The following is a 47,560-nucleotide window of genomic DNA, read 5'->3' on the forward strand; positions in this document are numbered from 1 at the left end:
CACCGTTTATCCCAGCTATCGCGAACAGCTTGGACCACACCGTTTATCAACTGCATACTTCGCAGTACAAGAATGAGAGCCAGCTCATCGACGGCACGGTCCTCGTCGTTGGCAGCGGCAACTCTGGAGCACAAATTGCGGTAGAGCTCGCCGCCCATCGGCCCGTTATTTTTTCACAGGGAGAATCACGCTCTTACTTGCCAATCTTCATTTTTGGAAAACCTATATTTGATTATATGAAGATACTGGGGTTACTCGATGCTCACCACTCCACCTGGCTCGGAAAGAAAATGCGCAGCTCACCTGATCCCATATTCGGTTACAAAAAGCAGGTCCGTGAACTGTCCAGAACCGGAGCAATGCGATTGGTTCCCCGCGCAGTACAGGTGAACGGTAATACCGCTACTTTTGCAGATGGAACACAGGCAACGTTCAACAACATATTGTGGGCAACCGGTTTTCGACCGAACTACGATTGGCTAAACGTTCGCAATGTGCTCGATTCTCATGGCCGACCGATTCATCGTCGAGGGATAACAGAAGTTCCCGGTATATCCTTTCTCGGGCTACCCTGGCAGCATACACGAGGATCAGCACTTATGGGCGGTGTAGGGAATGACGCGCTTTATTTAGCAGAGCATCTATAAATCATTCGTTTTATAAGGAGGACACAATCATGGGCTTTCATCATCACGATCATGGAGATGGCCACGATCACCATCACCACGGAAAAGGAGCCAGTAAACAAGCTCTTCTCATTTCTTTCCTCATCATTGCTGTATTTTTGGTTGTAGAAACCATCGGGGGCTTCCTCACCAATAGTTTGGCATTGCTCTCTGATGCAGGGCATATGTTAAGCGATGCATTAGCGCTTCTGTTGAGCTTGATCGCAGTTCATTTCGCTGCACGACCACCTTCTGCCAAGAGAACGTTCGGGATGAAACGCTTTGAAATCTTGGCAGCACTGACCAATGGTGTGACACTTGTTCTGATTTCCTTGTTCATTTTTTGGGAAGGGTTCCAACGCATGTGGAATCCGCCTGAGGTTGCCAGCGGCTCCATGATCATCATCGCCAGCGTAGGTCTTTTGGCAAATATTGCGGCAGCCCTTGTACTCATGCGTGGCGATACCAAGAACAACGTCAATGTACGCAGTGCCTATCTCCATGTTCTCGGCGATCTTCTCGGTTCTGTCGGTGCAATCGTTGGTGGTATCCTGATGTGGGCTTTTGACTGGTACATTGCCGACCCGATCATCAGTATCGTCGTGGCTGTCTTGATCATGCTGAGCGCATGGCGCGTAACGAAAGAATCCGTCAATATTTTGCTGGAAGGCGCTCCGTCAAGGCTGGATACGACAAAAGTAGAAGAGCGACTCAGTCAGCTGCCTGGAGTTATCAAAGTGCATGACCTCCATATTTGGACGGTGACTTCCGGATTTGATTCCCTGACATGCCATCTAGTTGTCGAGGACGATTTGCCTAGCTACCCTGTATTAAATGACGCGCTTGCCCTTTTGGAAAAAGAATTCGGCATTACGCACGCTACCATTCAGATTGAGAACTCGTCTACTACACACGGTGACTTACATTGCCAGGCAACAACCGATTCCCACGATCATGATCATGACCACGACCATGCGCATGCTCATAAACAACATAGCCATTCCTAAGAAAAAAACCCATCTCCCGACATTTTCGAGAGATGGGTTTTCTTGTGATTAATCTTCCATGGTAGACAGGTCACCAGTCGGTAGACCTAATTCCCACGCTTTCAAGACGCGGCGCATGATTTTTCCGGAACGTGTTTTTGGCAACTTGTCGCGGAATTCAATTTCACGAGGAGCAGCATGTGCAGCGAGTCCTTCTTTCACAAACTTACGAATTTCATCCATCAACGCTTCACTTGGCTCATAACCAGCTCGCAGCGAGATGAACGCTTTGATAATTTCACCGCGTACCGGATCTGGTTTGCCGATGACGCCCGCTTCCGCTACTGCTGGATGCTCCACGAGCTTGCTCTCTACTTCAAACGGACCGACTCGCTCACCGGAAGTATTGATCACATCATCAATTCGACCTTGGAACCAGAAGTAACCTTCTTCATCCTTATATGCAGAATCCCCAGATACATACCAGCCTGGGATGCTGAAGTATTCCTCGTACTTCGCTGGGTTGTTCCAGATTTGTCTCATCATGGCTGGCCAACCTGTACGGATTGCCAAATTCCCCATGCGATTCGGCGGCAGCTCATTACCACGGTCGTCAATAATCGCTGCATGAATACCTGGGAACGGCTTACCCATCGATCCAGGCTTGATCGCCATACAGCGATAGTTAGAAATCAGCTGAGCACCTGTTTCCGTCATCCACCAGTTGTCGTGAATGCGTTGATTGAACACGCGCATACCCCAGTGAACGACCTCAGGATTGAGTGGTTCCCCAACGCTCAGGACGTGACGCAGACTGGATAAGTCAAATTGCTTGACGAGTTCATCCCCTGCCCCCATGAACATGCGGAACGTAGTCGGAGCACTGAACCAAATGGATACTTTGTTTTTCTCAATGACTTTGTACCAGTCTTCGGGAGTGAAACGTCCGCCACGTACGACAATCGTTGCTCCATTCAACCAAGGTGAAAAAATGCCGTAAGAAGTTCCCGTTACCCAGCCTGGGTCTGCTGTGCACCAATAAATATCATCCTCTTGCAAGTCGAGAATCCATTTCCCCGTTTGGTAGTGCTGGATCATGGCATTGTGAACATGCAGAACACCCTTTGGCTTGCCCGTTGAGCCTGAGGTATAATGCAGGATCATGCCATCCTCACGATCAACCCATTCGATTTCCAGCTCGGTGGAGGCTTCTTCCATCGCTTTTTCAAAGCCGATGTGTCCTTCTTTTAGCTCCTCTTCTGCACCTACAACAATCACGTGTTTTAATGCAGGCAGGTCGCTTACGGGAATGCGTGGCAAGAGTGCAGGTGTCGTAACAATCGCAACTGCTTCGCTATTTTCCAAGCGATCACGCACAGCCGCTTCCATGAACGCTTCGAACAGTGGTCCTACGATTGCGCCAACCTTAATCGTGCCTAAAACGCTTACATAAAGCTCCGGCGAACGCGGCATAAAGACGAATACGCGGTCCCCTTTCACAATGCCCAGATTCCGCAAAACATTACCGAATTTATTGGATAACTCGCTTAATTGCGCGAAAGTATAAGTCTCGTCTCTCGTCGCATTGCTGTACATCAAAGCGATTTTGTCTTTCCGATCAGTAGCGAGATGTCGATCAATGGCTTCGTACACCATGTTCACTTTCCCAGTCTCATACCAAGAGAACTGCTTCTCCACATCCAACCAATCAAAATTCGCATATGTTTCGTCATAATTTTCCAGATTAAAAGGGCCTTCCGTTGCTGGAATTTTCTCTACGTTCATGTCTTCACTCTCCCACTCAACATCGTTTTTCTCACTACACAACATTCATAATATTTCTACACTTTTTGAGTAATTCCTCCTGCCAGAACCTACTTATTCGATTGCGAACATTTTCTTGTATAATGACGGTACTCTACTGCAAAGGAGATGGCTGACCATGATGTTCTGGCTTATTCTACTTGGGGCTATCGCCTTGTTGCTTTTTCGAGCCTATCGCAATACATTTGATGTTCAAATAAAAGAAGTAGCGATACCCTTGCAAACATCCCGGCACCTTCATCAACCGCATGAGTTTGAGCCGGTTTCGATCTTACATTTGTCTGATTTGCACATGGAAAACTTATCTGTACTGCCGCAGCGCATTGTCGCTGACTTCTCGCAGCGTCAGGTAGACCTGATTGCCATTACCGGTGACCTGCTCGACCGCGAAATTAACATCCCGAAGGCAGTTGCTTTTGTGCAATGCCTCCAGCAATTACAGCCAGCACTCGGAACTTATGTAGTTTTTGGCAACCATGACTACGTTCTTCCCCCTTTCAAGCTCGCACAGTTGAAATCGGAGCTTACACGAATTGGCTGCCGTGTTCTCATCAACGAAAATGAAACCATTTATCACAAGGGTCAGCCCCTGCACATTATTGGTGTGGATAATTTCAGCACGCGCCATAGCGACCTGGCCAAGTCTTTCTTCGGTGTACCCGAGACAGGAGCAAGGCTCGTCTTAACTCATGATCCTAATATCGTTTTGCACATGAAAGAGTATGCTTACGATTATTTGTTGTCAGGGCATTTTCACGGAGGACAGATCCATTGGCCGCGCCCCTTTCATCTCGCAACGATGGGGAAACTGCCTAAGCTGAATATCGTGAAAGGTCTTCACGAGATGGATGGTCGCCCCTTTTACATTAGTGAGGGCCTGGGGCAAACAGGGGTAAACATCCGTCTGCGTTCCCGTCCCGAGATAACCTTGCATGTACTGGGAAGTGATGCTCCATTCAACGAGATGGCCGTTCCAGCTCTGGCTCTACAAGAAACAGCTGCCACCCTCGTCCTCGACTAAGGTATAATAGCCTTACTTTCGTGTCGAGATGGGGGTCACCTTGTGGAAAAATGGAAGAGAGATGTCGAGCACATCCGACAAGCGACAAATTTACCGATCGAATATGTACAATTCTCACAAACAGGAGCAGCACAAGCGAAGCAGGATTGGGTAAAAAACGGCTGGGAGCAAGTTGCCCTCCATTCGAATAACGATGTGATGACATTGATCTTTATCGAAACGGCAGCTTGGCATACTTCAGCCCGTGCGTTGTTGGATCTGATTTTTCCTCATGTGGATCATCCAGCAACGCTTCCACTCCCCATGCAGATATCCAATTGGCTTTCGGGCATTGTCTCTGACTCCCCTGTTGCAATCCCTGCTCACCTGGAAGCAAAATGGCCGTGGAAAGAAGCGCGCGTCTCCTTTTTATTAGAGCGATGCAGACCGGATCGCAAGGGAGAATGGGATTCCTTGCAGCCCTTGTTGCATGATTTTTTTGAAGGAGTACCTGATTTCATTCCGTTGACGCAAACACATGCCCTTCTCATCGTCCCTGTCTCCATGCTCGATCATCAAAAAACGGCTGCAGAGCTTTTGGAGTGGGCATCTGGCATGCATGATCTGATTTCAATGGAATGGATGGAACCTGTTCGCCTTGTTGTCGGATCGCCACTCACGAGTCCACTTGCATTAGGCGACACTCTTTTACGGCAAGTATCACTCGCACGTGCTCTTCAGTCCTATCGACCACAAATGATGGTCGCTGGAGATTGGTCTTATCCATTAGAACGATGGGCAGCTTCTCTCCCCAAAGAAATAGCAGACGCAATCGCCAACGAGCTGGCCGCTGTCATAACCATTCCGCACATGACAGATGAACAGCTGGAAACATTAGATACGTTGTTCGCCAGACAATTGAATGTAAGCGATACAGCACGGCAGCTTTTCCTTCACCGGAATACCCTGTTGTATCGATTGGACAAGCTGAAAGAACAAACTGGATTAGATCCGCGATTGTTTCCTGATGCCGTCATGCTACAGCTCTACCTTCTCTTTCGTCAAAATTAACAAAACATTTCGTATATACTGTCCATATCCATCTTGCAAGTGAATTGGTACCCTACCATTACAGACATCAAAGAATTTGCTCTCTTCACAAACCCGAGGAGGTGCCTATTTCATGGCAAAGGTAAGTCTTTCCCACCTGTATAAACGATATGGAAACAATATTACGGCAGTTGACGATTTTCACTTAGAAATTCAAGATCGCGAATTCCTCGTTCTAGTCGGACCATCTGGTTGCGGAAAATCTACCACGCTGCGCATGATTGCAGGTCTAGAAGAGATTTCGGAAGGTGATTTATACATAGGCGATCGCCGTGTCAACGATGTGGCACCCAAAGATCGCGACATCGCCATGGTTTTTCAAAGCTATGCACTCTATCCGCATATGAATGTATACGAAAATATGGCTTTCGGTCTGAAATTGCGCAAATTCTCCAAATCCGATATTGATAAGCGAATTCAAGATGCAGCTCGAATCCTCGATATTTCCCATTTGCTAGACCGCAAGCCAAAAGCGCTGTCCGGGGGGCAAAGGCAGCGTGTCGCATTGGGCCGCGCGATCGTGCGTGAGCCGCAAGTATTTTTGATGGATGAACCGTTGTCCAATCTGGATGCGAAGCTACGTGTACAAATGCGCACGGAAATTTTGAAACTGCATCAACGCTTGAATACCACGATCATTTATGTGACGCACGATCAAACAGAAGCTATGACCATGGGGGACCGGATCGTCGTCATGAAGGACGGCCTTATCCAACAAGTGGCAACCCCAACTGAAATCTACAATCATCCAGTCAATCTGTTTGTAGCGAGCTTCATCGGCTCTCCTGCGATGAATTTTGTGAGAGGGAATCTTTCCGAGAAAGACGGAGCACTCTATTTTGATGCACAAAATATTCATGTACGCTTCCCAGAAGATAAAGCCAAGACTTTACGGGAAAAAGGTTATGTAAATAAGCAGGTTATTTTTGGTATTCGCCCAGAGGATATCTACAGCGACGCCTCTTTTATGGAAGCAAATCCTTTTGAGAGCTCACTGGAAGCAGAAGTTGAAGTCGTAGAGAACATGGGTTCCGAATTGTACGTCTATTTCCACAATATCGGGGATACCCAGATGGTAGCGCGCGTGGATTCTCGGGAAGCGCTAAAACCAAAGATGAAGGTAAAACTAGCGATGGATCTTGCCAAATGTCATGTATTTGACAGCGAGACAGAAGTAGCTGTATTCTAATAGCGATATGAGAAGGAGTGTCCCATCCGGCATTCCTTTTCCTATTTTTTTGTGCAAAACCTTTATAGAGAGAACAACTAGAGGTAGCGTGGAGAGGAGCGGATAAGAAGTGGCTTATCAAATCGTCTTTTTTGACATTGACGGAACCTTACTGAACACCGATCACATCATTCCACAAACAACGGTGGACGCCGTACAAACATTAAAACAAAATGGTGTCCATGTCGCGATCGCAACAGGCCGAGCTCCTTATCATTTGATGCCAATCGCTGAGCAATTGGGCATTGAGACATTCGTGGGCTTTAACGGGTCGTATGTGAAGAGCGAAGGGAAAATCATCCATCACACGCCAATTGCTACAGATACATTGGCAAAGCTCGAACAAATGGCGGAGGGTCAGTCCCATCCCATGGTATTTTTGAGTGCAGATCACTGCTATGCCAATGCCATGGACCACCCACATATCATTGAGTCTTTTGATTGGTTGCGACTGGAATCCCCGGCATATCGGCATCGCTACTGGGAGCAAACGCCGATTTATCAAGCATTTCTTTACTGTGGCGCTAATGAATCGAGATACACGGGTGAATTCCATGACGTCTCTTACATTCGTTGGCATGAACACTGCATGGATATTTTGCCCCCAAACGGCTCCAAGGCAAAAGGAATTGAAGCCGTCTTAAAACATTTTGGACTAACTCCTGCGGATGCTGTTGCCTTTGGAGACGGATTGAACGACAAAGAGATGCTCTCCTATGTTGGTATGGGGGTAGCGATGGGCAATGCTCATGAAGAGCTGAAGCCGTTCGCCAATATGATTACGCGCCACGTAAACGATAGTGGCATCCAACATGGCTTAGCAAAGCTTGGTTTAATTTAGACACCTTAACTGTAAGCTATTTCCTTCATAATCACTCCCTTCATGTGCACGCTATAGACAACAGCACTGGAGGGAGTGAGTTTTTTTGCGCGTCTGGCCTTTTGTTGCCGCTGTTGCCTTGGTCGGTCTCGTAGTTGTCCCGTTTCGGATGAATCAGAATGCAGAACAAGAAATGCGCGAACCTCATCCCCGCGTGACATCGGTTCAAGCGAGAATTCCTCGTATTAACTACATTGAACAGGTGAAAGACATTCGTCGTGACCTGGAGAAAAAGAGCCATATTCAAACGCTTCATCATAACCAGCGTGACCGTAGTCATTATGTAGAAAACGAAGTCGTCGTGCGCTTTTCACCACGCCCCAAGCAAGAAAAAATTGATCAGCTCGTTTCTTCTTTGGATGCCAAGATTAAACGTGATTTTGACAAATTTCTCATTATCAAATCAAAGAGCATGACTACCAAGCAACTCATGAAAAAACTGGCTGAACATCCTGACTCCGTATTTGCCGAGCCAAATTACCTCTTGCTTCCGAACGTGAAACCAAACGATACGTATTACAAGGAATACCAGTGGAATCTTCCTCTGATTGGCATGGAGCAAAGTTGGGACGTCAGCGAAGGCAGTAGTGATGTCATCGTTGCAATTGTCGATACAGGTGTGGATATGAAGCATCCCGAATTTGCTGGTAAGCTGGTCAAAGGCTACAACGTTTTGGATGGCAGTAACAAACCTGAGGATGATAATGGTCATGGAACCCACGTATCAGGTGTCATAGCAGCGAAAACGAATAACGGAGATGGCATTGCCGGGATGTCCTGGAATAGCAAACTCATGCCGATTAAAGCCATTGGCGCAGACGGTTCAGGATCAGCCGTGGACATCGCACAAGGGATTTATTGGGCGACAGATAACGGAGCGGATGTCATCAACTTGAGTGTAGGTAACTATACCTCCTCTGCTGCTCTGCGGGAAGCATGTCGCTATGCCTTTGATAAAAATGTCGTGTTAGTCGCTGCTTCTGGAAACGATGCGAGCGATCAGCCTAGCTTTCCTGCTGCCTATGATGAAGTCCTTGCCGTTGCCGCTGTCGATCACCGTAAAGAACGCGCCGATTTTTCCAACTTTGGTGATTATGTGGATGTATCTGCTCCTGGGGTTGATATTCCGAGCACGTACATTTATAGCGACTATGCCTCGCTATCAGGTACTTCGATGGCGTGCCCTCATGTCGCTGCACTCGCATCACTCATCCGTTCCATTCACCCCAATATGAAAACCCAAGACGTGATGAATCTCATTAGACAATCCTCGACTGATCTCGGTGCTCCTGGGCACGACAAGTTATACGGATACGGCCTGATCAATGTGAACCAGGCTCTTCGCCAAGCCCAGCCGGCCGAGCGAGTCAAAACAGAACAACCTCCAAAAACGATCGGCGGCTTGCTTAATAAATTCTTTCAACGACTGCGCTTTGGTGGGCAATAAGTTTAGTGAACAAAAAAGCGTACGAACTGATTTAGGGTTCGTACGCTTTTTTTATGTGGGTTGTCACTCAGACTTTGGCGTACCATATGATTCATAAGCCTTGCGCAGAATCTCAAAGCTCTGCTTTTTTCGTTCATGGTATGTTGGCAGTTCCCATTTGTCCCATTGGTACAAGAGTGGTTTGGAAGCTTCGCGCGAGAATGGCTTCTGATTGGAATGTGCAAACACTTCCACTCCGACACCTTTACTTTCGGTTGGTACAATTCCTTTCGCTTCATACGGATATTTCCAAACCTGTTTGCTGCTCGGGTCAGTAAACCCTAATAGCATCCAAGGAATGCGTATTTCCAAAACCTTGCCCTTTGCATACCAATCTGCCAGTGAGTTGTACGCCGGATCTTGCGGATCAGAAATCCCTAGCTTCATGATGCCCACTTCCAGCTCTTCGAAAGGTACTGTTTTCTTGGTTTCTGGTAAATACAATGCTTTGTTTAGCGCTAGCTTCCATGGCAAGAATATGCCGCTATCTGCTTGATCATAACGCTCGTCCCAAGGCAGTATTCCCTTTAGGTACCCGTATAGCCAACTATGCTGATCATAGGCGCTATTGATCAACATGCGAGAATTGCCTTCCCCTTGCATTCGCAACAAAAATTCGATCTCTTGGGAAAATGTAATACCTGGTGCTTTATCAGCAGTTCGACTCCCACCACTCAGCGTATCGAAGCCAATATCCACCGTGTCCTTTGAGAAATCCCACTCTCCTTCGCTCTTCTTTAGCATGAGAAACAAGTACGCTTCATCGTGTGTTACAGAAAGATCAAATCCCGGATAAGCACGTTTGACTCGCTGAAGTCTTTTTTCCCAATCTGCTGTTTTCCCATCGAGAACGATCTGGTCAGACGCGTAATTACCAGGTTCCACCGCGATGACGCCGAATTTTTCCTCGTTCGTTAACGGATTGCTCCACATCGCCCTCCGTTCCCAAGGCAGTTCCAGGTCAATCGTATTCCAGGTAAATTTGAACCATTCATCCTGCCATGCGAATAAAAGTGCGCCATCATAACCTTCTTCATAAATATTACGCAGCATATCGGCGTTCATCTCGCCTTGTTCTTGTTCCGTATGCATTCCTTGATTCCGTCCAGCAAGCCCATAATGAGCCATTCCCCGTGAGCTAGGTACGCCATATTCGGCAACCAACAACGGGATTCCCTTATGGTGGGCACGCAGATCACGCAAGTATCCGGCATATGGGTTTAACTTGCCACTGGAATCCCGGTACTTTTGGTACTTCTCCTCATATCGCAAAAAGTCTGGGTAATACGGATAGACATGATAAGCGGCAAAGTAACCGGCTGTCCATTCCACCGATGCTTTCAGATTCATCGGGTCGATCGAGACCATATCTTCTTGCGGTAGCGGCTCGTTAGGATGCGACAGCGGATCGGTCGTCAGCCAGTTTGTGAACGATACTGGATGCTGCCAACCATATTTCATCTCTTCCTCAGCCAAATAATCAAGCATGAAGGCCAGCCAGCTTTCGAAAGGAGACGCTTTTTCCGTTGCCTTGATGTATTTTCCCTGATAAGGAGGCTTGTCCGGATGAGATGCATTCGTCACCTGTACCGTATATGGATACCACTCGGTACCGAGTATCCACCCTACCAAGTATTGCGACACATCTGTCCGATATTCACCGCTGGCACGACCGTACCGCTCTGGGAGTGTCACGTCTCCATGGATTGCTTGTACAGCGTCTTTAATCTCTTGGCGAAAATCTTTGGTTATCTCGGGAGTAAATGCATCCCGTCCTTTTCGATCTTCACCCGCGAGCGCTTCATCCGGCGACCAGATTCCTTGCAGCAGGAGCAACGGCTCTCCCTGTTTTTGGTTGAATTCGTGTAAAGCCTCATAAAAAATCGGAGGTAGAATCGTATAAATGCGAATTACTTTGTTATTCATTTCCTTCATTTGCGAAAACCAGCGTAAGTAATCCTCTCGGGTCGGTGAGAGCTCTCCAGGATAGTGTCCTGGTGTCGTTGCACCCAGATTGATTCCCGCCCAAAACACGGGTTTCCAGCCTTGTCCGTTATAGAGGGCAATATCCCCACCGTCTACCTTGGCAACCAGCTTCTTGCCTTCACCTTCGAATACAGGCATCGGTTTTGACGCTTTGCTTACTTCCATTTGTGCTTCGCTTTTTTTGACTAATTCCTTCCACTTCTCGTAATCATGGATGGCGTATCCGGCGTAGCCTGCAAATTCTTCGAGGTTATCTTCGAGAATGGCTAGCTGCTCCTCCAATCCGCCATGCCCTTCCTCATAAAAGGTTGTGTTTTCTCCCTCTGCGCTTTGCAGCAGGTTAAGACCTACGACCACTTTGTTTTTTTGATCGTTAGTCTCGTTCATGATCGGGTTTACTATTTCCAATACCCCGTTCGGTCCCTCTACCCTGTCGCGATAGGCCATTAACGTTATATGATCTAGCGTGCTGACCAGCCATTTACTGATCGTTTCCGAATTGTCTGCCAGCGACAGCTCGTACATCCAAAACGGGATATCTACACTTAGCTCCAAAGCCGGGTCCTTTTTGATTTCTGTGGACAAGTACTCGATATTGGCTACCCATTCGTTTTTGATTACTTCCTTGTTCTCATTCCATTCAGGTAGTACGTGAGGTTCAATATCGAGATGGAGTCCGCTAAATCTTTCACCTTCTCCTGCTGATTTATTATAGGTCTGAACCCAGTTTAAAAAGGTAGTAATACTTTTTCGATTGGAAACGAGAGACCAGACCGGATCTCCTGCAAGAGCATCCACGCGAATCCCGGATGCATTTGCTGCCTGAATAAAGGAACGATAATCTTGATGGGCAACATTTTCTTGGTCAATATGCAAATAAATGAGGTTGACGTCCTGTTGCTTGGCAAATGCGATGATTTCTTCTCTTTCTGTGACAATGAGCTGCGTATTCCAAATCCAGGTCGCGATCATCGGCGGTGTCCTATACAAATAAGCGATGATTGCGATGACTGATATGATGATGATCAAAAAACCAAGCAGTAGCTTTTTTTTTCTTGATCGACTTTGTTCTGGTTCTGTACTAGCTGTAAAAATAAGACATCCTCCTACTCCGATTATGTTCGGGTTGCCATCAACCGTTTGGCATACTGCTCTTTGATGCTTTGGCGTTCTCTGGCGATGGCCAAAGCGTCGTTCGGAACATCATCTGTGATCGTAGAACCTGCGGCTACATAAGCGCCCTCCCCGATGGTAACTGGAGCTATCAAATTGGCATTGCAACCAATAAAGGCGTGATCTCCAACGATCGTTTTATGTTTGCGGACGCCATCGTAGTTGACAGTGATTGTACCGCACCCTACGTTTACATGTTCACCAATATCAGAATCACCAATATACGAGAGATGAGCAACCTTTGCACCTTTCCCGAGACGTGAATTTTTCAGTTCCACAAAATCTCCGACCTTCGCCTCCTCACCTACATCTGAACCTGGGCGAATATAGGCATAAGGGCCAACCAATGCCCCGTCACGAATGATGCTGTTACATGCATTTGCATAACGAATTTCTACGTTACACCCTACTTCGCAATGGCTTACGTCTGCATTCGGTCCGATGACACAACCGGGTCCTATTGTTGTTTTCCCACGGAGGTATGTTCCCGGATGAATAACCGTATCAGGTCCGATACACACATCGGCATCAATATAGGTGGAAGTCGGATCAATTAGTGTGACCCCGTTTTGCATATGCTGCTCATTAATTCGCATACGGAGCAATCTCTCGGCGCAAGCCAGCTGGATTCTGTCATTCACGCCGCCCCCCTCTTCCGCATCATCGGTCATGTAAGCCCCAATGCGCTCGTCTTGCTCGTTTAAAATAGTCAAAACGTCAGGCAAGTAATACTCTTTCTGGGCATTATCATTTTTCACTCGGGATAGGGCTTGAAACAGCTTTTGGTTGTCGAAACAATACATTCCTGTATTGATTTCGCATACGAGCCGTTCTTCGGCTGTGGCATCCTTATGCTCCACGATCCGTTCTACAAGACCGTTTGCGTCGCGGATCAATCGCCCGTACCCTGTAGGATCGTCTACTCGTGCCGTTAATACAGTTGCAGCTGCATGTTGAGTTTCATGCTGCTCAAGCAGTTGATCCAGCGTTTTCTCCCTCACCAATGGTGTATCCCCGCTCAACACGATCGTTGTACCCTGTTTGTCTTGCAGGAGGTCAGCCGCCATCATCACTGCATGGGCAGTTCCTAATTGCTCGGACTGGTAAGCATAGCGAACAGAAGCACCGAACTGCATTTTCACTTGCTCAGCCCCATGCCCTACAATCAAAATAATCTCATGGATGCCAAGGCCATGTAATCGGTCGACAATATGCTGAATCATTGGTTTTCCACAAACCTCATGGAGCACTTTGCAGCGCGTAGACCTCATCCGTGTCCCTTTTCCCGCTGCCAATACAATTGCATAACGATTACTCATGTGATCCTCCCAACAGATCGACTTATTTGGCTTCTTTGAAGTACGGCCTTACTCTGTTGACAATATCCTCAACAATATCTCTCGTTCCCATTGTCGTTGTCTGTTGACCTTTCTCGTAAACCTGAAGCATAATTTCTATCAACGTTTTTTGATCAAGAGTTTGGTCAGTGGAATCCATCATGGACAATTCAGCCCCTTACGGAATTAATGTAAATCCGACAAGTCAAAATGGGGAAAGAATCCCGTTTTCTCCAATAAACTGGCTGTTCCGGGATTCTTTCAAATCATATTTTTTTATTCAACGGTTACACTTTTGGCAAGATTCCGTGGCTTGTCTACATCATTGCCCAATGCCAGAGAAGTGTAATAAGAGATCAACTGCAGCGGAATAACGGACAGGATGGGGGTTAACACAGGCAATGTCGCAGGCACAAAGCATACTTCATCTACATTTCTGTGCAATTCAACATTCCCTTCCAATGTGATCGCTAACACATTCCCACCTCGTGCCTTCACTTCTGTAATATTGCTAACCATTTTTTCTTCCAGCTCTTTTTGGGTCACCAAGGCAATGACAGGTGTACCCTCTTCAATCAAAGCCAGCGTTCCATGCTTCAATTCCCCTGCAGCATACGCCTCGGAGTGAAGGTAGGAAATTTCCTTCAGCTTCAAGGACCCTTCCAGCGCCACAGCATAATCAATGCCTCGACCGATAAAGAACAGGCTGGACTGATTTTTGATGGACTCAGCATAGACGCGAATATCATCCGCATGTTGGAGTGCCTTTTCAGCCTGCTCAGGCAGCTGTCGCAGATTGGCAATCATGAATTCCCGTTCTGTTGTCGTATGCGTCGCTCTCACCTGAGCCAGATACAATCCGAGCAGATAAAAAACGATGACCTGAGAGGTGTACGCCTTCGTTGAAGCGACAGCAATTTCCGGTCCGGCAAAGGTAGCAAGCACATAATCGGCTTCACGGGCAATCGAGCTACCTTGTACATTGGTGATGGCCAAGACCTTGGCTCCCAGACGTTGACTCTCCCGCAAGGCTGCCAGCGTATCAGCTGTTTCACCCGACTGACTCACAACAATGACCAGTGTTTTTTCAGATATAATAGGGCGTCGATATCTAAATTCTGAAGCGACATCGACCTCTACAGGTATCCTCGCCAATTCTTCGATCACATTCTTGCCGATCAATCCTGCATGAAATGCGGTTCCGCACGCTACGATGAATATTTTCTCAAACCGATTGATTTGTTCTAGCGGTAATTGGAAATCCTTCAAAACAATTTGCTTTCCTTCTTCGTCAATCCGGTTGAGCAGCGTGTTACGAAATGCATTTGGCTGCTCGTAAATTTCTTTTAGCATGAAGTGCTCAAAACCGTCCTTCTCCGTCTGTTCCACATTCCAATCTACGCGGAACATCTCTCGCTGAAACGGTTCGCTTGTTTCCACTTTCATGAGAGAAACGCTGTCTTTCTTGAGAACTGCCATTTCCCCGTCTTCCAGGATGACAATGTCGCGTGTGTGCTCAAGAACCGCAGAGATGTCGGAACCAATGAAGTTTTCTCCTTTGCCTACCCCGATAATTAATGGACTTGCCAATCGGACTGCCACCATTTTATCTGGTTCGTACTCGCAAACAACACCGAGGGCATATGCCCCGCGCATACGCAGTACTGCATTTCGAACCGCGACGACGAGATCGCCTTCGTATAGTACAGCAATGAGATGAGCAATGACTTCTGTATCGGTCTCGGATGTAAACGTGACTCCATGGTCCAAAAGCTCCTGTTTGATTTCCAGATAGTTTTCGATAATACCGTTGTGGACAACAGAAAACTTTCCTGATTCATCCGTATGCGGATGTGAGTTCTCATCTGACGGACGGCCATGAGTGGCCCAACGCGTATGTCCGATTCCCAAACAACCTTGAATAGGAGATTGGTCGAGCCGTTCTTCCAAAACGGCCAGCCTTCCTTTTGATTTGCAAATCTCAATTCTTTCACCGTTAAATATTGCGACTCCAGCCGAGTCATAGCCGCGATACTCTAACTTCTGCAAACCATTTGTCAGGATTTGTTGCGCTTGTCCCTCACCAATATATCCCACGATACCGCACATACGATTGCCTCCCTATTCCGTAATCATCAGCAAGTTTTCTAGTTAAGCCAGGAGTACGACTCGTTCTTCCCCGACGTGCATCCTTGCTGGATTTCCCAGCTTGTATATGTGTTGACCCGTTATGCTGTCAAAGGCATTTCGTGTATCAATGACGGCTACACCCAGATCAGCAAACTTCTGGTAGTCAAAGCTCTTATGATTCGTAACGAGTACCATGCAATCATAATTTTTCATTTGTTCCAAGTCATACGGAATGGAACGAACTGTGTTCCCGCGTTTGTCTACAAAGCTTTGTGCATAAGGATCGTAGTAATCGACACGAGCCCCGTTTTCCTGGAACAGCTCGTAAATATGCAAACCTGGGGATTCACGCAGATCATCAATGTCAGGTTTGTAGGCCATCCCCAAAATGAGAATCCGCGAGTTTTTGATTGATTTGGCATAAAGATTCAGAACCTGTGCGGTTTTATTGATCACATAGTCTGGCATATTGTCGTTAATCGATTGTGCCAGCTCGATAAATTTGCTATGAAAACGGAAGCCCTTTGCCTTCCAGGAGAGGTACATCGGATCAAGTGGAATGCAATGCCCCCCAATTCCAGGACCTGGATAAAAAGGCATATAGCCAAACGGTTTCGTTGACGCAGCTTTGATAACCTCCCACACATCGATACCCATTTTGTCGCACATCATAGCCATTTCATTGATAAAGGCAATGTTTACACTCCGGAATGTATTTTCCAATAACTTAGACATTTCAGCAACTTTCGGGGAAGAAACCGTTACTACATTGGTAACCAAATTGCTATACAGCAGGGCCCCCAACTCCAAGCATTTCGACGTGGTTCCCCCGATTACTTTTGGCGTATTATGTGTGTTGAAGGAATAGTTGCCTGGATCTACACGCTCAGGAGAGAAGCACAGGAAGAAATCCTTTCCGACGGTCAGACCCAGCTTTTCGAACTCCCATTGGATCAATTCTTCTGTCGTCCCAGGGTAAGTTGTGCTTTCAAGCGTAATCAGAAGGTTTTTCTTTTTGTATTTGATAATTTCACGGACAACTCCCTTAATAAAGGACGTATCCGGGTCTTGATTTTCACTGAGCGGCGTTGGAACACATATACTGACGGCATCCAGCTCCTTGAGCACCCGATAATCAGTGGTCGGGAAGAATCGCTGAGCAGAAAGGCTTGATTGGATTACATCGCAAGGAACGTCCTGGATATAAGACCTGCCTGCGAGCAAGGTTTCTACCTTCCGCTGGTCCAAATCGATCCCATAAACAGAGAAACCGCCTTTTGCCATTTCCATAGCGAGGGGCAGACCAACGTACCCAAGTCCAATCACCCCAACTTTTACGGTTTTTGATTCCATTTTTTGCTTCAGTTTTGTGAAGTAGCTCATTTTTTCTTCCTCCCTTTTATCTGTTTTTAAGACAATAGATTTCTCACTCGTGCTTCCAGGTCTACGGGTGAAAATGGCTTCGCTATATAATCTGAGACTCCCAGCTCGAATGATCTTTTCTTGTCGTCTTCCAACCGTTTGTGGGTTAATACCACGATTTTGGTGCCATGCTCAACTGTATTGATCTTGCTGATGAGCTGGTAACCGTCTTCAATGGCCAAATTGACATCGGTGATAACAGCGTCCGGTAAAAATCGCTTGTATTTTTCCCACGCTTCTCTCCCGTTGTCGGCCAAATAAACGCAGTAACCTTTTCTTTGTAAATAGATGCGTAAAAACTCATTCACAGTTTCATCTTGCGAAACAAGTAAAAGACTTCTCTTAACTTCCGATAATCTTTTACCGCTGTATATGTGAATATCACCAGCGTTTCCCTTTCCAGCAGTAATCTCCTGTACCATACCACTGAGGACTTGTGCTGCTGATTCCCCCTGTTCAGGGAAGCTGGCGATGATTACTGGCCCTGCCAACATATGTTGGGTCCGTAGCTGTTCCTTAATGAAGAGAGAATGGAAATGAGTATTACCTAGCATTTGGTCGCCAAGGAGAATACCTAGCATGCTGCTTTGTTTGTCGTAAATACAATGGATATCCGTCCCCCCCCCTGCTTTTGCCAAAGACAATTTCAAATCCTGGATCTTTTCTTCACTACTGCCATTCGTGACAGCTAGAATAATCCCGCATGGCAACTGACTCGATTCATAGAAAGTAAGCACATGTTCAAAGGCTTGAAATAAAGGAAACGAATACGCTTTTGCAATCTGACTCATGGTATCTCCCTCCTGTGCCCTGTTTCTCTATGTTTTCCAGCTTGTCCTCGTCATGGTTCCCCATGTGTTATTGTTGCGCATAAACTCGATATGACCCAAAAATCTCCAAATGACCCCCAACTGCTGATATCCAAGAAACATGAAGAAGAGGAATGCCAACATCTTGAAATTGTCGCGAACTCTTGTGTAACGCTTGAAGGCAAGTTCCTCCATAAACAGAGAACCGATCCCGAGCAGCACGCCAAACAAGAGATTCAGCAGCGCATAGATAGCCAGTATTCTCCATTGAGTCATGTCTATCAATGTATATCCCAGAAGAGCTAAAAAGCCGGTAAACCTGAAATAAGGATTCAGCGTTTCGAAAATGATGTTATAGGGAAATGTAATCAGCCCCATTACTTTGTACTTGGGACGGCCTACTATATAAATGCCGTACTCCAACATGTTTTTGAGGTTCCCGCGTCCCCATCTCCTTCGCTGACTACCAAGTATTTTCAGCGTATCAGGAGCCTGAGTCCAGCAAACGGCATCGGGGCAAAAAGCCACTCGATACGGAAGTTTATTCTCAAGCATATATTTATGAAGCTTGATGATGATGTTCATGTCCTCGCCGGGATATCCCCCTCGATAACCGCCGGCTTTGACAACAAAATCTTTACGAAATACCCCAAAGGCACCCGACACAATAATCAGTCCGTTGATTGAACTCCACCCAATCCTCCCCCCTAGGAATGCCTTTAAGTATTCGACACACTGGAACATAGGCAAAATTTTGGTAGGAAGATTGACTTTCTTTATCATTCCGTCCTCGATTTCACAACCATTTGCGATTCGGACGATGCCGCCGATCGCGACCGTTTCTTCAGGGTTTTCCATGTACACCTTGGCGATGCGGATCAACGCGTCCTTTTCCAATAATGAATCAGCATCGATGGAAGCAATCAATGGATAATGGGAAAGATTAATCCCGGCGTTTAGCGAGTCGGCTTTTCCTCCGTTTTCCTTATCAATGAGATATAAATTGGGATATTGCGAATTGTAATAAACGCCTCGTACGCTGGAGGTTTCCAATACTTTGAAACCCCCCGCATACTCTGTACGGGTTAACTGGAACTCATCTAGCAAAACTTGCAACGTTTCATCTTTCGAACCGTCATTAATAACAACGACTTCATACTTGGGATAATCTAGCGCGAGAAGCGAACGAACATTTTCAATGATGGTCAATTCCTCATTGTAAGCAGGAACAAGTATGGATATTTGTGGTACGTACTCTGATCCAGAGAGCGACTGAAAGCGAGAATACATGGAGCTTTTGATGATGGAAAAAATATTTTTGATGGACAGGCTTAGAATTGTTAAATAGAGCGTCTCAATCACGATTACGTAATAAACAGCAAAGATCCCGTATGCTTGCAAAAAGTCCCTCATGTCAATCTCCTTTCAGTTATAGTTACACGGCATAAACATAACGATTTTTCTTGTCCACCTGCTCATCCTCATTGATTTGCTTTCTGCACCTGGCATACATCTCAATAATTTCAGTATTCTGACAGACTTCCGTATCGTTCGTCTTCATCAAGGACTCGAACAATGCCGTTGCCAAAACAGCATCATATTCGAACAGCAACCTCACTGACTGGATGCGGACCTCGTGGTCTTCCGAATCGATCTGCCGATATACCAAATCGGCAATCTCCGCGGTTAAAGGAGCAGACCATCCAATTAAAGCGATTTTATTCAAATCCTTGTCCGTACTTCGCAAACATTCAAGCAATAATGGTGTACAATCCAGTTCTGTCTCTTTCATGATGTCAACGGCAAGGTAATGAATACTTTTTCGATGCTTTACAAGGAGCATCAGCATGCTCCTTATATCGTCCAGATTTCTGGCACACTTGGCGATAGATCTCGCGATGATAAAATGAGTGGGATCGAGTTTTTTTGTCTGAAGCAATTGCAGAAGTCTTGGTACGGCTTCCTTGGATCGCATTGCTCCTACATGGTAGGCCGCATCGATCCTTATCCAATGGAAGCGACTATACAGCCTTTGGAGATTTTGCTTGACGAGCCCTGTATCCTCACAGAGTGTGATCATTTTCTTTCGGTGGCTTCCTGTAAGTGATTCGATCCATTCAATGAGTTTTTGTTGCAGAACGCTCATTTCCAAGCGATTTAATTGCCAGTAAGGCGGTTTCAACCTCTCAGGCGAGTCCATATGAGACTGGATATACGTGAAGTAGTCTTGAAACTGTCCCAGGTAAACGCGCGTTCTCCTTTCCATCAACAAATTCCTTGATTTAATCACCAAGATACCCACAAAAAATAGTATAATTATTACAATTAACAGGCAGATTACCGTGACTGCTTCTGATAAATTGGCATGCAGAATGGATCTCTCCTCTCCAGTTTTTTGTAAGCTTTTCTGTACATTCCTATCCATTTCAAGTCGACAGCGTTAAGCGCCATTCAAGCTCGAAGTTTTCTTTATAGAGAACATTTCGTTCGTTTTGTTCTTTATAAAGAACGATTTGAAATTAGTATCCTGTACGAGCTATGGAATGTAAAATATCAATTTTCTCTAAAAATAGACCAAAAACAGCGAAAATCGACTATTTTGTAGAATATCGTCTGAATATCTCGTTTTTACTCAACCTTAATAGCGAACACTGCGTTTTCTATAAAGAACGATCACAATTATAGATACTTAGCCACAATGGCGCTTCCTTTTAACTAGTAGAAAGGTAATTTTTTAGCAATGTAAGTAGAATCAAATCGAATAAATGAGCCAAACGACACAGGACTAGGCCCACAAAAAGTTGTGTTTCAGCTATATTGACGTTATAATAAACGAAGAGATTTAAAGGGGTGGCTATTACATGATCGGCTCGCGTATACAGCAGCTTAGAATAGACAAAGGCCTTTCTCTTTCTGATTTAGCTGAACGCGCTGGTGTCGCCAAGTCTTATCTGAGCTCAATCGAGCGCGGCATTCAGCGAAATCCTTCTATTCAATTTCTTGAGAAAATCGCACTAGTATTAAATGTGACAGTAGACACATTGCTTCAGGAAAAAGATGTTCCTTCAAGCGAGAATGTTGATGAAGAATGGTACAAGCTGATCGAAGAGGCTATGAAATCCGGGGTAAGTAAAGAACAGTTTCGGGAGTTTTTGGAGTACAATAAATGGCGGTTAAATCGACATAAATAACATTGTTGCCAGCACTTATATAGTGGTGGCTTTTATTTTTTGCATGAATTTAAAACAAAAGTCACAAATACTAGATTTACATATGAAACTGAATTAAGTATCATTTCTGATATAAGCTTTTTACCTATCTTTTTCCAACCATTTTTTGGGTATTTTATTTATTTTTACAAAAGGAGGGTAAAAGGGGAACTAACATGAAAACCACTCCGTCTCCTAAAGATCTCCTAGACAAGGAATGGATCGATTTAATCCTTACAGCACGAAAAATGGGATTAAGCATTGAGGAAATTCGTTTTTTTCTTGTGAACTCTCCTCTCTCTTTTGATGAGGAGAAAAGTGATTACTTCGAAGCATAATGTAAACAGCCATTATCCATTACGCTCCACTTTTATAAATAATAGGACTTCCATCAGGGTTCATTCCCCGATCGAGAAACCATAGAAAAACACAGGCTTATTAGGCCTGTGCTTTTTCTATTTGTATACTTTTTTTCGCGATATAGTCTGTCTCGTAATATTGAAGATCATTACGCATCGGTTCAAATACTCTCGATAAGGACAAGGTCAACTGCTGCAACTCAGGGGCCACCTGCTTGCGGAAAATGATACAGTCCTGACCCGTATAGGCCAGTCGCCCATCTTCTTCGTAAACCTCACCTTTGGGATAGTAGAAGTTATTTATACAGGTATGGTAGACCTGATACAATACTTCCTCGGCAAACTCCTCATGAAATCGTGCGCGTCGGAGCGATACTCCCAGCCTTTCGTATGCATTTTCGCAGTAAACTAAAAGGTGGCGCAAGTCGGAAAGATAGTTACGGTAATACGTTTCAAATTCTTCAGGATCACCTGATGCGGATACAAGACCAGCTAGGGTAACCTGATTCAAAAAACGTTCCACTTCCATGCTGACCTTTTTCAACTTGGTGTACGTCTCCTCGCACAATTGCTTTAGATGAGTCGCTGACATAAAGTCCCCCTAATGTTGAAGAATCTGCCATTTTTATAATAAGTATAAAGGAAAGATTATTTATTACACAAGGGTTATTTTTATACACCCAGACTGCTTCACATGATGATAGATAGCATCGTATAAGCGCAAATAAGGCTACGCCAAAGCTTTAGCGTAGCCCAGTTATTGTATTCAATTACCATTTAAACCGCCGTTTGCTCACTAACTTTTCCCTTAATTTTCCTTATCTGCAACAAATAAATGAGATAGGCTGCGAACAACCCGATGAGTGTCATGAAGCCGAGAACGATAAAGTCGTTCATAACGGCTGATAGGCCATGGCCCTTCGTCAAGATTTCTCTGACCCCATTCAAGAAATACGTCAGTGGCAAAGATTTTGCAATCGCCACAATTCCGGTTGGCATCGACATGAGTGGCCAAGTATAGCCAGATAACATGAACGAAGGTACTGCAATCATCATCCCGATCTGAGTAGCTTGGAGCTGACTGCTGGACACAAAGGAGATGGCATAACCAATAGCCAACACCGCCAAGTTAAACATGGTAGATAGTAGCATCAGGTCGAACGTGCTTCCGTAATAAGGGATATCAAAACCTTTTAACATCAGTGTAAACGCTAGGAACATGTTGAGCGTTCCTGCCAGAAAGTACGGCAACAATTTGCTCGCCGTGATCGCGAAGAAGCTATGGCGAGAGAGTGTATCCTTCCAAGTACCCTCTTCTTTTTGTTGGGCAACCGACAATACGATTCCGAGGAACAGCACTTGCTGGAGCACTGTACCTGCAAGCCCGAATACCATGAAGGACAAATAACTGAAGGTCGGGTTATACAGCACTCTGTATCGATAGTCGATACCCGTAAACATGTTTTTCCCTTTTTCTCCCCATCCGCCAAGTGCTTCCATCTTCTTCAGCGTGGTTCCTGCTGAAACTGACTTAATTGCTGTATTCGCTGCTCGAACTGCCGTATTCGAGATCATGATATTACTGCCGTCGATAACAGTCAGTACTTCTGCCTCTCTCCCAGCCTTCACTTCCTTTTCTAATCCAGCTGGAATGATCAGGGCGATATTTGCTTCGCCCTTGTCAACCAATTTCATTGCTTCTTCTTCTGTTCCTACAATAGACGTGATCCGAAATGTATGATCGACCTCAAAGGCGCGATAGAGCTCACGACTCAATTCGGTTTGATCGGCATCCACCATCACCGTAGGGATCTCCATTACTTTTTTCTCACTGTACAGAAATCCGAACATCGTCAAATAAATCAGGGGAACAAGGAAGAGAATATTACGAATGGTTTTGTTTGCAAAAAGATTTTTCCATTCGCTCCAGAACAGGTGAGAGAAACTATTCACCATTACCAGCTCCTTCAAGTTGCCACTCAACCGTCAGGCCTGGACGCAATTCCGGATCGGACACCAAGAGCTTCACCTGGAAGGAACGAATGTCACGATCACCGAGTTCTTGTGTCGCTTTTTTTACGGCAAAGTCAGCAGCAGGAGCTACAGTAACCACTTTGGCATCTACTTCTCTGTTCAGGCTGGGACAAACAATTTCACTTGATCGCCTGTTTTCACATTCGCGAGCATGTATTCATTCACATAAAATTTGACATAGTTGTCTGATTTGGTTTGGATCGTCAAAACGGTGAAGCCTTGCGAAACCAGCTCTCCCTTTTGAACGGCAACTGATTTTACAATACCGTCTACTGGAGCTGACAGCTTGGTGTTGTTCACATAGGCTTCCATTTCTGCCAACGCGCCTTTTGCTTGCATCACGTTCGCTTCTGCTGATTTAACATCCAGCTCCTTCAAGCCTACTTGGCCTCTCCCTGCTACAGCTTGGTTGTATGCAGCTTTTGCTTGATCCAGTTGTGCTTGTGCGGCATCCACTTGCTCTTTGCGCGATCCGGTTTGAGCCATTTTCAACTGTTCTTCTGCTGCTTTAAACTCTGCTTGCGCCTTATCTGCTTGCATCTGCGCCTCTTCCACTTTCACTTGTGGAACGGCACCTTCCGCCATTAATTTTTTCATTCGTTCCAAATTTGTCGCGGCAATTTGATTCGAAGTTTGTGCTGCTTGTAATTTCGCTTTAAGCTGCGTAATTTCTTCTGAACGCGCTCCATTTTTGTTCGCATCAAGCTGCGCTTGCGCCGAGTTGACTACTGCTTTTGCTTGGTCGACTTGAGCATTGCTGGAGTTATCCGTCACGGATACTCCTTTTTTCGCCTGATCAAGTTTGACGAGAGAGAGCTTGTAAGCAGCTTCCGCCTGTTCTTTCTTCGCGAGGATTTCCGCGCTGTTTAGCGTGGCAACGACTTGCCCTGCCTTTACTTCGTCTCCTTCTTTTAACGATAGTTGTTCAATGGAACCGCCCATTTTAAATGAGAGGTCTACCTCTGTTCCCTCGATTACACCTGCTAATTTCGTTGCTTTCTGACCAGCCATACTACTCACATTTGAACCAAACAAAACGGTTCCAAGTACTGCAATGCTGACTACAAAGCTACCTACACCGATCCATGCACGTTTGTTCATCTGTCTTCTCCTCTTGTTTTACGTTTCTCTATACGTTATTTGGTTTAAAACATTCCTGAAAGCATATAACGAAGCGTCTGTTTATCTGCGACACTGTTCACTGGCTCTTTGCGAAATTGCTTACGAAGCACGGTAAAACCAACCATACCAAACAACGCGGAAGCGAGTGTACGAATATCGATATCTGCCCGGATATATCCTTGCTGTTGCAATTCCAGCATGTGTGACTCCATTGTGCTGAAATAGCCACCTAACAGATTGCCAACCATCCTGTCGCGCTGTCCATCTCCTGAGAAGGCACTCAGCAATAGGAAACACAAATCTTGATTCTCGGAAAAGAAGCGAAGATGCTCATCCAGCACATTCAGAATGCGATCCTCCAAGGAAAGCTCTTCATTTTGCATCACATTATCTACATGGTAAATCAGCATCTTCACGCCTTTTTCTATCACGTACAGAAACAGCTCTTCCTTTGTGGAAAAGTGATAATAGAGTGTTCCTTTTGCCACCTGCGCCATTTCGGCGATTGCATCCATGGTCGTTTCGCTATATCCCAATTGGGCAAATGCGGTTAATGCTCCATTTGCTATTTGATCTTTTTTGGATGGTGCCATCACTCCTGTCCCCTTTCGATTTTTTGAACTGACTGGTCAGTACAAAGATTATATTACGAATACTTCCTAGTTTTGTCAAGCAGCCTTTACTTCTATGTACAAAAAAAAGATCGCTTTGTGGGCGATCTTTTACTTCTCAATAATTTGCAGGTATGTCTCCATGGTTGCAGGCATTGGCGCGACACCGAGGTTTTCTCTCAGTTTTGCTACACATTTTTCGTACCAACGAATGGCTTGTGTCCGATTATTTTGCTGATAGTACGCAGTCATAAGTAAGCGGTACGACTCCTCCCAGCAATCGTCCACCCGCAGAATCGCTTCACACCAGCGGATCGTTTTTTCCAATTGCCCATCCTCTAGCATGATTTTGGCTACCCTCTCTGCTCCACGTAAAAACAGCGCCTGCACTCTCTCACGCTCTTCTACGCACCAATCCTCATAACGGCATTCCGGCATGTAATCGCCCAAGTAATACGCAAGCCCTTTTTCCAAAAGGATGGCACCCTGACGTCGGTCTGATTCTGCCAAGCCCAGGGTAACGAGCTTCTCGAACTCTTCAACGTCCATATGGTAGCCGGATGCCAGATTGAAACCGTAAGAGCTGCCATGGCGTTGAATGAAGAATGTATCTGTTCTGGCAGTACGATCTGGCTCGAGTGCTTTGTTTAACGCATTCAGCGACACTTTAAAGTCGCGGATTGCCGCTTCCTCGATACTGTCTGGCCAAAGTCGGTTCATGATTTCTTCCCGGGCTAACAAATGATGTCTCTTCGTCAATAAAAGCTGAAACAACAGCTTGGCTGTCCCGCGCTGCCATGCCTTTTCGCTCAGTTCCCGCTCTCCCAGCCATACACGGAATGCACCCAGCGTCTGAATACGAAGGGTATAGCCGGGGTGGAAGGTCACGTTTTGCAAGCCCAAATCAATTAACAGCTGAGAGACGTAATCTGGCGATACCTTTCGGCGCTCTGCCTCAATCAGAATCGGCATAAGCTGCTGTACATCATGCGGGGTAAGCAGAGTAGGTCGCTGCAAAAGGAATTGATATTCACCGGACTTCATCAAGGACAGAGCTTGCGTCACCGCAGGTACAAACAAATCCCATTGTTTTTTGCGATAAGCCAAGAAGCTAAGCCACAATTGGCAAATGACGACACTGTAGCTATCCCCGCATTGACTTAGTCGGTCGGCACAATCGATAAAGGTTGCCCACGCTTCCTCTTCTTTACCGTATTTGGCGTAGGCAATCCCAATTGCCATCCTTACCAGACTGCCTAACCAGTCGTCACGCATTGCCTCTGTCTCTTGTATCCCCCTGTTGCCATACAAAAGGGCTTGGTCGAGTGCCTTTTCTCTTGCGTGAAGCAAGGTTAGTCCCAAAAGCGTTTCTGACTTTCCGCGTGTCGACTGGAGCTCCTCCATGATCTGCAAGCCTTTTTCATATAGCTGGCGAATCTCGTCTGTAGGCAATGTTTGACTGATGAGGGCTGCATGGGCTTTTCGAACATAGCCATTCGCCTCTACAAAAGGTGAATGCGCTGCACGTCCGAGTTGTATGGCAGTTTCTGCGGATTCCCACCCCCGCTCCCATTCGCCATTCAATGCATACACAAAAGATAACAGCAACGAGGTTTCCCGATACGATCTGGTCAGCGGAGGATGCTTCCTCTGTTCCACCTGCCACTTACTCTCCAAGAGCTGAATGGAGGACTGCAAACGTCCAGTACGGAACAACAGGCGCGATTCCAGCTCAACCTCCGTCTGCTGCTCTAATTCCTGACTCCGTTCATACCAAGCTGCCGCCTGCTTGGCATCTCCGCGATTCGTATAAATTTCTGCCAGCAAACGGTATAGCCTCGGTGCCATCTCATTCTCTTGCTCAAATGGAGGCAAATGTTGAATTGCTCTCTTAAGCAGTTCTTCTGCCCGGACGCCTTGTACGCTGTCCAGATGAACACGTGCTTGCCCTTCCAGCCCTCGGCACAGACCGATTTGATCTTGCTTTTGTTCACATTGTTTCAAAAATTGCTCATAAGAAGAAAAGGCCTTCGCATATAGACAGCGATAGCGTTCCACTTCACCCTGATAAAACAGCAGCCAATGCTGTTCGCACTTGATGTTCTCTGGTAACAACGTTATCCACTCGTATAAAAAGTCCAACTTCCCTGCTTGCAGCAACCTTTCCGATGCCTGAGACAACCATTCCCCCAGCACCTCCCACTGCTCGACGAGACGCAACCGCCCAAAAGCTTTTGCCTCGTCCCCTTTACGTCTGTACCATCCTGCGGCCTTTTGATTCACATTCATGTACATCGCTTGATGCGCAGCCAGCTTGCTAGACAGGAGACGCTGGAAAAGCGGATGAAAGGAATAATGAGATCCTGCTTGGACATGCAGAAAAAGATTACAACGCTGTGCTTCATACAGGTACTCGATGCATCCTTCCCCGAGTATTTGCTTGCAATCCTCCAGGTCGAATTGTTCGAGAACCGCTGCCTCCATCAAGAAGCGCTGCATATCTGCATCCAGCTGTGTCCAGACTTCCACTTCCAGCAGATGCAGCAATCGCGATAACTCACGCAGGCTGTCAGAAACCGTCTGCCCCCTCGTTACCATTTCACCAAAAGTGCGAAGCGCCATCACCCAGCCTTGCGCCACCTCTTCGACTCGGATCCAATCCTCGCCGGACAATGTGATGTCGTATTGATCTGAATAAAAGGCTTCACTCTCCTCCAACGTAAAAGAAAGGTCATTTGTTGTAAGTTCCAGACACTCGCCTCTTGCGGACAGCAAGTCGAGATTAGACCATTTCAGTCGAGAGCGCGTTAAGATGACCAGCTTGACCTTTTGTGGGAGAGCCTCGGCTAACCCTTGAATAAATAGATCGACATCACTACCATCATCAATTCGATGGTATTGATCCAAAACAAGTATGTGGTCCTCCTGAAGCTGTACACATTCCCCTACGAACCAGTCGACCAATACCTTACTGTCTATGGAGAGCATTGGACTTTGCTCTGTGATACGTATGAGTTTCTCTCGCAATACCTGGCCAAAATCAGAATGAACCTGACGAACACTTTCTACGAGACAGATGACAAACCCAAGAAGGGCATCGTCTCCATCCTGAATGGTATACCAGGACGCAGCAAGTGCTTCATCATGTAGAAATGTGGCCAGAGAAGTCGTTTTGCCATAGCCTGTCCCTGCATGAATAAGACAAAGCTGCGTATATTTCAACAGACGTAATTTTTTTGCCAATGCAGGTCGCCGTAAGACATAGGGCTTCTGTCCTGGAGGAGTTATTTTGGATATTGGGATGTGGATTGGAATCATAAAATGTGCACTCCTTGCCGTTCTCCTGCTCTTCTTTGACTATTTCCCCATTTCTAACTATTCTCCTGCCATTTGACCCTTAATCGACAAAAAGCCCACCCGGGAGTCCAGGTGGTGCTCATTCAATCCACTAAATTATATCCAATGACAGTATATCCAATATCATTTAACAAAACTTGGAATTCCTCGTCACTAATATGCTCTCCGTTCGTAATTCGTGAATGCAAATTTGCGATTCGGTCATAAACAGCGCGATTAGTAGTCACGTACAAAATGTTGAAGCGTGTTTCTGCCTGCAAGCGTGATCTCATTCGATCCACGACACGTTTATGCAGCGAATCTGGATGTCCATTATCGACTCGCACAATTTTTCCAGGTGTATAGGGGATCGACGTCCGCGGATTGACTTCGTCAGGTTTCGGTGTATCGACTGGCAGCACACCAACAATCAAGTTATCCTTGTACGCTAACACCTTGATATCGGCTACACCCGGCAGCTTTTCCGCATGCCCTTCCAAGTGCGCCACGAGCTGCGGCTCTCGCTGATGAACCATCTTTTGGCTAATCATGGCTGCCGGGCCTTTGTCCCTAGCAACGTTATCGTTCTGGAAGTTAATTCCGAGAGATTCGAATTTGGCCTGATTTCCGTTCTGATCTTCGGTGCCCTGTTCTTTGTTAGGCGAACACCCTGTCAGCAAGCCGGCAAACAAGAGCACAGCGATGATACTCCCACTCATCAGTCTCACAACAAAAACACCTCCTTGCACTTAGTGTGATGTGCAGGAGGTGTTCTTACTCAGGAATCAGATGGCTTAATCAATGGAAATAAATTCGCCTTCAAATGTATCTTGTTTACCGTCTTTTTCAGCTTTTAAAGTAAAGCTGCGAATGCCATCGTCTCCATTAACTTGTAATTTAAATGTACCATCCGCATTAACTTCTACTTCATGTGTATCATCTTCAATTACAACAGTTAGTTCGGCTTGCGGATCAACCTTACCAGTAACTCGATACAGTCCGATCACAGCTACTGTAGTAGATTTCGCTTCAATACTTTCCTTGTCGATCAGAGCTACCTGCTCAGGCTTTTTCTCATCCGTTCCTGGTTTCACCGAATCTTTTGGCTTTTCCTGTTGGCCGACTTGATTAGGGTTCACATTATCTGCAATAAATACCGTTTGTGTTTTCGGATCCCATTCCACTTTGTAGCTCAGAGCTTCCGCGATGAAACGAACAGGTACCACAGTACGCTTGTTCACAATCTGTGCAGGCACGTCGAGGTTGATCGTTTGTCCATTTTTGTTCGCAATTTTTTGTGTAACGACCAATCTAATATTATCTTTCCCTTTGTTGATGGTAACGGTACGGGTTTGTTCATTCCATTTCACTTCAAATCCAAGACTCTCTGCAATCGGACGAATCGGAACCAGTGTACGCCCCTGGCTGATAATAGGTGCTTGGTCAGGAAATGCAATTTGTTTTTTATTGTACTCCACTTTAACAGCATTCTGTACGGCTTTAGGCGCTACAGGTGCAGGTGCTGCCGCTGCAGAAAATGCTGCCATCGGTACCAAGGCGATCGCTAGCAGTAATGAGGTTACTTTTTTAAGCAAAACATTCACTCCATTTCCAAAAAGGTTCACACGATTCTTAATCTACTATAGGATAGAGGTTGTTTCAAGAATTTCCTGCAATCTTCCTTTTAAAAGATCGTTCTTTCCTAGTAGCTCTCCACTTTTACGTTACTTTTTCCCCCTCCTTTTGACCTAATTTCAAATTGTTACAAAAATGCAACCACCTTGCTTTCTAAAAACGTTACAATAGACAAGAAGCGACAGTATTTTATCTTGAAAGAGGCAATGAATGATGAACAAATTTCTCCCTTTCCTCATCCTGGCACTTATCTTAACCTTAATTCCTCCAGTAGGAAGCTCCGCCAATACGACTGCCATCCAATTGGGAAGTGATGCACTGTTCAATCAGTTCCACCATCTCATTGAAGGCAAAAAAGTCGGGTTGATTACGAATCAAACAGGTCTGAACAGTCAAATGGTTAGCACGATCGACATGATACGACGTGATCGCTCCGTCCATTTAACTGCGCTCTATGCACCTGAACACGGCCTCGACGGAAAAACGGTCGCGGGAAATCAAGTAACGAGCTTTGTTCATCCCGTCTACGCGATACCGGTCTACGGCTTGTCTGGATCAACTCGCAAGCCGACACCAGAAATGCTGAAAGACATTGATATTCTTCTCGTCGATTTGCAAGATACTGGATCGAGAACCTACACATACATATCTACCTTGCAATACGCCATGACAGCTGCAAAGGAACAAGGAAAAGAAGTAATGGTACTGGATCGACCGAATCCTCTTGGCGGAACAATTGTCGAGGGTCCTGTACTTGAACTGCCTTACCGCTCCTTTATCGGAGTGGATACCCTCCCGCTTGCACATGGCATGACCATCGGAGAGCTGGCATTGTTTTTCAACCGTACCATCGGCGTAGATCTTACCGTCATTCCGATGCAAGGGTATACACGCAACATGATTTATCAACAGACAGGTTTGGCCTGGATTCCGAGTTCTCCGCACATCCCTAACTTAACCTCGGTTTTCGGGTATATGGCAACTGGTTTGGGTGAGGGTACCCCCATTCGTCAAGGCGACCATTTCACCTGGGTCGGGGCAGAAGGTCTAGATTCGCACAAGTACGCTGATCTGTTAAATGGAAGTCTTCTACCTGGCGTTATCTTTATTCCTCAGGATAAAGGAACTGCCGGGGGCGTACGCCTTCAGATCAACGATCTCCATCAGTTTAACCCGGTAAAAACAGGTATTTACGCGCTGGCTTATGCCAAGCAATTGCAGCCATTCCCTATGCCTAAAAGTACGAGTATGCAAATCTCCATGTTCGACAAGGTAATGGGTACCAACAAAATCGGTCTGCTGCTCGAACAAGGCAAATCCCCGCAGGAGATTGTTTCTTCCTATGAAGCGGATCTTAAGAAATTTGTAGAGCTGCGCCAAAAATATTTAATCTATGGTGATGAACCGTTTATCCCGATGCAACCGATTCATCAGAAACAACCAAAACAACCAAAGAAACCAGAACAACCGAAACCAACCAAGCCAGAAAAGCCAGTGACACCGACTACACCGCAGCCTGGCAATAATAATGGAACGACCAATCAAACGAAGAAGCCTGAACCAGCTACAAAACCGATTCCTCAGACACCGAAGTCTTCTGAGAAGATCGCATATTTAACCTTTGACGATGGACCCTCTCCTGTAACTCCACGCGTTTTGGATACGTTGAAAACGCATCAGGTCAAAGCTACCTTCTTTATTGTAGGCCGTGAGGTAGCTGGTCATGAGGCCATTCTCAAAAGAATTGTAGCCGAAGGACATGGGGTGGGAGGACATTCGTATTCCCATAATTATCAGCTTGTTTACAAAAACATGGAGAGCTTTTTTGCAGACGTGGAAAAAGGCAGTCAAATGATTGAAAAAGCAACCGGCGTAAAACCAACAGTATTCCGCTATCCAGGTGGCAGCACGAATACCGTCAGTTTGAAATATCAAGATCCCAAACTTTATAACAAGCAGCATACAGTCATGCATGCGATCAAAGAAGAGGCGAAACAACGTGGCTATTCGTTTATCGACTGGAATGTGACAAACGGCGATGCAAGAAGCAACAAATACACAGCCGCTCAAACACTAGCCAATATCAAGCAGCAAGTAAAGTCACAAAAAGAAATCGTTGTCTTGATGCATGATTCCAGCACCAAGTCGCCAACGGCTGAAGCACTCCCTGAAATCATTTCGTACCTGAAAGAAAAAGGCTATCGTTTTGAAGTTATTCAAGCCGATCGTCCGACTGTTTCCAACGTAAAATAATCACAGCAGCAAAAAGCCCGCTCCGTAACAGAGCGGGTTTTTCTGTGTTTTAGACCTTGTGACCGCCTAGGTCGTCAGCGTTTCGTATCGGAGGCGCAGCTCTCTTTTCAAAATTTTGCCGCTAGGGTTTCTTGGAAGATTGTCAGCAATCACGACATATTTGGGTGCTTTGAAGGAGGATAGACGGTCTTTGCAAAAAGCAAGAATCTCCTCAGCAGTCAGTAACTCACCTGCTTTTGGCACAACGACAGCCGTCACTGCTTCGATCCAGTATGGATGGGGAACTCCGATCACTGCGACCTCAGACACTTTCGGATGTTGATAAATAAGCTCCTCAACCTCCCTACTTGCTACGTTCTCTCCCCCCGATTTAATCATATCCTTTTTCCGATCAACGACCGTGATATAGCCTTCTTCATCCATAATGCCTAAATCCCCGCTGTGAAACCACCCTCCCTGAAAGGCAGCCTGAGTCTTTTCCTCATCTCTAAAATAACCCAGCATCGCATGGCTGGTCCTGTGAACAATTTCACCAACACTTCCACAAGGGACTTCCTTACCATCGTCATCGACAATTTTCGTTTCCACATTCAATGCTGGCTTGCCTGCAGAGCCCGCCTTTCTCATCTGATCCTTCGGTTGTAATACAGTTGCTAATGGCGCCACTTCCGTCTGCCCGTAAAAATTGTAAAACTGTGCGTTGGGCAGGCGTTGACCGAGCTCCTTTAACACTTCTACGGGCATGATTGCTGCACCATAGTAGCACTTTTGCAGAGTACTCAAATTACGCGCCGCAAAATCATGAGAACGCAGTATAGCAATCCACACGGTTGGCGGGCAAAACAACTGAGTAGCCTTGTACGCCTCTACCGTCTGCAGCATCAACGCAGGTGTTGCCTGTTCCAAAATAATACCGCTTCCACCTAGGTACACGTACGGTCCCAAAAAGCAATGTAGTTGCGCACTATGGAACAAGGGAAGTGCGTGAACTGCCACATCATCCTGCGTCATCCCGCCTTCGATAATCGTGCTGACATATTCGGAGATGATGCTTTTATGAGTGAGCATAACGCCCTTTGGCTTTGATTCCGTTCCGCTGGTATACAAAATCTGTACAACATCTTCGTCCGCTATATCTATTTCAGGCTCATGGTCGTCTGCCGCTTCAATCAGCGCGCGAAAAGGCAACCATTCCCCTGCTTGTACTGCTGGTCTGGACATGAGGGAAAGCAGCTTTGGGGATATTCCAGCTAATTGGAGTCCGTCTTGAGCGAGCTGAAGGAATTCGGGAGCTAAGAAGCACGCACTCACTTCCGCATGACCCAAAATATAGGCGACGTCTTCCTTATTCAACATGAAGTTGATCGGCACCATGATGACTCCTGCTTTCGCAAGCCCAAAGTTCAGAATCGCAAAATCCATCGAGTTGCGTGAAAGTACTGCCACCCGCTCCCCTTTTTGCAAGCCTTTTGTAAGAAGCGTATGAGCCGTCTTATTTGCAAGCTGATCGAGCTGCGTGTAGGTCAATACTTCTTCCTCAAAGTACAGGGCAGGCTTATCAGGATTTCGCCCACGACTTCTTCGCAAAATATCGCCAAGTGCATTTCTACGAACCCTTTGCGCTTCGAGCATGCAAATTCCCCCATCATTTATAGTCTCATCTCCATTATATAGTAATTTTCTATATTTTCTGATATTTTAACAAAAAAGAAACGACAACTTACACTCAAAGCTCTCGACAATAAAAAAGACCCCAGCTTCTCAACTGGAGTCGGTTCATTTGTAGTTATGGCGGAGGGAGCAGGATTCGAACCCGCGTGAGCTTGCACTCTAACGGTTTTCAAGACCGCCCCGTTATGACCACTTCGGTATCCCTCCGTATTTCAACAATACTTACTATATCACAGCTCTACTATTTTTTGCAAGAGCCCGTATTCGTTTCCTTTATCGCTTGATGGCAACGAATTTTAATTCCGTCATTTCTTCTATCGCGTATTTGACCCCTTCCCGACCAAGTCCGCTTTCCTTTACGCCACCGTAGGGCATATGGTCCACGCGAAAAGTCGGAATATCATTCACCATTACTCCGCCAACACGCAGCTCTTCTGCCGCTTCTAGAGCCAACGACAGATTGTTGGTATAGACACCAGCCTGTAATCCATAGCGGGAATCATTGACCAACGTAATGCCTTGCCGGACGGACTCCACTGGATTAATCAGAACGACAGGACCAAATACTTCCTGACAAGATACTTTTGCATCTGCCGGAACACCCGTCAACACCGTAGGTTGGAGCATCCGATCCACGATCTGTCCCCCACACTTCAAATGTGCCCCCTGCTGAAGCGCCTCATGAATCCACTCCATCGCACGTTCTGTTTCGCGTGGATTGATCATAGCGGAATAGTCCGCGTCCTCAGAGAGCGAATCCCCACCGCGAAGCGCTCGTGTTTGTTCAACAAATCGTTGGACGAAATCATGATAGATCTCTTTGACCACATAAATTCTTTGCACAGAGATACATACCTGCCCAGAGTAGGCGAAGGCGCCAAAAACGCATCGGGGTATCACTTCATCCAGTCGCACATCACGATCAACGAGCACTGCCGAATTCGATCCCAGCTCGAGCGTGACTCTTTTCATGCCCGCTCGATTGCGTATATCCAGCCCCACACTTGGGCTCCCTGTAAACGTCACCGCCCTGACTCTCGGGTCAGATACGATTTTATCACCAATACTCGCACCACTACCTGTGATCACATTTAGGGCTCCTGCAGGCACTCCAGCTTGCTCTGCGAGCTCTGCGAGAAACAATGCGCTAAGCGGTGTCTGCGATGCAGGCTTGAGAACAACAGTATTGCCAGCAGCGAGAGCAGGTCCGACCTTATGAGCAACGAGATTCATGGGAAAATTAAAGGGTGTAATGGCCCCGATGACTCCCAGTGGTTCACGCACGGTATAAGCCAGGCGTCCCTCTCCGCCTATAGCTGCATCGAGTGGTACGGTTTCTCCGTGGAGGCGTTTGGCTTCCTCTGCCGCGAACTTATATGTCTGAATGGTTCGAATCACTTCACCACGGGCTGTTTTGATTGGTTTTCCCGCTTCTATTGCGATGATCCGCGCCGCTTCCTCCAAACGTTCATTCATCAGAATCGAGATTTTTTCAAGCAGGAAGGCACGTTGATAGGCAGGAAGGCGCCGCATGACGGCTGTCGCTTCGTGGGCCGCAGCAATTGCTTTTTCAACCAATGATGAGTCTGCTTGTGAAATTAGTGCAATCTCTTGACACGTACATGGAGAGAGTAACGGTGCATGAGCAGTGGCTGGCACCCACTCTCCCCCGATAAAGCACGTCTTTTTCATTGGTATCCCCACTCTCATTGATTGGAGTTGACCTTCCAATCATTCTCCCTCATACGCGTACCTTCCTGTCTTGATTTTGAAATATTTAGATATCCCTTTTACTCTTTCACACTTTCAGCTACACCACACCATTCCAGTAGTGTAAGTGCAAATATCTCAGCACAACGGAATACCTCATCCAAAACGATGTATTCATTCGGGTAGTGTGCAACCTGTGTGACACCAGGTCCGACAACAATCGCTGGGGTATTAGCCAAAGCAGTCAACAAACCGCCATCTGTTCCCCAAGGCGATGCTTCCACAATGGCACGATCTCCTGTCACAGCATTAAACTGCGCTTGCAGAATTTCCATCAACGGATGATCTAACTCCACTGCTCCCGGAACCCAACGAGCTCCGAACCACTCCAGCTCAACGGGCTGTTCTGCAAACCACGGGTCAACCTCTGCCAGCTTTTTGAGCGCTGCCGCCATTTCCGCTTTGGCATCGTCCATCTGCTCTCCTGGGGCAACACCCATCCTTCCTTCCAGCTTGACGAGATCAGCTACAGAAGAAGGCCACTTGCCACCCTCAATTACCCCCAGATTAATCGGGATCGGAATGGGCAGCTTGGCGTAGAGCGGATCGTCGAGTCGATCGTTACGCTCTTTTTCCAATTGACCAATTGCTTGAACGACGAGCATACTCTTTTCGATGGCACTGACTCCCTCGTAGCGGGTCCCTCCGTGAGCAGAACGCCCTTTGACGGTCAATCTGAACCACATGGATCCTTGTTGCTTCGGGAAAATTTTCATATTGGTCGGCTCTGGAATCAGGGCAGCATCCGCTTTGTACCCGCGAATGATTGTCGCCAATGTTCCTGCACCGCCGCTTTCTTCTTCTACGACGCTCTGAAAAATGACATCGCCTTTCAGCTGCACATCCAACTTCTGTAGAACCTGGATCGCCAACAGTGAAGATAAGTTTCCACCCTTCATGTCTGTTGCTCCGCGTCCGTAAAGTTTGCCGTCCTCAACCTTCCCGCTAAACGGATCATCGCTCCACTGTGCCAGATCGCCCTCAGGCACTACATCCACGTGTCCGTTTAGAATGATGGAACGCCCATCTCCTTGCCCCTTCCACACACCGACGACATTCGGGCTGCCTTCAAACGTTTTGCGCGGGGAGACAAAATACGGATGTGACACCAGCTCTTCGCCTTCCATGACCCATAAGTCAACGTCCAGCCCCATCTGCCCCAAAAGCTCTGCAATGCTTTGCTGGATGGATTGCTCTTCGCCTTGTACGCTCGGGCTTTTTACCCATTGCTGTAGCAGTTGAACAGCGGCCTCGCGATCTTTTTCCAATTGCTCCCGAATAAGCACCTGCCAGTTTGCCATGTTTTTCCCCCGTTCCATGGTTTTTGTCTTTGCTTAGCGGAAAACACCAACCTCTCCGTCCATCTTGAGTTCGGCTTCCGTTGCTCCAATCACATCAGCGACACTGTACGGATACATGACTTCTCGCAGATACAACCCATCCGGCATGACCTCCATTACTGCCATGTCCGTGATGATCAAATCCGCTGCTTTTGTCGCGGTTAACGGCAGTGAGCATTCGCGAACGATTTTCGAACGTCCGTTTTTATCCAGATGCGTGGTCACAACCATGACCTTCTTGGCCTTTTGTGCCAGCTCCATAGCTCCTCCCATGCCAGGGACGCGTTTGCCTGGAACGATCCAGTTGGCAATGTCACCATTTTGGCTTACTTCCAGAACTCCTAAAATCGTCATGTCCAATAGTCCACGGCGGATGATGGCAAAAGCAGTCGCACTGTCAAAAAAGGCTGCCCCTGTTGCGAGCGTGACAGGAAAACCGCCCGCATTGCAAAGCATAGCGTTCTCCTCGCCTTTCGCAGGGCTTGGTCCTGTACCGAGAATGCCATTCTCCGCGTGAAACATGACCCGTTTGTCAGCTGGGATAAAATCCGCAACCAAGGTTGGAATGCCGATTCCCAGATTAATAATCATGCCGTCTTCTACTTCCAATGCTGCGCGGCGGGCAATACGTTCACGATAGCTCTCTGTTTCTTTTACTTCTCCCATGCCCATTGCCAGTTCACCCCTTCACTTTGGACGATAAAGTTCACGAAAACGCCCGGGGTGACGATTTCTTCCGGGTCAATCATGCCTACCTCTACAATCTCATCCGCTTCCACGATAGTTATGTCACCCGCCATCGCCACTAACGGATTGAAATTGCGTGCACTTGTATCAAACACCAAATTACCAAAGCGATCCGCTTTTTTCGCATGTACGATAGCCACTTCAGCAGTAAGCGGTGTCTCCAACAGATATTCCTTTCCATCCAGAACAACCTTCTGCTTCCCTTTTTCTGCGATCGTCCCGATGCCGACATCCGATAGAATGCCTCCCAGACCGACTCCACCTGCCCGTACACGCTCTGCAAGTATCCCCTGCGGGCAGAACTCTACTTCCAGCTCTCCAGCCGTCATTTGGGCCCCTGCGTTCGGATTTGACCCAATGTGTGAAGCAATGACTTTTTTCACGCGCTTTTCGGTCACCAACTTGCCAATTCCGATATGCGGGAAAGCAGTATCATTACTGATCAGTGTCAGATCACGCACGCCCCTATCCAAAATCCCCTGGATCAACGTGGGCGGGTTGCCTACCCCACCGAACCCCCCTGCCAACAGCGTCATCCCATCGCGAAAATGGGTGAGCGCTTCGGACAGGGAGACGACCTTTTCAAATCGGTTTGTCATTCTCGTTCCTCCTTCTCTATCCGATCAGTGCCTTGTCTTGGAGCTCTTGCTGAACAGCTACCACCGCTTCTTTCAGCAGAGATATCAGCTCATCGATTTGCTCCGTAGTAATGGTCAGTGGAGGTGAGATGATGACAGCGTCTCCTGCCACCCCTTCGATTCCGCCCATTGCAGGATAAATAAGCAAGCCTTTTTCAAATGCTTTTTCAATGACCTTCCCGCCTACACCTTGAGAAAGAGCAAACGGTTCTTTTGTCTGCTTGTTTTTCACAAATTCCAACGCGCACAACATGCCAAGACCACGTGCATCTCCGATCAACGGGAGTTCGTTAGCCAGTTCTTTTAAACGGGCAAGCAAATAGGCACCTTGTTCTGCTGCTTTGTCGACTAACTGATGCTTCTCCACATAGTCGAGGACAGCCAGAGAAACAGCAGCAGATTGTGGATTGGCGCTATACGTATGTCCTGCCATAATCGAGCCGCTGCCTTTTGTAATAGTCTCAATGATTTCGTCCGAGACAATCGTAGCAGCCATAGGCGTGTAACCGGCACTCATCCCTTTGCCCAATGCCATCAGGTCAGGTACGACGCCCCAATGGTCGATTCCAAACGTTTTCCCCGTGCGACCTACCCCTGTCATCACTTCGTCTGCGATAAACAGAACCTCATACTTGTCGCAAATCTCGCGAATACGTTGGAAGTAACCATCTGGCGGCACAACAGCCCCACCAGAGGCCCCAATGACAGGCTCTGCGATAAATGCAGCTACCTGCTCAGGTCCGACTCGCAAAATCGCGGTCTCCAGCTCGTTTGCACACGCAAGCGCGTACGATTCGAGGGACATGTCTTCAGGTTTGCGATACGGATATGGTCCTGTAATCGCCGGATAGTCAGCCAATAATGAGGTGAACCGCTTTCTGCGCAAAACGTGTCCAGACATCGATAGTGCACCCATTGTAATCCCGTGATAGCTCATCCAGCGGGAGATAATCCGGTTTTTCGTTGGTCTTCCTTTTTCCTGCCAGTATTGAATCGCGATTTTTTGTGCAGTCTCTGTTGCTTCCGAACCGCTGCTGACAAAAAACGTCCAGTTCAGTGAGCCTGGTGCCCACTCAGCCAGCTTTGCTGCCAGCTTCTCCACAGCATCGCTACTAAAATGTGAGCGGTATACGAAGGAAACCTCCTTGGCTTGCGCATACATCGCCTCAGCCACTTCGTCTACACCATGACCAATGCTTGCCGTCACCGCTCCACTAGAACCGTCGATGTAACGATTCCCCTCTTGATCGTAAAGATAGATGCCTTTTCCGTGGGAAATAACTGGATACTCTTTGCCTAATTCAGGCTTGATTACATAGCTTTTCGTCATTTTCGTCGCCACCTCGCTTATTCTCTACCTCTATCCTAGCTGACCAGAACGCAAGAGCCATCCTACGTGCTGGCAAAAAACATGGCAAAGAGACAAAATCTTTTGTACATTTTGTATAAGAGAATCTTTACCGAGGCTTTTGGAGGAGATGCCTGATGACCATCACGATAAGAGAAGCACTACAACTGCCGGACATGGTTCACACTAGGCTGATCGCAGGAGCAGGCGGACTGGACAATCCGATTCGTTGGGTGACTATTGTCGAGGTGCTGGAGGATACGAGTCGCTTGCAGGAAGGTGAATTTTTGATTACAACCGGCTTTGGGCTGGCTGAGCATACAGAAAAGCTCGCTTCATTTATTCCTTCGTTGGCGAAGCAAAAGCTGAGTGGCGTTGCGATTCATACAGGCTTTTATTTACGAGAAATTCCCGAGACGTTTCTAACTTTGGCGGATCACTACCAACTTCCATTGATTGAAATTCCCACGGAGATTAACTTTTCAACCATAACCAAAGCCATCTTGCAGCCGATCATGAATCGGCAATTTGAAACGCTGGCCTATTCCTCCGCGATTCACAATCGTATGATTGACGCTGCCCTGTCCAAAGGAGGCCTTCCCGCCATCGCTGGCGAGCTCGCTGCACTTACCGGAGGTGTCGTGTCACTCATCGATGCATTAGGCTTCGAAGTCACACAGCATGGCAGTTCGGAAACACTGCCGCATGAGCAGTCCCAGGAAATCGCTCATCGTGTACCGATTCGCGCCAACCGAGAGCATTTTGGCACGTTGACCTTAACGAAGCCCGAGCACACCTGGAAAGAGCTCGATGACGTCGCTCTACAGCATGCCTCTACCTTATGTGCACTCGAATATGTAAAGGAAAGGGCAGTAGCCGCAACGGAATGGCGTTTAAAAGGGGATTTTGTGGAGGAGTTGCTAAACGGGCAGCAGATGACCCATACGGAGCTAGAGAGCCGTTGTCGCATGCTAGGGTACCCGCTTGCTGGACATCATCTCTGTGTCGCTGTTCGCGTAGAGGTAGCCGATCAGACAATGCTCGGAGACATGCACCAAAGTGTCATTACGTTGATGCGGAGGCTTAGCGATCGTCATCAGCGCTCTTACTTGTTGCGCGAGCGGCCACATTGTCTCTTGTTTATTTTGCCGGATGATCAGACGAGCCTGCGCTTGCTGGAACAGCTCACTTCCCGCTGGAGAGGGTTGCACCCTTCACATGACCTACAGATCGCCTTGAGCAATCCCTGTGAGCAATTGCCAAACGTCGTCAGTGCCTCCGAAGAAGCGATGTTTGCTCTACAAGCGTACCCGCTGTTGACCCAATCCCCGCAAATTTTGCGATACCGGGATATGCAGGGCTATCAATTTTTGTTTCCGTACCATCGTGAAAAAGAAAGCTTGCTCCGCCTATGGAATCCCTTGCTGGAACCATTAATTCGCTATGATACGAAGTACAATCAACAGCTTCTCGATACGCTTGAAGTATATTTGGCCCAAAATGGAAACGGTCTACAGACCTCGCAAGCCTTGTATATCCATCGACATACGCTCAAGTACCGGTTGACCCAGATTGAAGAAAAAACAGGCTACCGCCTGGAGGATGCTCATCAACGCTGGCAGCTTCAGTTGGCCCTGATGGCCCGTCGTCTGCAACAGCAGTTGTATCCTACAAACAGGTAGCCTGTTATTCCCTCGTCGGGCGAAGTGGCTTTACCCATATATTCATGTCTTCATAGCCTGAAAAAATCGTGCAATTGTTAATTAGCCGTCCGCGGTATGCATAGCCCATTTTGGCAGCCGTCACATTCATTCCTGCAGATTGTGCCCGGGTCAAGGTGTACAAAAAGTAAATCCCCGCCTCCTCCATCCTTTGTTCCAGCGCGATAAACAGCGGTTGGAGGAGACCTTTCCCCGCATGGTCTGGATCAGTTGCGCAATCCGTCATTTCCGCTGAACCAAATCGTTCGGATACTTCAGCTGACGCAGCACATGCGATCTTGCCTTCAATTTCAACGACATAGTAGATGGTTCCTTCTTGCATGGTTTTGCGAATGTAGGACGGATCGTTCATCGGTGTAGGATACGTCGCGAATACCAGTCCATACAAACACGCCAATTCCTTCGTGTCTGCCTCCGTTGCTTCACGCAGGTGGTATCCCTCGGGTAATGTTTTCTCTATCGTCCCCCCCGCTCGTGACAGGCTCAGCGTAAGAATTTCCTCGGCAAGCTTCGCTGCACCAGAGGTGGCCCGCTCTTTTGTCAGATAGTAGGTGAGCATCTGTGCGTTTTCCCCTTGAAAAAAACCATCGATGGTTCCCTCCAGCTCGTAACCCAGGGATTGCCATTGCGGAACATCTTGTTTCTTCCCGTACACAATCACTTTTGTTGCCTCTGACTCTTCGGCAAGCTTCTTCATGACCCGATCCCACTGCTCGATTTGTGATGGCTCATATACGTGCAGCTTTACCCGGCGATTTTGTCGATCAATGATCAGGTCGCCAGCGTCCTGTGCGCCTACAACATTTATCACGGACTTCATCCTCCCCCTACAGTACTTCTCCTCTCATTGTAGCAAAACAAGGAAAGCCGTCATCTGCCAATCTGTATAAAAAAGCGTTCCTCATGCACAAAAAAACACAAGGTGGGCATTCTGTTGGGTCATATTTACTCGTTCTTCATACCATGAAAGTAGATGCTTCATGTGCGAGAAGGAGGGTGTTTTTTGTGAGCTGCAATAACAATTTTGCCCTGATCCTTGTCCTCTTTGTCCTTTTGGTCATTGTACTCGTCGTAATCGGATAGACTTCTGGAGATGCCTCTCATGTCAGGTCGTATCGAGGGGCCTTTTACATATCATGGTATTAGGGAATCACACGCTCGAGAAGGGAGGAAGCCCTCGTGCCCCCACTTATCTATGCCCATCGTGGCGCTTCCGGCCTGTTTCCGGAAAATACGATGGAATCGTTTCAAGCAGCCGTCCGACGAAAAGCCAATGGGATCGAATTGGACGTCCAGCTCAGCAGTGATAATAAGCTGGTTGTCATTCATGACCATAGCCTGGAACGCACGACCAATGGTACCGGTTTGGTGCGCCAATACACATTGCGTGAACTGCGTCAGCTACGTGCGGATAAAGACTCGTCTATGCGAGTACCAAAAGCCCACATTCCAACCTTGCAGGAGGTATTCCAGACGTTTGTCGACACACCACTGCGCATCATCATCGAGATGAAAAATTTCTTCCTCGATCAACCCCACTTAGAGGAGCTCGTCATCGAACAAATCAGGCGTTATCAGCTAACGAAGCGAACCATCATTTCAACGTTTAACTTCGACAGCCTTTTACGAATCAAGCAATTGGATGCCACGCAAAAGACGGGACTTTTATATGTTGGACCACTCGTCAAGCCCTGGGAAGTAGCCCGCAACTATCGAACTGATCAATTGCATGTCCCTTATGATCAATTGACGGAAGACCTGGTCAAACAAGCAAAGGAGCATCATTTTGAAGTATTGAGTTGGACGGTGAACAGTGGTCGGCAAATCCAACGAGCCATTGACTGTGGTGTAGATGGTCTGATCACCAACTACCCGAAGCGTGCGAGAAATCTGATTCGCAATCTATAAAAAAGAAAGGGAGCCCTTAAAAAGGCTCCCTTTTTGTTGCTGCGACATTTACGTACGTGGCTCGAAAAACTTTCCTTGCCAGCTATTCCGCGCTTTCAGTTCTGCATCAATACCATTCAGAACTTCCCACTTTTTGCGACTCCACATCGGTCCAATCAAGAGATCAGGTGGTCCGTCCCCTGTGATTCGATGGACGATCATCTCTGGAGGTAAAATTTCCAATGTATCCACAACGAGCTTTGTGTACTCTTCCTGTGACAGGAATTCCAAGAGCCCTGCTTCATATTGCTTCACCATCGGCGTTTTGCGCAGCAGATGCAACAGGTGTATCTTGATCCCCTGCACATCCAGATGTGCCACAGCATCTGCCGTCTGCATCATCTCTTCGTGGCTCTCTCCTGGCAATCCGTAGATGATATGTGAGCATACACGGATGTTGTGCTTGCGCAATCTCTCTACAGCATCCACGTAGCATTGATAATCGTGCGCTCGATTAATTAACTGGGCTGTGTGCTCATGGACTGTCTGTAGACCGAGTTCCACCCACAAATATGTGCGCTCATTCAATTCAGCCAAATACTCTACGACGTCGTCAGGCAGGCAGTCAGGACGTGTGGCAATGGAGAGTCCGACTACACCTTCTTGTTGGAGAATGACTTCGTACATCTCCCGTAGCTCCTCTACAGGTGCATACGTATTCGTGTACGCTTGGAAGAAGCCCAAATACTTGGCTTGTGGCCATTTCTCGTGCATCCGGTTTTTCACATCATGAAACTGTCTTTCCAGGTCCATTCTGCGGTCACCAGCGAAATCTCCAGATCCCCTCGCGCTACAGAACGTGCAGCCGCCTGTCGCTACTTTTCCATCTCGATTCGGACAACTAAAGCCGCCATCCAATGGAACCTTAAAAATCTTTTCGTGAAAAGTCCCTCTTAAATGATAATTCCATGTATGGTATCGTTTATCGCCCCACAACAATGGGACGTCGTTGTTGTGAATATCTGTCGCGAGCTTCATTGCTGTTTTCCTCCTATGGGCACCGCTACGTCTGGCGCTGGTGCCTTAATCCCGTTGACGAACGCTACTTAATCACGTCATTATACCAAATTCGGCAACGGTCTCGCTACTTTAAGATAATAGGAAAACCACAGGAGAATATTCCCCCTGTGGTTTTTGCTTGTTTACGTCACTATTGCTGGATCTCCTCGATACGAATCGCGCGTGTGTGGGAGGTATGACTCCACTCTTGGTTTTTCTTCGTAAAGAACGCGTAAAACATAATCGGAAGCCAGGTCAGGAAAAAGAACGGTAGCAAGAGGAGTCCGAAATACCCCTTCCACGGAACTTTATCCAAATAGAGGGCCAAGATCGGCAACAGGTAGAACACTGCCGTAGAACCGTATACCAGCCATGTAGGCAAGATGGTAGATACCGTTGTCAGCGTACCAATATCAAAAAATCTTGCCAGGAACAATACCGACATCATTGTCACCATCAGCACGTACATCGGTTGGAAGAGGTAGAAGGCTGCATCAAGCATTCCCAGCTTTCTCGACTTCAAACCATTAAACAAGACAGCGCGGATGTAGCGTCCTGCCACATCGTAGTGCCCTTGCATCCAACGCAAACGCTGGCGCATCGACGATTTTAAATCAATCGGTTTTTCATCCCAAACCTTGGTGTCATGTGCCCATGTCGGGTAAATACCGCGCTCAATACAACGTGTTGCGAATTCCAGGTCTTCCGTGAGACTGGTTGCTCCCCAGCCCATTTCTTTGAGCAGGTTGCTCTCAATGCACAAGCCAGTTCCGCCCAAAGTATTCGGCAGTCCCAAATTGTGACGAGCCAGCTGCCACATTCGGTTTGTAAACCAGTAGGTAACCGCATAGGACAGCGTAATCCAGGAATCAAACGGGTTCTTGGAGTCGAGGTAGCCTTGAATCACACGCGCCCCTTTGCAGAGACGGTCATTCATTACTTTCAGGAAGTTTTTCTCAACCAAGTTGTCAGCATCAAACATGACGACAGCGTCATACTGCTTAGGTCTTGCCCAGAGGTTCTCCAGCATCCATTCGATGCCGTAGCCTTTCCCACGCTTGGATGTGTCAAAACGCTCACATGCAATTGCACCATGCGCCCGACTAATTTCTGCCGTGTTATCTGTACAGTTGTCGCAAATGACGAAGATGTCGTACATTTCACGCGGATAGTCGAGTTTTTTCAGGTTTTCAATAAGCGGAGCAACTACGGCGCTCTCATTGTGAGCTGCCACGAGCACAGCAAACGTCTTTTGCGGCTCAGATGTTACTTGCTCTTTTTTACGGAACAGGCCTGCACAAGAAACCAGTGTTTGGTATGTGCCGATTACACCCACCGCAGAAGTAAATCCGATGAATAATCCCTCAATGATCTCTCTAATTACACTCATGGGTTCTTCTCCTCGACCTAAACCAGATTGGGTCTGATCTGAATTTAGGTAGTGTTGTTTTTCCAACATTTCTCTATTGTTTTTCTCTCAATTGGCAGTTTACATCAAATGCGATTCATAAGCAATGACCCAAAAGTGGGAAAAAATAAGGCACTGCTATCACCTTTCCCACCTTTTTCTCTTTCTATTCGACAGTGCTTGGCAGTTGGCAGAAAAAAAAGCCCTTGTCGAAAAAGGCTCCATTTATTTAGAAAAATACAAACACTCGTTTCCATTTCTTCCTGATTGTTTCCGGGATTGGTGCGGTCGGCGAGACTCGAACTCGCACGGGTCGCCCCGCCACCCCCTCAAGATGGTGTGTCTGCCAATTCCACCACGACCGCCTATAAATGCTGATTTTACTCGTGTTTTTCTGTTGACACGAAGTACGTTTTTGAGTATACACAATCAATTTTCGCAAGTCAATATCGTTTTCAACTGGATGGAGTCCATATTTTTCCTGCCAAACTATCGTTTTTATGGCTCAGTCTTCTAGTAGATACGTTTGTCGAAAAAGAAAGTTACTTGTCGTAAAAATTTCGGAAGAATGCGAACACCTCTCTACAAAAATATCATCGTTTCGTCACATTTTCCGAATAGAAAGGAGCCATATTCTGTGATTTTTTTACATAATTTACGATAAATCAGACAAAATATTTCCATTTTGGGATGAAAGTTTTTTAACTATTTTTTTGAAATAAGCCATATGTCTTATCACTTGCTTCTGTTTGTATCCTGAAAGACGCGTTATCTTCTACGAAAAAAACCTCCTGCGGACGCCACAACGTCCTAAGGAGGCTATCTTTTAAAAAGGCGTGGCGTCCCAGGAGAGATTCGAACTCCCGACCGACGGCTTAGAAGGCCGTTGCTCTATCCTGCTGAGCTACTGGGACTAAAATGGAGGGAGTACCCGGATTTGAACCGGGGATAAGGGTTTTGCAGACCCGTGCCTTACCCCTTGGCTATACTCCCATGTTGTAATGGGGCGATCGATGGGACTTGAACCCACGAGTGCCGGAGCCACAATCCGGTGCGTTAACCCCTTCGCCACGACCGCCATATTTTTATGTAGTTTGGTAGCGGTGGAGGGAATCGAACCCCCGACCTTTCGGGTATGAACCGAACGCTCTAACCAGCTGAGCTACGCCGCCAAAATAAAAATGGCGGAGAGTGAGGGATTCGAACCCTCGCTACGCTTGCGCATACTAACGGTTTAGCAAACCGTCCCCTTCGGCCTCTTGGGTAACTCTCCGTGATTATATGCACCTTCAAAACTAGATATGCATGATTGCTAAGAGTTTGTGGATAAGTCCTCGACCGATTAGTATTCGTCAGCTCCACGCGTTACCGCGCTT

At 46.9% G+C, this 47,560-nt stretch carries 37 protein-coding genes, 7 tRNA genes and 1 pseudogene (1 of these 45 only partly in view); 13 read left to right on the forward strand and 32 right to left on the reverse strand.

Annotated features, from left to right (window positions below; genetic code table 11):
* Both ACQ5DJ_RS15610 and ACQ5DJ_RS15615 read left to right on the forward strand, forming a co-directional pair.
* On the forward strand, positions 1 to 647 hold the 3' portion of the coding sequence (locus ACQ5DJ_RS15610; protein WP_429843274.1) for a flavin-containing monooxygenase. The gene continues 394 nt to the left of window position 1, outside the view; the window shows 647 of its 1,041 coding nt (coding positions 395-1,041); its start codon lies off the left edge, out of view; its stop codon occupies positions 645 to 647.
* 29 nt (positions 648 to 676) lie between these two features.
* Positions 677 to 1,672 (forward strand): cation diffusion facilitator family transporter, encoded by a 996-nt coding sequence (locus tag ACQ5DJ_RS15615; RefSeq protein ID WP_429843275.1) that lies wholly within the window; start codon positions 677 to 679, stop codon positions 1,670 to 1,672.
* A 48-nt stretch (positions 1,673 to 1,720) separates the two neighbouring features.
* Here ACQ5DJ_RS15615 and acsA read toward each other — a convergent pair whose 3' ends face one another.
* Positions 1,721 to 3,436, reverse strand: a complete 1,716-nt coding sequence (gene acsA, locus ACQ5DJ_RS15620) for an acetate--CoA ligase (RefSeq protein ID WP_429843276.1) — start codon at positions 3,434 to 3,436, stop codon at positions 1,721 to 1,723.
* 160 nt (positions 3,437 to 3,596) lie between these two features.
* Between acsA and ACQ5DJ_RS15625 the strand changes: the two genes are divergently transcribed.
* The 5 genes from ACQ5DJ_RS15625 to ACQ5DJ_RS15645 all read left to right on the forward strand — a co-directional run bounded on the left by ACQ5DJ_RS15625 (position 3,597) and on the right by ACQ5DJ_RS15645 (position 9,140).
* The gene (locus ACQ5DJ_RS15625) at positions 3,597 to 4,496 is read left to right on the forward strand and encodes a metallophosphoesterase (protein ID WP_429843306.1); all 900 of its coding nucleotides are present in this window, start codon (positions 3,597 to 3,599) and stop codon (positions 4,494 to 4,496) included.
* A 42-nt stretch (positions 4,497 to 4,538) separates the two neighbouring features.
* Entirely contained in the window at positions 4,539 to 5,546 is a 1,008-nt protein-coding gene (locus tag ACQ5DJ_RS15630; protein WP_429843277.1) for a PucR family transcriptional regulator, read from the forward strand.
* 112 nt (positions 5,547 to 5,658) lie between these two features.
* Complete coding sequence (locus ACQ5DJ_RS15635; RefSeq protein WP_429843278.1) at positions 5,659 to 6,774, forward strand: ABC transporter ATP-binding protein; 1,116 nt, start codon at positions 5,659 to 5,661, stop codon at positions 6,772 to 6,774.
* A 109-nt stretch (positions 6,775 to 6,883) separates the two neighbouring features.
* Positions 6,884 to 7,654 (forward strand): Cof-type HAD-IIB family hydrolase, encoded by a 771-nt coding sequence (locus tag ACQ5DJ_RS15640; protein WP_429843279.1) that lies wholly within the window; start codon positions 6,884 to 6,886, stop codon positions 7,652 to 7,654.
* Positions 7,655 to 7,739: 85 nt separating this feature from the next.
* Entirely contained in the window at positions 7,740 to 9,140 is a 1,401-nt protein-coding gene (locus ACQ5DJ_RS15645) for a S8 family peptidase (RefSeq protein ID WP_429843280.1), read from the forward strand.
* A 63-nt stretch (positions 9,141 to 9,203) separates the two neighbouring features.
* On the opposite strand, the gene ACQ5DJ_RS15650 is transcribed toward ACQ5DJ_RS15645, so the two are convergent.
* The 8 genes from ACQ5DJ_RS15650 to ACQ5DJ_RS15685 form a co-directional block, all read right to left on the reverse strand.
* On the reverse strand, positions 9,204 to 12,137 hold the full coding sequence (locus ACQ5DJ_RS15650; protein ID WP_429843281.1) for a hypothetical protein: 2,934 nt from the start codon (positions 12,135 to 12,137) through the stop codon (positions 9,204 to 9,206).
* Between the two features lie 143 nt (positions 12,138 to 12,280).
* Complete coding sequence (gene glmU / locus ACQ5DJ_RS15655) at positions 12,281 to 13,657, reverse strand: bifunctional UDP-N-acetylglucosamine diphosphorylase/glucosamine-1-phosphate N-acetyltransferase GlmU (RefSeq protein ID WP_429843282.1); 1,377 nt, start codon at positions 13,655 to 13,657, stop codon at positions 12,281 to 12,283.
* Between the two features lie 22 nt (positions 13,658 to 13,679).
* Positions 13,680 to 13,838 (reverse strand): hypothetical protein, encoded by a 159-nt coding sequence (locus tag ACQ5DJ_RS15660; protein ID WP_157966782.1) that lies wholly within the window; start codon positions 13,836 to 13,838, stop codon positions 13,680 to 13,682.
* Positions 13,839 to 13,951: 113 nt separating this feature from the next.
* On the reverse strand, positions 13,952 to 15,784 hold the full coding sequence (glmS, locus tag ACQ5DJ_RS15665) for a glutamine--fructose-6-phosphate transaminase (isomerizing) (protein ID WP_429843283.1): 1,833 nt from the start codon (positions 15,782 to 15,784) through the stop codon (positions 13,952 to 13,954).
* 42 nt (positions 15,785 to 15,826) lie between these two features.
* Positions 15,827 to 17,188, reverse strand: coding sequence for a nucleotide sugar dehydrogenase (locus tag ACQ5DJ_RS15670; protein ID WP_429843284.1), 1,362 nt, complete (start codon positions 17,186 to 17,188; stop codon positions 15,827 to 15,829).
* Positions 17,189 to 17,214: 26 nt separating this feature from the next.
* Positions 17,215 to 18,018: a response regulator transcription factor gene (locus tag ACQ5DJ_RS15675; protein ID WP_429843285.1), complete on the reverse strand. Its 804-nt coding sequence runs from the start codon at positions 18,016 to 18,018 to the stop codon at positions 17,215 to 17,217.
* 27 nt (positions 18,019 to 18,045) lie between these two features.
* Positions 18,046 to 19,449 (reverse strand): glycosyltransferase family 2 protein, encoded by a 1,404-nt coding sequence (locus tag ACQ5DJ_RS15680; protein WP_429843286.1) that lies wholly within the window; start codon positions 19,447 to 19,449, stop codon positions 18,046 to 18,048.
* Positions 19,450 to 19,471: 22 nt separating this feature from the next.
* Positions 19,472 to 20,302 (reverse strand): hypothetical protein, encoded by an 831-nt coding sequence (locus tag ACQ5DJ_RS15685; RefSeq protein ID WP_429843287.1) that lies wholly within the window; start codon positions 20,300 to 20,302, stop codon positions 19,472 to 19,474.
* A gap of 595 nt (positions 20,303 to 20,897) precedes the next feature.
* Between ACQ5DJ_RS15685 and ACQ5DJ_RS15690 the strand changes: the two genes are divergently transcribed.
* Both ACQ5DJ_RS15690 and ACQ5DJ_RS15695 read left to right on the forward strand, forming a co-directional pair.
* Entirely contained in the window at positions 20,898 to 21,227 is a 330-nt protein-coding gene (locus tag ACQ5DJ_RS15690) for a helix-turn-helix domain-containing protein (protein ID WP_251251687.1), read from the forward strand.
* A 194-nt stretch (positions 21,228 to 21,421) separates the two neighbouring features.
* Positions 21,422 to 21,583 carry an anti-repressor SinI family protein gene (locus ACQ5DJ_RS15695; RefSeq protein ID WP_088906930.1) on the forward strand — a complete coding sequence of 54 codons (162 nt, stop codon included), beginning with the start codon at positions 21,422 to 21,424 and terminating at the stop codon, positions 21,581 to 21,583.
* 100 nt (positions 21,584 to 21,683) lie between these two features.
* On the opposite strand, the gene ACQ5DJ_RS15700 is transcribed toward ACQ5DJ_RS15695, so the two are convergent.
* The 7 genes and pseudogenes from ACQ5DJ_RS15700 to ACQ5DJ_RS15730 form a co-directional block, all read right to left on the reverse strand.
* The gene (locus ACQ5DJ_RS15700; RefSeq protein ID WP_429843288.1) at positions 21,684 to 22,196 is read right to left on the reverse strand and encodes a DUF3907 family protein; all 513 of its coding nucleotides are present in this window, start codon (positions 22,194 to 22,196) and stop codon (positions 21,684 to 21,686) included.
* A 185-nt stretch (positions 22,197 to 22,381) separates the two neighbouring features.
* On the reverse strand, positions 22,382 to 23,560 hold the full coding sequence (locus tag ACQ5DJ_RS15705; protein ID WP_429843289.1) for an ABC transporter permease: 1,179 nt from the start codon (positions 23,558 to 23,560) through the stop codon (positions 22,382 to 22,384).
* Positions 23,550 to 24,739, reverse strand: a pseudogene (locus ACQ5DJ_RS15710) (HlyD family secretion protein). Before ACQ5DJ_RS15710 ends, ACQ5DJ_RS15705 begins: the two are co-directional and overlap by 11 nt.
* Before the next feature lie 44 nt (positions 24,740 to 24,783).
* Positions 24,784 to 25,353, reverse strand: coding sequence for a TetR/AcrR family transcriptional regulator (locus tag ACQ5DJ_RS15715; RefSeq protein ID WP_429843290.1), 570 nt, complete (start codon positions 25,351 to 25,353; stop codon positions 24,784 to 24,786).
* Positions 25,354 to 25,482: 129 nt separating this feature from the next.
* Positions 25,483 to 28,689 (reverse strand): BTAD domain-containing putative transcriptional regulator, encoded by a 3,207-nt coding sequence (locus ACQ5DJ_RS15720; RefSeq protein ID WP_429843291.1) that lies wholly within the window; start codon positions 28,687 to 28,689, stop codon positions 25,483 to 25,485.
* Positions 28,690 to 28,811: 122 nt separating this feature from the next.
* Entirely contained in the window at positions 28,812 to 29,426 is a 615-nt protein-coding gene (locus ACQ5DJ_RS15725; RefSeq protein WP_429843307.1) for a sporulation protein, read from the reverse strand.
* A 75-nt stretch (positions 29,427 to 29,501) separates the two neighbouring features.
* On the reverse strand, positions 29,502 to 30,332 hold the full coding sequence (locus ACQ5DJ_RS15730; RefSeq protein WP_429843292.1) for a copper amine oxidase N-terminal domain-containing protein: 831 nt from the start codon (positions 30,330 to 30,332) through the stop codon (positions 29,502 to 29,504).
* 223 nt (positions 30,333 to 30,555) lie between these two features.
* On the opposite strand from ACQ5DJ_RS15730, the gene ACQ5DJ_RS15735 reads away from it, so the two are divergent.
* Entirely contained in the window at positions 30,556 to 32,595 is a 2,040-nt protein-coding gene (locus ACQ5DJ_RS15735) for an exo-beta-N-acetylmuramidase NamZ domain-containing protein (RefSeq protein ID WP_429843308.1), read from the forward strand.
* Between the two features lie 66 nt (positions 32,596 to 32,661).
* Here ACQ5DJ_RS15735 and ACQ5DJ_RS15740 read toward each other — a convergent pair whose 3' ends face one another.
* From ACQ5DJ_RS15740 to ACQ5DJ_RS15770, 7 genes are all read right to left on the reverse strand, one after another.
* On the reverse strand, positions 32,662 to 34,227 hold the full coding sequence (locus ACQ5DJ_RS15740; RefSeq protein ID WP_429843293.1) for an acyl-CoA synthetase: 1,566 nt from the start codon (positions 34,225 to 34,227) through the stop codon (positions 32,662 to 32,664).
* A 157-nt stretch (positions 34,228 to 34,384) separates the two neighbouring features.
* Positions 34,385 to 34,473, reverse strand: a tRNA-Ser gene (locus tag ACQ5DJ_RS15745).
* 66 nt (positions 34,474 to 34,539) lie between these two features.
* On the reverse strand, positions 34,540 to 35,958 hold the full coding sequence (locus ACQ5DJ_RS15750; RefSeq protein ID WP_429843294.1) for an aldehyde dehydrogenase family protein: 1,419 nt from the start codon (positions 35,956 to 35,958) through the stop codon (positions 34,540 to 34,542).
* A 98-nt stretch (positions 35,959 to 36,056) separates the two neighbouring features.
* Positions 36,057 to 37,337: a peptidase gene (locus tag ACQ5DJ_RS15755; protein ID WP_429843295.1), complete on the reverse strand. Its 1,281-nt coding sequence runs from the start codon at positions 37,335 to 37,337 to the stop codon at positions 36,057 to 36,059.
* Between the two features lie 33 nt (positions 37,338 to 37,370).
* The gene (locus ACQ5DJ_RS15760; protein WP_106838896.1) at positions 37,371 to 38,048 is read right to left on the reverse strand and encodes a 3-oxoacid CoA-transferase subunit B; all 678 of its coding nucleotides are present in this window, start codon (positions 38,046 to 38,048) and stop codon (positions 37,371 to 37,373) included.
* A complete protein-coding gene (locus ACQ5DJ_RS15765) occupies positions 38,030 to 38,722 on the reverse strand; it encodes a 3-oxoacid CoA-transferase subunit A (protein ID WP_048032315.1) in 693 nt (230 codons plus the stop codon). The genes ACQ5DJ_RS15760 and ACQ5DJ_RS15765 overlap by 19 nt, the downstream gene beginning before the upstream one ends.
* A 16-nt stretch (positions 38,723 to 38,738) precedes the next feature.
* A complete protein-coding gene (locus tag ACQ5DJ_RS15770) occupies positions 38,739 to 40,091 on the reverse strand; it encodes an aspartate aminotransferase family protein (protein ID WP_429843296.1) in 1,353 nt (450 codons plus the stop codon).
* 155 nt (positions 40,092 to 40,246) lie between these two features.
* On the opposite strand from ACQ5DJ_RS15770, the gene ACQ5DJ_RS15775 reads away from it, so the two are divergent.
* On the forward strand, positions 40,247 to 41,791 hold the full coding sequence (locus ACQ5DJ_RS15775; RefSeq protein WP_429843297.1) for a PucR family transcriptional regulator: 1,545 nt from the start codon (positions 40,247 to 40,249) through the stop codon (positions 41,789 to 41,791).
* A 4-nt stretch (positions 41,792 to 41,795) separates the two neighbouring features.
* Here ACQ5DJ_RS15775 and ablB read toward each other — a convergent pair whose 3' ends face one another.
* Positions 41,796 to 42,650, reverse strand: coding sequence for a putative beta-lysine N-acetyltransferase (ablB, locus tag ACQ5DJ_RS15780; RefSeq protein WP_429843298.1), 855 nt, complete (start codon positions 42,648 to 42,650; stop codon positions 41,796 to 41,798).
* A gap of 143 nt (positions 42,651 to 42,793) precedes the next feature.
* Here ablB and ACQ5DJ_RS15785 point away from each other — a divergent pair, with 143 nt between their 5' ends.
* Complete coding sequence (locus ACQ5DJ_RS15785; protein ID WP_162630236.1) at positions 42,794 to 42,913, forward strand: YjcZ family sporulation protein; 120 nt, start codon at positions 42,794 to 42,796, stop codon at positions 42,911 to 42,913.
* A 96-nt stretch (positions 42,914 to 43,009) separates the two neighbouring features.
* The gene (locus ACQ5DJ_RS15790; RefSeq protein ID WP_429843299.1) at positions 43,010 to 43,738 is read left to right on the forward strand and encodes a glycerophosphodiester phosphodiesterase; all 729 of its coding nucleotides are present in this window, start codon (positions 43,010 to 43,012) and stop codon (positions 43,736 to 43,738) included.
* A 48-nt stretch (positions 43,739 to 43,786) separates the two neighbouring features.
* Here ACQ5DJ_RS15790 and ACQ5DJ_RS15795 read toward each other — a convergent pair whose 3' ends face one another.
* From ACQ5DJ_RS15795 to ACQ5DJ_RS15830, 8 genes are all read right to left on the reverse strand, one after another.
* On the reverse strand, positions 43,787 to 44,755 hold the full coding sequence (locus tag ACQ5DJ_RS15795) for a TIGR01212 family radical SAM protein (RefSeq protein ID WP_429843300.1): 969 nt from the start codon (positions 44,753 to 44,755) through the stop codon (positions 43,787 to 43,789).
* 172 nt (positions 44,756 to 44,927) lie between these two features.
* Complete coding sequence (locus tag ACQ5DJ_RS15800; RefSeq protein ID WP_429843301.1) at positions 44,928 to 46,166, reverse strand: glycosyltransferase family 2 protein; 1,239 nt, start codon at positions 46,164 to 46,166, stop codon at positions 44,928 to 44,930.
* Positions 46,167 to 46,464: 298 nt separating this feature from the next.
* Positions 46,465 to 46,549 (reverse strand) — tRNA-Leu (locus ACQ5DJ_RS15805).
* Positions 46,550 to 47,021: 472 nt separating this feature from the next.
* Positions 47,022 to 47,098: transfer RNA gene (locus ACQ5DJ_RS15810), tRNA-Arg, on the reverse strand.
* 5 nt (positions 47,099 to 47,103) lie between these two features.
* Positions 47,104 to 47,177: transfer RNA gene (locus ACQ5DJ_RS15815), tRNA-Cys, on the reverse strand.
* 9 nt (positions 47,178 to 47,186) lie between these two features.
* Positions 47,187 to 47,262, reverse strand: a tRNA-His gene (locus tag ACQ5DJ_RS15820).
* A 17-nt stretch (positions 47,263 to 47,279) separates the two neighbouring features.
* Positions 47,280 to 47,356, reverse strand: a tRNA-Met gene (locus ACQ5DJ_RS15825).
* Between the two features lie 10 nt (positions 47,357 to 47,366).
* Positions 47,367 to 47,457: transfer RNA gene (locus ACQ5DJ_RS15830), tRNA-Ser, on the reverse strand.
* Positions 47,458 to 47,560 lie beyond the last annotated feature (103 nt).

Source organism: Brevibacillus sp. FIR094 (assembly GCF_050477165.1).
Classification (GTDB): Bacteria; Bacillota; Bacilli; order Brevibacillales; family Brevibacillaceae; genus Brevibacillus.

Bases quoted from the DNA above. Each gene is read 5' to 3' on its own strand.
- acsA (WP_429843276.1), bottom strand. From the start codon at position 3,436: ATGAACGTAGAGAAAATTCCAGCAACGGAAGGCCCTTTTAATCTGGAA.
- ACQ5DJ_RS15680 (WP_429843286.1), bottom strand. From the start codon at position 19,449: ATGAGGGACTTTTTGCAAGCATACGGGATCTTTGCTGTTTATTACGTA.
- ACQ5DJ_RS15670 (WP_429843284.1), bottom strand. From the start codon at position 17,188: ATGAGCTACTTCACAAAACTGAAGCAAAAAATGGAATCAAAAACCGTA.
- ACQ5DJ_RS15725 (WP_429843307.1), bottom strand. From the start codon at position 29,426: ATGAGTGGGAGTATCATCGCTGTGCTCTTGTTTGCCGGCTTGCTGACA.
- ACQ5DJ_RS15625 (WP_429843306.1), top strand. From the start codon at position 3,597: ATGTTCTGGCTTATTCTACTTGGGGCTATCGCCTTGTTGCTTTTTCGA.
- ACQ5DJ_RS15650 (WP_429843281.1), bottom strand. From the start codon at position 12,137: ATGATCGCGACCTGGATTTGGAATACGCAGCTCATTGTCACAGAAAGA.
- ACQ5DJ_RS15660 (WP_157966782.1), bottom strand. From the start codon at position 13,838: ATGATGGATTCCACTGACCAAACTCTTGATCAAAAAACGTTGATAGAA.
- ACQ5DJ_RS15740 (WP_429843293.1), bottom strand. From the start codon at position 34,227: ATGCTCGAAGCGCAAAGGGTTCGTAGAAATGCACTTGGCGATATTTTG.
- glmU (WP_429843282.1), bottom strand. From the start codon at position 13,657: ATGAGTAATCGTTATGCAATTGTATTGGCAGCGGGAAAAGGGACACGG.
- ACQ5DJ_RS15715 (WP_429843290.1), bottom strand. From the start codon at position 25,353: ATGGCACCATCCAAAAAAGATCAAATAGCAAATGGAGCATTAACCGCA.
- ACQ5DJ_RS15720 (WP_429843291.1), bottom strand. From the start codon at position 28,689: ATGATTCCAATCCACATCCCAATATCCAAAATAACTCCTCCAGGACAG.
- ACQ5DJ_RS15685 (WP_429843287.1), bottom strand. From the start codon at position 20,302: ATGGAAAGGAGAACGCGCGTTTACCTGGGACAGTTTCAAGACTACTTC.
- ACQ5DJ_RS15750 (WP_429843294.1), bottom strand. From the start codon at position 35,958: ATGAAAAAGACGTGCTTTATCGGGGGAGAGTGGGTGCCAGCCACTGCT.
- ACQ5DJ_RS15770 (WP_429843296.1), bottom strand. From the start codon at position 40,091: ATGACGAAAAGCTATGTAATCAAGCCTGAATTAGGCAAAGAGTATCCA.
- ACQ5DJ_RS15760 (WP_106838896.1), bottom strand. From the start codon at position 38,048: ATGGGCATGGGAGAAGTAAAAGAAACAGAGAGCTATCGTGAACGTATT.
- ACQ5DJ_RS15785 (WP_162630236.1), top strand. From the start codon at position 42,794: ATGAAAGTAGATGCTTCATGTGCGAGAAGGAGGGTGTTTTTTGTGAGC.
- ACQ5DJ_RS15775 (WP_429843297.1), top strand. From the start codon at position 40,247: ATGACCATCACGATAAGAGAAGCACTACAACTGCCGGACATGGTTCAC.
- ACQ5DJ_RS15795 (WP_429843300.1), bottom strand. From the start codon at position 44,755: ATGAAGCTCGCGACAGATATTCACAACAACGACGTCCCATTGTTGTGG.
- ACQ5DJ_RS15635 (WP_429843278.1), top strand. From the start codon at position 5,659: ATGGCAAAGGTAAGTCTTTCCCACCTGTATAAACGATATGGAAACAAT.
- ACQ5DJ_RS15765 (WP_048032315.1), bottom strand. From the start codon at position 38,722: ATGACAAACCGATTTGAAAAGGTCGTCTCCCTGTCCGAAGCGCTCACC.
- glmS (WP_429843283.1), bottom strand. From the start codon at position 15,784: ATGTGCGGTATCGTGGGATATATTGGTGAGGGACAAGCGCAACAAATC.
- ACQ5DJ_RS15615 (WP_429843275.1), top strand. From the start codon at position 677: ATGGGCTTTCATCATCACGATCATGGAGATGGCCACGATCACCATCAC.
- ACQ5DJ_RS15700 (WP_429843288.1), bottom strand. From the start codon at position 22,196: ATGTCAGCGACTCATCTAAAGCAATTGTGCGAGGAGACGTACACCAAG.
- ACQ5DJ_RS15755 (WP_429843295.1), bottom strand. From the start codon at position 37,337: ATGGCAAACTGGCAGGTGCTTATTCGGGAGCAATTGGAAAAAGATCGC.
- ACQ5DJ_RS15695 (WP_088906930.1), top strand. From the start codon at position 21,422: ATGAAAACCACTCCGTCTCCTAAAGATCTCCTAGACAAGGAATGGATC.
- ACQ5DJ_RS15690 (WP_251251687.1), top strand. From the start codon at position 20,898: ATGATCGGCTCGCGTATACAGCAGCTTAGAATAGACAAAGGCCTTTCT.
- ablB (WP_429843298.1), bottom strand. From the start codon at position 42,650: ATGAAGTCCGTGATAAATGTTGTAGGCGCACAGGACGCTGGCGACCTG.
- ACQ5DJ_RS15800 (WP_429843301.1), bottom strand. From the start codon at position 46,166: ATGAGTGTAATTAGAGAGATCATTGAGGGATTATTCATCGGATTTACT.
- ACQ5DJ_RS15675 (WP_429843285.1), bottom strand. From the start codon at position 18,018: ATGAGTCAGATTGCAAAAGCGTATTCGTTTCCTTTATTTCAAGCCTTT.
- ACQ5DJ_RS15735 (WP_429843308.1), top strand. From the start codon at position 30,556: ATGAACAAATTTCTCCCTTTCCTCATCCTGGCACTTATCTTAACCTTA.
- ACQ5DJ_RS15705 (WP_429843289.1), bottom strand. From the start codon at position 23,560: ATGGTGAATAGTTTCTCTCACCTGTTCTGGAGCGAATGGAAAAATCTT.